Source organism: Nitrospirota bacterium (assembly GCA_040754395.1).
In the GTDB taxonomy this organism is placed as follows: Bacteria; Nitrospirota; Thermodesulfovibrionia; order Thermodesulfovibrionales; family SM23-35; genus JBFMCL01.
Window position 1 is genome coordinate 1 of record JBFMCL010000001.1, and the last position, 57,671, is coordinate 57,671.

The 57,671-nt window shown below is 48.7% G+C and carries 55 protein-coding genes, 1 tRNA gene and 2 riboswitches (1 of these 58 running past the window's edge); of the genes, 12 read left to right on the plus strand and 44 right to left on the minus strand.

The window, feature by feature from the left end; all coding sequences use genetic code 11:
- Positions 1–199 precede the first annotated feature (199 nt).
- From AB1552_00005 to AB1552_00030, 6 genes are all read right to left on the minus strand, one after another.
- On the minus strand, positions 200–1,924 hold the full coding sequence (locus AB1552_00005; GenBank protein MEW6052160.1) for an IS1634 family transposase: 1,725 nt from the start codon (positions 1,922–1,924) through the stop codon (positions 200–202).
- A gap of 247 nt (positions 1,925–2,171) precedes the next feature.
- On the minus strand, positions 2,172–2,465 hold the full coding sequence (locus AB1552_00010; GenBank protein ID MEW6052161.1) for a hypothetical protein: 294 nt from the start codon (positions 2,463–2,465) through the stop codon (positions 2,172–2,174).
- A gap of 319 nt (positions 2,466–2,784) precedes the next feature.
- Entirely contained in the window at positions 2,785–4,998 is a 2,214-nt protein-coding gene (locus tag AB1552_00015) for a DUF1566 domain-containing protein (protein ID MEW6052162.1), read from the minus strand.
- A 66-nt stretch (positions 4,999–5,064) separates the two neighbouring features.
- Positions 5,065–5,150, minus strand: a riboswitch (cyclic di-GMP riboswitch).
- Positions 5,151–5,216: 66 nt separating this feature from the next.
- Positions 5,217–5,305: riboswitch (cyclic di-GMP riboswitch) on the minus strand.
- A 239-nt stretch (positions 5,306–5,544) separates the two neighbouring features.
- Entirely contained in the window at positions 5,545–5,709 is a 165-nt protein-coding gene (locus AB1552_00020) for a rubredoxin (GenBank protein ID MEW6052163.1), read from the minus strand.
- Between the two features lie 226 nt (positions 5,710–5,935).
- Positions 5,936–6,244, minus strand: a complete 309-nt coding sequence (locus AB1552_00025; GenBank protein MEW6052164.1) for a PilZ domain-containing protein — start codon at positions 6,242–6,244, stop codon at positions 5,936–5,938.
- Between the two features lie 298 nt (positions 6,245–6,542).
- A complete protein-coding gene (locus tag AB1552_00030; protein ID MEW6052165.1) occupies positions 6,543–6,767 on the minus strand; it encodes a hypothetical protein in 225 nt (74 codons plus the stop codon).
- 172 nt (positions 6,768–6,939) lie between these two features.
- On the opposite strand from AB1552_00030, the gene AB1552_00035 reads away from it, so the two are divergent.
- Positions 6,940–7,221 carry an XRE family transcriptional regulator gene (locus tag AB1552_00035; protein ID MEW6052166.1) on the plus strand — a complete coding sequence of 94 codons (282 nt, stop codon included), beginning with the start codon at positions 6,940–6,942 and terminating at the stop codon, positions 7,219–7,221.
- Between the two features lie 50 nt (positions 7,222–7,271).
- Here AB1552_00035 and AB1552_00040 read toward each other — a convergent pair whose 3' ends face one another.
- The 7 genes from AB1552_00040 to polA form a co-directional block, all read right to left on the minus strand.
- On the minus strand, positions 7,272–7,670 hold the full coding sequence (locus AB1552_00040; GenBank protein MEW6052167.1) for a putative toxin-antitoxin system toxin component, PIN family: 399 nt from the start codon (positions 7,668–7,670) through the stop codon (positions 7,272–7,274).
- A gap of 7 nt (positions 7,671–7,677) precedes the next feature.
- Positions 7,678–7,866 carry a hypothetical protein gene (locus AB1552_00045; GenBank protein MEW6052168.1) on the minus strand — a complete coding sequence of 63 codons (189 nt, stop codon included), beginning with the start codon at positions 7,864–7,866 and terminating at the stop codon, positions 7,678–7,680.
- A 222-nt stretch (positions 7,867–8,088) separates the two neighbouring features.
- Positions 8,089–8,340, minus strand: a complete 252-nt coding sequence (locus AB1552_00050; protein MEW6052169.1) for a four helix bundle protein — start codon at positions 8,338–8,340, stop codon at positions 8,089–8,091.
- 110 nt (positions 8,341–8,450) lie between these two features.
- A tRNA-Thr gene (locus AB1552_00055) sits at positions 8,451–8,525 on the minus strand.
- A 305-nt stretch (positions 8,526–8,830) separates the two neighbouring features.
- Complete coding sequence (locus AB1552_00060; GenBank protein ID MEW6052170.1) at positions 8,831–10,387, minus strand: DUF3373 family protein; 1,557 nt, start codon at positions 10,385–10,387, stop codon at positions 8,831–8,833.
- 281 nt (positions 10,388–10,668) lie between these two features.
- Positions 10,669–11,982, minus strand: a complete 1,314-nt coding sequence (locus AB1552_00065; protein MEW6052171.1) for a DUF4912 domain-containing protein — start codon at positions 11,980–11,982, stop codon at positions 10,669–10,671.
- A gap of 142 nt (positions 11,983–12,124) precedes the next feature.
- A complete protein-coding gene (gene polA, locus AB1552_00070; protein MEW6052172.1) occupies positions 12,125–14,773 on the minus strand; it encodes a DNA polymerase I in 2,649 nt (882 codons plus the stop codon).
- Positions 14,774–14,888: 115 nt separating this feature from the next.
- Here polA and tig point away from each other — a divergent pair, with 115 nt between their 5' ends.
- The 3 genes from tig to clpX are packed head-to-tail and all read left to right on the plus strand — an operon-like array spanning position 14,889 to position 18,057.
- A complete protein-coding gene (gene tig, locus AB1552_00075; protein ID MEW6052173.1) occupies positions 14,889–16,220 on the plus strand; it encodes a trigger factor in 1,332 nt (443 codons plus the stop codon).
- Complete coding sequence (clpP, locus tag AB1552_00080; protein ID MEW6052174.1) at positions 16,221–16,823, plus strand: ATP-dependent Clp endopeptidase proteolytic subunit ClpP; 603 nt, start codon at positions 16,221–16,223, stop codon at positions 16,821–16,823.
- Positions 16,816–18,057: an ATP-dependent Clp protease ATP-binding subunit ClpX gene (clpX, locus tag AB1552_00085; protein MEW6052175.1), complete on the plus strand. Its 1,242-nt coding sequence runs from the start codon at positions 16,816–16,818 to the stop codon at positions 18,055–18,057. The genes clpP and clpX overlap by 8 nt, the downstream gene beginning before the upstream one ends.
- Before the next feature lie 59 nt (positions 18,058–18,116).
- Here clpX and AB1552_00090 read toward each other — a convergent pair whose 3' ends face one another.
- Complete coding sequence (locus AB1552_00090) at positions 18,117–18,572, minus strand: DUF721 domain-containing protein (protein MEW6052176.1); 456 nt, start codon at positions 18,570–18,572, stop codon at positions 18,117–18,119.
- Positions 18,572–18,760 carry a 50S ribosomal protein L28 gene (gene rpmB, locus AB1552_00095; protein MEW6052177.1) on the minus strand — a complete coding sequence of 63 codons (189 nt, stop codon included), beginning with the start codon at positions 18,758–18,760 and terminating at the stop codon, positions 18,572–18,574. The genes AB1552_00090 and rpmB overlap by 1 nt, the downstream gene beginning before the upstream one ends.
- Before the next feature lie 212 nt (positions 18,761–18,972).
- On the opposite strand from rpmB, the gene infB reads away from it, so the two are divergent.
- The 3 genes from infB (at position 18,973) to AB1552_00110 (ending at position 22,710) form a co-directional block, all read left to right on the plus strand.
- Positions 18,973–21,318 (plus strand): translation initiation factor IF-2, encoded by a 2,346-nt coding sequence (gene infB, locus AB1552_00100; GenBank protein ID MEW6052178.1) that lies wholly within the window; start codon positions 18,973–18,975, stop codon positions 21,316–21,318.
- Between the two features lie 101 nt (positions 21,319–21,419).
- The gene (gene rbfA / locus AB1552_00105) at positions 21,420–21,779 is read left to right on the plus strand and encodes a 30S ribosome-binding factor RbfA (protein MEW6052179.1); all 360 of its coding nucleotides are present in this window, start codon (positions 21,420–21,422) and stop codon (positions 21,777–21,779) included.
- Positions 21,763–22,710: a bifunctional oligoribonuclease/PAP phosphatase NrnA gene (locus AB1552_00110; protein ID MEW6052180.1), complete on the plus strand. Its 948-nt coding sequence runs from the start codon at positions 21,763–21,765 to the stop codon at positions 22,708–22,710. Before rbfA ends, AB1552_00110 begins: the two co-directional genes overlap by 17 nt.
- Positions 22,711–22,755: 45 nt before the next feature.
- On the opposite strand, the gene AB1552_00115 is transcribed toward AB1552_00110, so the two are convergent.
- The 5 genes from AB1552_00115 to dnaJ form a co-directional block, all read right to left on the minus strand.
- On the minus strand, positions 22,756–23,205 hold the full coding sequence (locus AB1552_00115) for a response regulator (GenBank protein ID MEW6052181.1): 450 nt from the start codon (positions 23,203–23,205) through the stop codon (positions 22,756–22,758).
- Positions 23,206–23,274: 69 nt separating this feature from the next.
- Complete coding sequence (locus AB1552_00120; GenBank protein MEW6052182.1) at positions 23,275–25,767, minus strand: PAS domain S-box protein; 2,493 nt, start codon at positions 25,765–25,767, stop codon at positions 23,275–23,277.
- Positions 25,768–25,872: 105 nt separating this feature from the next.
- Positions 25,873–28,515: an ATP-dependent chaperone ClpB gene (gene clpB, locus AB1552_00125; GenBank protein MEW6052183.1), complete on the minus strand. Its 2,643-nt coding sequence runs from the start codon at positions 28,513–28,515 to the stop codon at positions 25,873–25,875.
- A 137-nt stretch (positions 28,516–28,652) separates the two neighbouring features.
- Positions 28,653–29,003: a MerR family transcriptional regulator gene (locus AB1552_00130; protein ID MEW6052184.1), complete on the minus strand. Its 351-nt coding sequence runs from the start codon at positions 29,001–29,003 to the stop codon at positions 28,653–28,655.
- Positions 29,000–30,091, minus strand: coding sequence for a molecular chaperone DnaJ (gene dnaJ, locus AB1552_00135; GenBank protein ID MEW6052185.1), 1,092 nt, complete (start codon positions 30,089–30,091; stop codon positions 29,000–29,002). Before dnaJ ends, AB1552_00130 begins: the two co-directional genes overlap by 4 nt.
- Positions 30,092–30,290: 199 nt before the next feature.
- Here dnaJ and AB1552_00140 point away from each other — a divergent pair, with 199 nt between their 5' ends.
- Both AB1552_00140 and AB1552_00145 read left to right on the plus strand, forming a co-directional pair.
- Positions 30,291–30,740, plus strand: coding sequence for a response regulator (locus AB1552_00140; protein MEW6052186.1), 450 nt, complete (start codon positions 30,291–30,293; stop codon positions 30,738–30,740).
- 94 nt (positions 30,741–30,834) lie between these two features.
- Positions 30,835–31,401, plus strand: coding sequence for an HD domain-containing protein (locus tag AB1552_00145; protein ID MEW6052187.1), 567 nt, complete (start codon positions 30,835–30,837; stop codon positions 31,399–31,401).
- A 70-nt stretch (positions 31,402–31,471) separates the two neighbouring features.
- On the opposite strand, the gene AB1552_00150 is transcribed toward AB1552_00145, so the two are convergent.
- The 3 genes from AB1552_00150 to truA all read right to left on the minus strand — a co-directional run bounded on the left by AB1552_00150 (position 31,472) and on the right by truA (position 35,707).
- A complete protein-coding gene (locus tag AB1552_00150; GenBank protein ID MEW6052188.1) occupies positions 31,472–31,999 on the minus strand; it encodes a YIP1 family protein in 528 nt (175 codons plus the stop codon).
- A gap of 75 nt (positions 32,000–32,074) precedes the next feature.
- A complete protein-coding gene (locus tag AB1552_00155; GenBank protein ID MEW6052189.1) occupies positions 32,075–34,753 on the minus strand; it encodes a UPF0182 family protein in 2,679 nt (892 codons plus the stop codon).
- Positions 34,754–34,921: 168 nt separating this feature from the next.
- Positions 34,922–35,707, minus strand: a complete 786-nt coding sequence (gene truA, locus AB1552_00160) for a tRNA pseudouridine(38-40) synthase TruA (protein MEW6052190.1) — start codon at positions 35,705–35,707, stop codon at positions 34,922–34,924.
- Between the two features lie 89 nt (positions 35,708–35,796).
- On the opposite strand from truA, the gene AB1552_00165 reads away from it, so the two are divergent.
- A complete protein-coding gene (locus AB1552_00165; GenBank protein ID MEW6052191.1) occupies positions 35,797–36,867 on the plus strand; it encodes an Sfum_1244 family protein in 1,071 nt (356 codons plus the stop codon).
- Here AB1552_00165 and AB1552_00170 read toward each other — a convergent pair.
- Positions 36,859–38,166, minus strand: coding sequence for an HD domain-containing phosphohydrolase (locus AB1552_00170; protein MEW6052192.1), 1,308 nt, complete (start codon positions 38,164–38,166; stop codon positions 36,859–36,861). The genes AB1552_00165 and AB1552_00170 overlap by 9 nt on opposite strands.
- A gap of 95 nt (positions 38,167–38,261) precedes the next feature.
- Here AB1552_00170 and hisD point away from each other — a divergent pair, with 95 nt between their 5' ends.
- Positions 38,262–39,539, plus strand: a complete 1,278-nt coding sequence (hisD, locus tag AB1552_00175) for a histidinol dehydrogenase (GenBank protein ID MEW6052193.1) — start codon at positions 38,262–38,264, stop codon at positions 39,537–39,539.
- Between the two features lie 65 nt (positions 39,540–39,604).
- On the opposite strand, the gene rfaE2 is transcribed toward hisD, so the two are convergent.
- The 20 genes from rfaE2 to AB1552_00275 all read right to left on the minus strand — a co-directional run bounded on the left by rfaE2 (position 39,605) and on the right by AB1552_00275 (position 56,726).
- Positions 39,605–40,060: a D-glycero-beta-D-manno-heptose 1-phosphate adenylyltransferase gene (gene rfaE2 / locus AB1552_00180; GenBank protein ID MEW6052194.1), complete on the minus strand. Its 456-nt coding sequence runs from the start codon at positions 40,058–40,060 to the stop codon at positions 39,605–39,607.
- Positions 40,061–40,290: 230 nt separating this feature from the next.
- Complete coding sequence (rseP, locus tag AB1552_00185) at positions 40,291–41,361, minus strand: RIP metalloprotease RseP (GenBank protein MEW6052195.1); 1,071 nt, start codon at positions 41,359–41,361, stop codon at positions 40,291–40,293.
- Positions 41,340–42,518, minus strand: coding sequence for a 1-deoxy-D-xylulose-5-phosphate reductoisomerase (locus tag AB1552_00190; protein ID MEW6052196.1), 1,179 nt, complete (start codon positions 42,516–42,518; stop codon positions 41,340–41,342). Before AB1552_00190 ends, rseP begins: the two co-directional genes overlap by 22 nt.
- A 3-nt stretch (positions 42,519–42,521) precedes the next feature.
- Positions 42,522–43,310 (minus strand): phosphatidate cytidylyltransferase, encoded by a 789-nt coding sequence (locus AB1552_00195; protein ID MEW6052197.1) that lies wholly within the window; start codon positions 43,308–43,310, stop codon positions 42,522–42,524.
- Positions 43,300–44,019, minus strand: coding sequence for an isoprenyl transferase (locus tag AB1552_00200; GenBank protein MEW6052198.1), 720 nt, complete (start codon positions 44,017–44,019; stop codon positions 43,300–43,302). Before AB1552_00200 ends, AB1552_00195 begins: the two co-directional genes overlap by 11 nt.
- A 6-nt stretch (positions 44,020–44,025) precedes the next feature.
- A complete protein-coding gene (locus AB1552_00205; GenBank protein MEW6052199.1) occupies positions 44,026–45,717 on the minus strand; it encodes a hypothetical protein in 1,692 nt (563 codons plus the stop codon).
- 159 nt (positions 45,718–45,876) lie between these two features.
- Positions 45,877–46,287, minus strand: a complete 411-nt coding sequence (gene nusB / locus AB1552_00210; GenBank protein MEW6052200.1) for a transcription antitermination factor NusB — start codon at positions 46,285–46,287, stop codon at positions 45,877–45,879.
- Positions 46,288–46,375: 88 nt separating this feature from the next.
- Entirely contained in the window at positions 46,376–46,837 is a 462-nt protein-coding gene (gene ribE / locus AB1552_00215; protein MEW6052201.1) for a 6,7-dimethyl-8-ribityllumazine synthase, read from the minus strand.
- A 90-nt stretch (positions 46,838–46,927) separates the two neighbouring features.
- The gene (locus AB1552_00220; GenBank protein MEW6052202.1) at positions 46,928–48,154 is read right to left on the minus strand and encodes a bifunctional 3,4-dihydroxy-2-butanone-4-phosphate synthase/GTP cyclohydrolase II; all 1,227 of its coding nucleotides are present in this window, start codon (positions 48,152–48,154) and stop codon (positions 46,928–46,930) included.
- Between the two features lie 60 nt (positions 48,155–48,214).
- The gene (locus AB1552_00225; protein ID MEW6052203.1) at positions 48,215–48,859 is read right to left on the minus strand and encodes a riboflavin synthase; all 645 of its coding nucleotides are present in this window, start codon (positions 48,857–48,859) and stop codon (positions 48,215–48,217) included.
- Position 48,860: 1 nt separating this feature from the next.
- Positions 48,861–49,208: a hypothetical protein gene (locus AB1552_00230; protein ID MEW6052204.1), complete on the minus strand. Its 348-nt coding sequence runs from the start codon at positions 49,206–49,208 to the stop codon at positions 48,861–48,863.
- Positions 49,205–49,813: a signal peptidase I gene (gene lepB / locus AB1552_00235; GenBank protein ID MEW6052205.1), complete on the minus strand. Its 609-nt coding sequence runs from the start codon at positions 49,811–49,813 to the stop codon at positions 49,205–49,207. Before lepB ends, AB1552_00230 begins: the two co-directional genes overlap by 4 nt.
- A gap of 26 nt (positions 49,814–49,839) precedes the next feature.
- Positions 49,840–50,781 (minus strand): ROK family protein, encoded by a 942-nt coding sequence (locus AB1552_00240; protein MEW6052206.1) that lies wholly within the window; start codon positions 50,779–50,781, stop codon positions 49,840–49,842.
- A gap of 2 nt (positions 50,782–50,783) precedes the next feature.
- Positions 50,784–50,996, minus strand: a complete 213-nt coding sequence (locus tag AB1552_00245) for a ferredoxin family protein (protein ID MEW6052207.1) — start codon at positions 50,994–50,996, stop codon at positions 50,784–50,786.
- On the minus strand, positions 50,993–52,636 hold the full coding sequence (gene recN, locus AB1552_00250; protein ID MEW6052208.1) for a DNA repair protein RecN: 1,644 nt from the start codon (positions 52,634–52,636) through the stop codon (positions 50,993–50,995). The genes AB1552_00245 and recN overlap by 4 nt, the downstream gene beginning before the upstream one ends.
- Before the next feature lie 86 nt (positions 52,637–52,722).
- Positions 52,723–53,004 (minus strand): acylphosphatase, encoded by a 282-nt coding sequence (locus tag AB1552_00255; GenBank protein ID MEW6052209.1) that lies wholly within the window; start codon positions 53,002–53,004, stop codon positions 52,723–52,725.
- A gap of 32 nt (positions 53,005–53,036) precedes the next feature.
- On the minus strand, positions 53,037–53,759 hold the full coding sequence (locus AB1552_00260) for an ABC transporter ATP-binding protein (GenBank protein MEW6052210.1): 723 nt from the start codon (positions 53,757–53,759) through the stop codon (positions 53,037–53,039).
- Between the two features lie 143 nt (positions 53,760–53,902).
- Positions 53,903–54,667 carry an ABC transporter ATP-binding protein gene (locus AB1552_00265; GenBank protein ID MEW6052211.1) on the minus strand — a complete coding sequence of 255 codons (765 nt, stop codon included), beginning with the start codon at positions 54,665–54,667 and terminating at the stop codon, positions 53,903–53,905.
- Entirely contained in the window at positions 54,648–55,820 is a 1,173-nt protein-coding gene (locus tag AB1552_00270) for a branched-chain amino acid ABC transporter permease (protein MEW6052212.1), read from the minus strand. The genes AB1552_00265 and AB1552_00270 overlap by 20 nt, the downstream gene beginning before the upstream one ends.
- Before the next feature lie 3 nt (positions 55,821–55,823).
- Positions 55,824–56,726 carry a branched-chain amino acid ABC transporter permease gene (locus AB1552_00275; GenBank protein ID MEW6052213.1) on the minus strand — a complete coding sequence of 301 codons (903 nt, stop codon included), beginning with the start codon at positions 56,724–56,726 and terminating at the stop codon, positions 55,824–55,826.
- A 94-nt stretch (positions 56,727–56,820) separates the two neighbouring features.
- Between AB1552_00275 and AB1552_00280 the strand changes: the two genes are divergently transcribed.
- Positions 56,821–57,671: the 5' portion of an ATP-binding protein gene (locus AB1552_00280; GenBank protein ID MEW6052214.1), read on the plus strand. It continues 568 nt past the right edge of the window; 851 of the gene's 1,419 nt are visible here — the first part of the coding sequence; its start codon is at positions 56,821–56,823; the stop codon falls past the right edge of the window.

Here is a 57,671-nt window from a genome sequence, read left to right on the forward strand (position 1 = left end):
GTTAGGATGTCTCATTATATATTACGTAATTACGTAATATATAGAATATAAAAAATAAGCAGGAAAGTCAATCCCTGCTTATTACCCACCAAGTCCTATTACGTATTTAAGGCGGAGTTACGGGTTAATGTGAAACGGGACACAGGAGTTTAAGGGGAAACGTCTTTGTATGGGTCACAAACCCAATACTGGATTGGCTTTAGCGATTCTTATGGCATAAGACCCCACCGGAGTCTACTAAGAAGCCAAAGGCTGATAGGACTTCAGCTTGGGTCTTCGTTGGTATCTCTATTTGACGGTTTGCTTTTCTTCCGCCGTCTTTCATAACCAACACTGAATGCAGGTGTCGCATGTCCTTCATAACGTCTTCCGCAGTGCGACGGATGCCGGCTGCATTGAGTCGCAGCTCGATCTGGCGCAGATATGTCATAGCAACAACACAACTAAAGAGATGACACCGTATTTTGCTGTCTGTCCAATGTCTGATGGGTTGCATGGCAACCAGATCATCCTCCTTGCTTAGCCGGAATCGGTTTTCTACTTGCCATCGGTCGAGACTGGCTTCTACGATCTCCGTCGTAGTCCAATCCGTATTGTCAGTGATTATGATATTCTTTCCAAACATCAAGCGCTTTCGCTCCACAGCGATCACATCTTTGCGGAAGCTCATGGCCAGACCGTCCGCCGTCTGTGAGAACTCCAGGGCATAGAGATTACTATGCACGTGGAAACGTTCACAGAGGCGCAAGTATCGCTCTATGATTGCTGCCTGTTTGCGCCAGTGAGGCTCTTTATTACGCACCTTTGATCTCATTGCAAGCAGTTCCTGTCGTATTGCTTCCAGCTTGCTGTCAAGCGTATAGGATTGCTTTCTTTCTGTTACAGGGTTGTACGTTATTACAACCGCCCGTTGCTTGCCCCAATATTCACCCTTAGTGCGATAAACCAGCATCCGATCGTCTTCTTTTCCCTTCTCTGCCAGTCGCCGGTTCTTTTCAGTATCGGCCGGCTCAAAAGCATCCAGAGGCGTTGTCGCCAAATCTTCGGCAAAGTAGGTTGAATAGGACGTCACAAAGTGAATCCGGGAATGTTCGTCTATCCAAGCGAAATTGTTCTCAGAGTTCATTCCCTTATCTACAATTACGGTAAGCTTCTGTTTGGTCTTATCAAGCCCACAGACAACACCGAACATCTCGTCCATTACTGTCTCGAACTGCATACTGTCGTGGATATTGCCTGGATAGGCGCAATAATATAAAGGCAGGCGGCTGTCCCGCGACACCAAGAGGCCCAGTCCGATCTGCCGCAGATTATGTCGCCCCTCCTTGTTCTTCCCCCTCTTAGCGAGATCAGAGGGCATATCGCTTGCCATAAAGGTGTAGTAGTTTGTGGTATCAAACAGAAGACAATCTGCATTAGGAGATTCAAGCTCCCAAATCCGCTCAAAGAACCGCCGGGCGATTTTCTTAAGTGCCGGTTCCGATACTCTGTCCCATTTATCCCAATAACGCTGGCTTGTAAGCTCTCTAATATCCACAGGACGAATCTGCTGTATTGCCGTTCGTTCATACCATTGGACGAGCTTATTCTTGCTCGTAGTCTCACACATCCGGTTCCATGCGCAATACAGAAAGTACTCTCCGACTGAAGGACCTTTTTCGTTAGCTCCTACGGGGATCACTGAATCGACAATGCCCACCAAATCGATGTCTCGACTAATCTGATCAGCAAGCCACAGTGAGCCGAACTCTTCTACCCTGAGCTTTATTGCCGATTCTCCGGTGCCCGATACGAGGCCCGCGACTTTCTCCGGCGATCCTATATAGACCTGAGAAACCACAGTGGGCTTCCCGCCGACCCTAGCAATCTCGCGGACATAGAGGTAGGGTCTTCCTTTTTTTGTTTTAATATGGAAATGCGCCATGTTGAATTATATATAGTAGGGTCTTACTTGTCAAGCTAAAAATACTACTTAGTCGCACAGTTATTAAGGTTCTTTGATAAAAAAGAGGGGTCTTACAGGAGTTCGCTTAAAAAACCCCTATTTTTCAGCAGGTTCAAAATGCCACGGCAGGTTATCTCTTAAACTCCTGTCTAAAAAAAGACAGTTTTTTAAAAAGCTAAGCCAAAAAATCCCTCAGCGGGGGGACAACTATAACAAAAGCATATTGTCATTTTCGAACCACAAGAAGCGGCATAAGGGCAAACACTCCGAGCAGAATGCAGTAAACTGTTCCCGACACAGGATCTCGGCTTGCAAGATAGTCTCTGATCGACAAACCCTGAAGCCACAACACGAGCGTAAATTCTGCTACCAGCAGAAGGCCAAGCGCAACGCAACCAATACCAAGCCGGATAGGTATTCTGTAAGGCACTGTCAGACGACGCATTATCCACCGCGCTGCAACAATGATGACCACGAACATGACAGGCGCCTCTATAAGTTCAGCTATTCTTGTGCCCAATCGTGGAACGACCCATAGTATACGAATGGGGCCAAGAACAAATCCCGCTCCAAATACGAGTGCGAAGTAAAGCACGCCAGCTTTTATAATCCGCATAATGTATCGTTCTCCAGTGGGCCGGATTTCGTTTTTTTATTGAGGGATTTCCCGCGCTACTCGGCACAATTATATCAGGTTTAAGTAAGAAGTGTTTCGCAAAGTTATCTGTCAAAAGGGTTTGATGTGTGAAAGAATACAGAACGGAGAAAAATGTCCTGCCGGACATGACAGGCGGAACATTGCAACCGCTCCGCCTGTTTTTCCGGCAGACTAATGTAAGCTAATGAACTGTCTGACCTGTTCCGGCAGAGCGTACTGGCCAGACATATAAGATAGTGCTTTTCTTTGTGGAGGATGTCGTTGCTCTTTTCATATCAACTATCCATCCCTGGGTATTCGACAACAAGGCCGAGGTAGACGTCCAGTAAGAAGAAGCCTTGATGTTCCTGAAGCTGCTTGCATTCAGCCAGGCAGAAGAATCGAGGACTCCGAAGTTGATAAGGCTGTCAAGTTCCCTGACATTCGGCATTCTCCAGTCGGTATAGTTTCCGTGATAATCAGCGCAGGGGTACCTTCCCGGGTTTGCGTTCAGGTCCGCTATGGTATTCAGGGCACCATTCCAGTTCTTCCTGTTTAAACATGATCCGTCCTTTAACCACATGAGCCCGGTCAGGGTATCCGTGACTGTACCGCCCCCGTTATCAAGGAATCTCGGCTCAGGCCATACAGCTCCTGCCTGTACAGAACCGTCGTCACCAGGGAAATAGCTTACAGTCTGACCTGTTACGGGAACATCATAGCGATTCCCCTGAGATATACTGCGCACAGCCATGATGTGGTTGGTTTTTGACTTCAGACCCGGAGACTCCATTCCATTATACAGGTTAATCAGCCATGCCTGGGTTGTTCCTGAAGCAGTTGTCGATGACCAGTAGTTAGCGCCTTTCACGTTGGTGAATCCGTTTACATTCATCCATGAAGAGGAATTAAGAACCCCATAGTTGACAAGGCTGTCAAGTTCCCTGACATTCGGCATTCTCCAGTCGGTATAGTTTCCGTTGTAACCTTTACACAAGTATTTCCCCGGGTTTGCGTTCAGATCCGCTATGGTATTCAGGGCACCGTTCCAATTCTTTTTGTTTAAACATGATCCGTCCTTTAACCACATGAGCCCGGTCAGGGTATCCGTGACTGTACCATCCCCGTTATCAAAAATTCTCGGCTCAGGCCATACAGCTCCTGCCTGTACAGAACCGTCGTCACCAGGGAAATAGCTTACTGACTGGCCTGTCCTCGGCAGATTGACACTATCTGTTAGATCCAGCCTTCCCGACCCTTCCAATGGAATTACAGTTTTCGGGGTATCAGGATCGTTTGAGGGGACAACAAGCCATGCACTCTTAATGCCTCCTGTCGCAGGTGAGAAATAGACGCTCACAGAGCATCTGTCCCCGGGTGCCACCGACCGTCCAGAGCAGTTATCATCCAGCAGAAGGAACTCAGCGGAACCGGTTATCACACTGGAACCGATAACAAGATTCTCTGTCCCCATATTCGTTACGATAAACACCTGAAAAACAGAATCTTTTCCGACCAGCACATTCCCGTAGCTATAAGAGGAAGGAGTGACCGAGATATCAGGATAAGTGACAGTTGCGAAACTTGCAGTAATGGTATGGTGACCTGTCACATTCGTAAATGTATACGTTGTAACCGCACCCTTTGAACTGCCGTCCACTTTCACATCTGCAATGGCATACCCGGTGTTCGGGGTGATGGTATATGTCTGGGATGCGCCGTGGTTCACCGTTACTGTCCCGGAAGGGCTGATGCTCCCGCCTGCCCCTGCCGTCGCCGTAAGGGTAAATGTCTTTATGGCAAATGTCGCAGTTACACTCTTTGCAGCATCCATAGTCAATGCACATGCCCCCGTCCCTGCACATGCCCCGGACCAGCCGCTGAAGAGAGAATTCCCATCCGGCGATGCCGATAAAGTGACTGACGTCCCTGCAGTGTAGGCCTCTGTACAGTCAGTGCCGCAGGAGACGCCCGCAGGAGCAGAGATAACTGTCCCTGTGCCTGTCCCGCCCTTGCCTACTGTAAGAATATACTGCGGGAGGGGGGGAGGGGACATTGCTCTGCTGATTTCGTTGGAGTATTGGCTCTCTTTTTGTGCGGTATTGTATGCAGTAGCAGCAAAGTAGTAGGTAACCCCATCGGATAGATTTGGAACTGTATAGGTCGTAACATTTCCGACATCGATGCTTTGGGTATAGTTACGCGAGACCGTTCCATAATACACCTTATACCCTGCAAGACCGGTAAGGGGTGTGCCGTCCTCGTTTGCTATGGGGGGATTCCATATAAGTGTTGTTTGGGCAGCATTTCCCTCCCCGGCATGAAGGAATATGCTGAAAACTGAAACAATAAGTGTGAATGCTAGGAAAAAGTGTTTCCATCGGTATGCTCCGGTTATTGCATACGATCTTTTCATTGTAGTACCTCCCTCGGTTTTGTTCTCCAGCCGTGCGAGATGCAGCGTAAGGAAGTACTGAATCCGTCCGGCAGCCCTGCGACCATATCCCCCAGGGACTTAGGCCAGTAGCTTTGCGTCCAACCCTTTCGGATTGTTTGCCTTTTTCGTTTTTTCCACAAAAAAGCCTGTTTCCTCCAAGGGAAACAGGCTTTTTTGTGCAGACAAAGCTCTGCTTCTTCGGCAACCCGGCTATCCTGATCTTGCGCCCCCCGCAGGACCCGTGGCTTTGTGCCCCCTGGTTACCCAGGGGTTACCTTTTCGGAAACCTTACTGCTCTTATGTATCTTTAAAAAATCTGCTGAGCTTATTATTCTTTGCTCTTGATTATTATTTTAATGAGATGTTTGCCGGATTTCTGTGACTGCCGTCACGCAGAAAAAATTTTTTTATGCCATGAAAATTTGCCTGCCGGGGAACGAAAAGAAGTCCCTGTGAAGCATTCAGGGGATGTGGGAGAGGAAAGACACTATGCGGGACAAAAAACTGTAGGTCGGGTAATACACCTCAGACTACTTTTTTGAATTTTCGTTTTACCACACCGCATACCGGACACACCCAGTCTTCGGGCAGTTGTTCGAAAGGTGTTCCGAAATGGATACCTCCATTAGGATCTCCCTTATGCGGGTCATATACGTAGCCACAGGCAGAAATGCACTGGTATTTTGACATTACTCTTCACCTTCCTCTTTCAGGCAATGAGGGAGCAGGACATAACTGGACGTTGTGTCAGTCCGGCTCAGAGTGCTATTTTACCATGTCTGTTCTCTGAAACACTATCCGAGTCTTGCATCGCCTGTTCATGAAAGATTAAGAGTGATGGCACATAGTATGATAACTGTCATACTCCTTGGAAGTTGTGAAGACGGCAAGACTTTTTCAGGAGATAGGAAGAGGACTACGCAGACTTTTTCTCCGCACTGCTCAGCAATTCCTTCAGGATCGTTCTCTGCTCACTGTTCATGTCGACAAACATGACGCCCATTCCGATTCCCGGCTGACAGTAACGAACACGTCCCCTGAAGGTGATATTTTCCCCCTTGAATGGTATGGTCACCTTAATGATGCTGTTTATATCAAAATGCTGGATTGCAGAAACATAAAGGCCTCCCTCACTGATATCCATGCACGAGCATACGGTCGTTCCATCTATCAGGATATCTTCCCTGTAAGGAAATCTCTCGTATTTCCTGCGTTCTTCCGTCATTGCCCCGTTTTGGAAAAATTATACTAAGATGCTTCCGGGAATGCAAATCAAGCAGGAAAACCCGGAGCATGAACGACGGATATGGAGCCGGTGGGGAGAGTCGAACTCCCGGCCAGCTTACAAAGCAGAATCCCAGGATAAAAAAATAACTATTTCAACAAGTTATAGTCAAAAAAGTGTCTACGTGAAAATCTGACATGCTATCTCTGTGTATCAGTTGAATCTTTCAATAACTGCGAGGTTCTGCTGCTGAGATACCTGGCAGGCATCGGCATCCGGGCAAGCGCTTCCGGGAGCGTCACACCCGGTCCTCTCTCAGACTATTAACGTAGTCCTGAGCATCTTCACCCTTCCAGAGCCCTTTGCCAAGACCGTAGAGGTTCTTCCAATCGAGTTCTTTCTTAACAGCAATCCCAGTCTTTCTCAACTGGTGAGCGAGTTTCTCCACCAGCTTGAGCTGGTCTTTCGGGGAAAGCCTTTCGATCTCCTTTTCGATTCTTTCAAGCGAGCCTGCTCTTGGCATATTAACTCCTTCTTTTATATATCACCATCATACCACAAATATTTTATCAGTCCTGAAGTTATCTCTTTTTGCCGGTGATAGAATCCATTGCGAACGGACTGTGAACGCAAGATTTTTTTATTAGGAAAGTTGACACTATGTACCAATTAAGGTACATTACTTCGAGTTAATTATGAAAAGAAAACGTCTCGGCAGCAATTTTGACGATTTTCTTCGGGAACAGGACATGTTCGCCGGAGCGGAAGCAGTTGCGGCAAAACGTGTGCTCTCCTTTCAGATCGAAAAGGAGATGAAAAGAAAGGGCTTAACGAAGGTTCAAATGGCGACCAAGATGCGGACGAGCCGGACAGCCGTGGATCGTCTGCTTGACCCGGAGAATGGCTCGGTCACGTTAAATACGCTGGAGAAGGCCGCACTTGTACTCGGCAAGAAATTGAGTATCAGGATAGGATAGAAAATCCCCTTGCCCGTTCTTTCTATTTTTTTTCATATTGAGGGATGAAGTCAGTATTTTTCAATGAATTCCCGCGGTGTGACGATCTCAAGGGCAAAGGGTAATTCCTCTATTTCAAGCAGATCCTTATCGCTGGTTATCAGAAGCCCTGCTTTTGCAGCAATACAGCATTCAAGCAGAATGTCATCCTCAGGATCTCTGCAGACCGATACTTTTTCTGTAGGGTAGACCATCTTTGCGTTTGTAACAAAGGCAGCTATGCCGGCAATAAGAACCTTCAACTGTTGATGGTTGATCTTCCCCTGTTCTACAAGTTTTAAAGGAGTATCGCGATATTCTTCGAGGAGGACTGGTGATACATAGATGTCTGCCTCTTTAAACACCTTTTTGACTGCCTTTTCCGGAATGCCGCCAAAAGCGAACGCCGAGACAAGGACACCGGTATCAATAACTACTCTATTTCTTTTTTCCGTAAGCCTTTCTCCTTACAGCCTTCACGGCATTTTCAACGTCTTTCACTGTCAGCTTTGTCTTTTTAAAAGCCTCACCCGCTACCCTGAAAGCAGCATCAAGCCTATCCTCAGGAGACAGGACCGAAAGAATATAATCTTCAGGATTAATCTTTTTTACCGTACTTACAGACATACAAACACCTCCGTTCACGATGTTATGATTTATTCTATATCAAATATCTATTAAAGTCAGCATCAGATATGGTAAAGGGAAAGGTGTGCCCGCTCACCCGCCCGCCACTCACAGTCACAGGGTTAATCATATTCCCCCATCGCGCGGGCATTCAGCTTGATATCCTGTCATACCCCTTTGCACTACAAGCACCATAGTGCCAAAGTCAGAAGTGCAAAAAGGTCAGAGAGAACGATGGAAACTCCACAGGAGTTTCCCAACCTCAGATAAAAGATTTTCAATGTGGTCTGAATCGGTTTTGAAATAGCCGAGGCGTTTTGAGAAATTAAAGAGATACTCAGTCTCCGCATGAGACCCGAGGGCAATGCTGATGAAATGTTGCAGCTCTTTTTTACTTTTGCGTGCGTAGCCCTCCACTACATTTGTCGGTATAGACAGAGCCGCCCTTCTCATCTGTGAAGTAAGACCAAACATCTCAAAGATGTCATGGGGGGAGGTGGACACTATGTGGACACTTTTTCACCGGTTTCAAAAAAGAAGAAAACTTCGATACCTCCAAAACCTGCTGTTATCAAAGGAAAAAGTGGAGCCGGTGGGGAGAGTCGAACTCCCGGCCAGCTGATTACGAATCAGCTGCTCTGCCTCTGAGCTACACCGGCATATGATAGGTCACTGCGGAACCGGGAAACCGGGTACGGAATTATTTGCGGAACGCAGGGTTCTTCGTCCGTCATTGATTCTAATGCATTTCACGGACACCTTGCAAGCAGCCCATACATGCAATGCACACTATGACATATTAACCTCCGTGGAAAAAAAGAAGGCCGCCTGGCTGGCGGCCTTTGCAGAAAAAAACCCAGGAGATGCGTCTTTCGTGAGAGGAGGGTTAACCGGGACCGCTTTGCAGCGGTCCCTTCACGAAAAACATCTTCAGATTCCGGGAAAGATTTTTCTCATGCTGTGCTTAGAAACTGACATTCACCTCGAAATACGGCCATGAATGGTGCTGGTATCGGGAGCTTCCCAGAACAGAGAAACTCTGTCCGCTTTCCCTGTCATGTTTGGCATACAGGAAATCCATATAGCCGACCCGGAAGCGCACATTCGGCTTGAAATAGTAGTCATAGTAAATATCCCAGATCTGGGCGTTGAACGGATAAAAGCCCACGGTGCCCTTGCCGGAAGGATCATAGAAGTAGTTTCCAGCCGGCGACAATACTGTTCCCTTTCTTCTGAACCCGCGGTAGTTGAACGGATTTATCCATGCATCGCTGCCGTCGGCAAACTCGACAGTCAGCTGCTGGGTAGGAGTGATAAGATCACCGGTATTGAAGCCTGCAAACCAAATATGTCCCGAGTAATCCTTGCCATTCACAATCTGCACATTGCCGGTGCCGCCTGGCCTAAAGCTGTGCCCGGGAACTCTGAATTCACTGTGGTAATAGGCACCATACAGCTGGAAGCCCAGGAGCTGTGTATCCACATATGCGCCGGTCAGCATATAGTTGGTATTCAGGTCAGGAACATAACTCAGTTTGGATGTGTTGGGCATATGCCAGTCGGATATGGATAGTGCATTCAGAATAATCTCGGTATCCTTGCCCACTTTGACCTGTGCCTGTGCAAGGATTGCATCGGCATCAGTCTTTGTCTTTTTATCATCTGTGTTGACCAGTTTGTATTCATCGTATTTCAGATACCCGATAATGATTGCCGTCGTATCTTTTACCTTAGACTCGTATGTCTTGAGTGTCGGGGCTTTTCCCGGTTCACTCTGTTTTCCCCAAAGCCTTGTCGATGTCCAAGGGAGGGTTACGGTATCAAAAGGCGTCTCCGGAGCGCTCCATACGAGTAATGTTCCATCAATCTCGGAATCAATAAACAGTCTCGGGAAAAGGGTGCGCGCCTGACGCTGTGGTGCTCCATCCATACCGGGGAGACGTCCGACATACCAGGTGCTGTTGATCCAGGGGAGTTTCAGTGTCATGTATGCCTGCTCAAACCGTGCATTCATATCATGTCCGATGCTGGATTCGAACGAGTTCGGCTTGTTAAACGGATCAGTGGCAGAGGTATCATATGAACCCCACCTTTTGTTCATGGTCAGACGGGCATACACATCAACCCAGTCTTGTACAGCCTCGACGTGAGCATTTAACCTGATTCGGAGAGGAAATGATGTATCATCTCTGAATTTGAGGTCACGATTCGGCTGTCCGGCTCCATAGAAATTTCTGTCTGTTGACGCATTTTCATGTACAATACGGAACCGTGATTCTCCCCCGAATGCAATACGGTCTTTCAGTGTTTTCTTCTCAACCTTTTCAACCTTCTTTTCAGTCTCGGCAGCCTTTGTCGCTGTCTCGGTCTGCTTTTTCTCCAGCTCGTCGATTCTCTGCATCAGTCTCTCGACCTCTTTCTTCAGCTGTTCCAGTTCCGGTTTTGGGCCAGCCAGGGCTGGAAATGCTGAGAGGCACAAGAGAAAGATGAAGGCTAACATTACTACCCCTGCTTTTTTCATCACACATCCTCCTTTTTTGAAATAGATTTAATAAAAACAACTAATTATGAGACATACTGTGGTATCATGCGTAAATGCTTAGAATCTCATATCATTATGATCTTTTCATTTTAAGCAACGATTGTGCCAAGTTTATAAGTTACTGAAATAAAGAAACAAATTGGTTTTTTCACTGTGATTAAATGCAATGAAATGATGCACATAAAATGATAAATATACATAAATATTATCAAAACTGGACATAGCAACATTTCAATGCAAGGCAACTTATTCTTGCGGGCCTAATATCCCGTGCGGAATCCGGTCTCGGAAATCAGGTCTGGCGGCAGACCTTTTTCTAAAACTGCAGCAACCGGAGTTGAAGCCCGCAGAGACCGCGCCACCGCGATAAAAATCCCTTCGTACGCGATGCCGATATCAGCGATATATTCCCTTGCAGGATCAACGTCCATATACGTGCTTCCGATCCGTTCATGCACAGGAATTTCTGTGCAGCCGGCTGCCTCTGTCCTGTGAAGGTCAATTCCGGTAACATCATATAACCTGATCACAATGTCTCCGGGGAATATCCGTAATGTTTCCTCCCGCACCTCCCAATAGACAAAAAGCTTATGCGGATCAACTGTCATGAGGGTAATGCTGTTTTCCCCGTACTCTGCCGGAAGGGTGCCGACGGGTATAGGCTGATACCCTGTCTCAACCTCATAAGGCACTTCCTGTTCCGCTTTGATTTCATACGGTCTCGCCATTCCCATTGGTACAGAGGGTGGCTGCACCATCTGCTCAGGCATTTTCTTTATCGTTTCTGCAACCGGCACCTTTTTCACTTTTCCCACTTTTCTGTCAGAAATCTTTTTCTCAACCCCGGGCAGAACCTTTTCTTTTACAGTTTTTTTTGCTATTTTCTTTTTCTCAGGTTTCGGCGGCACGGCGATTCCCATGTCCGGCTTCTTAATCTGTGCTGCTTTCTTTTCAATGACGGGCTTTGTCGGTACTATCTTCTCTTCTTTTTTTACCGCAGTCTTCGGGGTAGTACCCCGCTTTGGTGCACGCTCTATCCGTGCCTTTGGCTTCTCTTTTTTTCGTACCTTTGCTTTCGTCCTTGCCTCAGCATCTTTCTTCGCCTTAATCACCGCCGTACCCTTTGTCACAGCCCTGACCCGGCCCTCTTCCCTGACCTTTGTCGTTTTCTTTATTTTTACCTGCGTCTTTGCCTTTACTGTAGGAAGCGGCGTTTTTGCCTTTATTCCTGAAACCGGCTTTTGCGGTTTCTTCACCCGTGCTTTTTTCGCAGAAGCTGCTGTCTTTGCTGTGATCTTCCGCGAGATTTTTGAAACACTCTTCTTCTTTCTGCCTTTGTCCTTGTCTGTTTTCTTTACCTCTGTTTTTTTTCTGGCTGGCCCGGTCTTGCCGAACGATTTGCTTTTCCGTTTTTCCTCTGACGCATATTTTCCTTTTGCCTTTGCCTTGTCTTTGGTCTCTTTCTTTTTCGCCACTGCTTTTCGGGGAGCGCTCAGGGCCTGTCGTACCTGTTTCTCAAATTGTTTCCTTTTCTCCTTTTCACTCGCTTTTTTTGCAGATGTTTTTTTCTTCATAGCCCCTCCCTCCCTGCATTCTGCGGATATTGTACCTAAAATCTGAGGTAAAGTTAAGGTATAAAACCAAAATTTAGCATACGTCGCGTGAACGGGACATTTCAATCTTCATGGTTGGTGCGTGACGGCTTTCAGTGTATGGTCATCCGTGAACCTCTGCCCAGTTCTTTCCGAACCTGATATCTACCTTTAAGGGCACAGGGACTGCAAGAACTCCCTCCATCTTTTCTTTCACAATATTCTGTACAGTTGCGAGCTCTTCTTCAGGAAGCTCGAAGAGAAGCTCATCATGAACCTGGAGAATCATCCTTGCTCTCAGATCCCTTTCCCTGAATGCGTTCCATATATTGATCATGGCGATTTTAATGACATCTGCTGCGGTTCCCTGGACCGGGGAATTGACCGCAAGCCTTTCTCCCTGCTGCCTTACTGTAGTATTCTTGCTGCTGGCCTCAGGGATAGCCCTTTTCCTTCCGAATAGCGTTGCTACATACCCGTCGCTTCGTGCCCCGGCGATACATTTCTCGATATAGCCCTTGACCCCCGGATGCCTGTTGAAATACTGCGCTATATATGTTTTCGCTTCCTCCCTGGAAATATTCAATGTTTCCGACAATCCGTAGGGTGATATCCCGTAGATAACCCCGAAATTCACCGTCTTGGCAACCCTCCTGGCATCGGGGGATACCCTGTCCAGAGGGATTCCGAAGATTTCAGACGCAGTCCTTGCATGGACATCGAGGTTCTCTCTGAATGCATTAACAAGTCCTTCATCACCGCTCAAATGCGCGAGTATGCGCAGTTCGATCTGGGAATAATCTGCCGAGAGCAGGAGATTGTGTGCTTCAGCGATAAAGGTCTCCCGTATCCTCCTGCCCCATTCCCCTTTCACAGGGATGTTCTGCAGGTTTGGATCGCTGCTGCTGAGTCTGCCGGTAGCGGTAGACGCCTGATTGAACGAGGTATGTATGCGGTTTGTTTTCGGGTTGATAAGCCCGGGCAGGACATCGATGTAGGTTGTTTTCAGTTTGTTCATACTCCGGTAATTCAGTACCTCACGGGGAAATTCATGCGCCAGCGAAAGTTCTTCAAGCACATTCATGCCTGTGGAAAACCCGGTCTTTGTCTTTTTCCCCGGTTGAAATCCGAGGGTATGAAAGAGGATCTGGCTGAGCTGCTTCGGGGAATTGATGTTGAATTCCTCACCTGCCAGGAAATAAATCCTCCTTTTCAGGCCGTCGAGTTCCTTTTCCAGTTCCGCTGATATTTCTGCAAGTCGATCGGGATCAATCTTCACCCCCGACATCTCCATATCGGCAAGCACCCGTATCAGCGGCATTTCGATGTTGGAATAGAGTGCTTCAAGGCCGTTCTCGCACAGCTTCCTGAATAATATCTCTTTCAATTCATAACTGAGGTTCGCATCATCACACGCATAGGCTGAAGCTTCCTCCAGCGGGACTTCGGAAAACGAACCCCTGTCTTTGAGCACTTCAGGAAAAGACTTCTTCCGGTACGAAAGGTGTTCAAGCGCCACTTCCTCAAGGCTGTGATTCGGCTTGTTGGGATTTAACAGATAGGACGCGAGCATGGTATCAAACAAAGGTCCGTTGACAGGTATTTTTTCGTTGCGCAGGACGATCATATCGTACTTGATGTTATGCCCTATCTTTGCCGTTTCTTCATCCATGAAGACAGGGGAAAGAATTCCCTGCACGTCCCCCTTTGCGATCTGTGCAGGCGCCCCCGGATATGCATGAAGGACAGGCACGTAAAATGCCTTGTGTGTGTTCATGCACAGGGATATGCCCACAAGTTCCGCACTCACCGGATTCTTTCCCGTTGTCTCGGTATCAAAAGCACATTCACCCCGTATCAGCGACGCGACATCCCTGAGCCGTGCCTCTGACAATACAGTCTCACGGTCCGTTTCCCTGACCGCATCCGACGGTATCATCTTCATTATTAAGCTACCAAACTCGAATTCCCGGAAAAGGGAAAGCAGCGCCTGCCAGTCCGGGTCCCTCAGGGAGAATTCCTGAACGGATGCGTCAACGGGAACCGACGTGTTGAGGGTTGCGAGTGTTCTGCTCAGCCTTGCCATATCTGCGTACTCATGTACCAGTCTTTTCAGTCTGTCTTTTTTTATTTTCTCCGCATTGTACAGGATATCATCGAGGCTTCCGAATTCCGCCAGGAGTTCTCGCGCAGTCTTCTCCCCTACCCCCTTAATACCGGGGATATTGTCAACAGCATCACCGGTAAGCGCCAGGAAATCGGTAATTCTCTCCGGGCCCACGCCGTATCGTTCCCTGACAAATGCTTCATCAAGAACCCTGTCTTTCATCGGATCATAGATCCTCACACGGTTATCAACGAGCTGAAGCATGTCCTTGTCCCCGGTGACAATGAAAACATTTGCTCCTTCGGATTCTGCCCTTCGGGCGATGGTGCCAAGGATATCATCAGCCTCATATCCCGGCATTTCAAAGATCCTTATGTTGAAGGCCGAGATTATCCTTCTTATATGCGGGATCTGCTGAATGAGGTCTGCAGGGGTTTCAGGACGGTGTGCCTTGTAGTCTTCGAACAGCCGGTGCCTCTCTGTGGGAACCGGAGAATCGAACGATATCGCTATTCCGTCGGGCTTCTTTTCTCTGATGATCTTCATGAGCATGTTTGTAAAGCCAAAGATCGCATTTGTCGGCAGGCCCCCGGATGTCGAGAGTCTCCTGATGGCATAGTACGCGCGGTAGAAGTAGGAATTTCCGTCGATAAGATAAAGGTTCACGGTCAATTATACCCCAAAACATCCGATACTGCAGAATACCCCGGATTGCTCGCGATTAAATTGACAAAGCTTTCATGCCTATTTTACAGTAAATAAATCATTGAGGAGGTTGACTTTGCTCAAGACAGTAGAAGATATATCCACAACGAAAAAGCGGCTCAAGATAGAAATCCCCTCTGACGCCATTGAACATGAGATTAAGGATTCTCTTGAAAAGGTGAGGCAGCGCGCAAAAATACCCGGTTTCAGACAGGGCAAAGCGCCGGTCAGTCTGATCGAAAAACGGTTCGGGAAAGAGATCGAGGCAGAGGTGCTCGAAAAAGTGATCCCTGAAACTTATAACGCTGCGCTCAGGGAAGCCTCTCTCAGCCCGGTGGGAATGCCGGAACTCGAGGAAAAATTCGAATTCAAAAGGAATACTCCGCTCAGTCTGTCTTTTATCATTGAGGTATTGCCGGATATCGGAAACCTTGATTACGAGAACATCACAATAAAGGACATCCCTTTTTCTGTCGAGGATAAGGACATCGATGACATGATCGAGCGGCTCCGGCACCAGAAGGCGGTATTTGAGACTGTTGACAGGGAAGCAGAAATGGACGACCTCGTCACGTTCGAATTTTCGGACTGTGAAATAGTCGGGGAGGAGACCCCCCCGTCGGTGAAGGAGACGATTTCGAAGATGGGCAACGAGATTTTTCCCAAAGATACAATGCACAGGGTATTGGGGAAAAAGAAGGGTGATTTCATCGAATTCACCACAGTGTTCAATGAGATCATGTCCAGAGAACTCGACGGCAAGACCGTCAATATTAAGGTGAAGATCAGCGAGGTCAAAAAGAAGAATCTGCCACCGCTTGATGACGAATTCGCAAAGGACATCGGATTCGACAGTCTTGAGGCATTGCGGGAAAAACTGCAGGAAAAAATTCACGATGCGAAGAAGTCGCAGATTCAGAAATTCCAGAAAGCCGAAATCATCAACAGGATAATGGAAACCACCGAGTTCGAGATTCCGGAAACCCTTCTGAAAAGAGAAATGGAAGCGATAATTGCCGAAAAAAGTTTATCAGAGTCAAAAGATGATACGGTATATGCTGATACAATGACCGAGATCCTGGACAAGGCTGAAGCTGAAGAAAACCCGGAAGAGAAAAAAGACGCAAAGGAAGACCCCGAGGCAAAGCTGACACGCAAGGCAACAAAAAACGTTCAGGCGTCCCTGATTATCGATGCGATCGGGAAAAAGGAAGGCATCCTTGTATCGGAACAGGAAGTGGACGACCGGATCGCAACCATCGCAAAGAGACTTTCTGCTGCCCCTGAAGTGGTCAGGAACTTCTATATGTATAAGGAAGGTTCCCTGGAAAGCCTCAAGCATTCAATCTTTGAAGAAAAGGTTCTGGAGATGCTTCTGTCCAGGGCGATAATTGAAAAAGGAGAGTAAATGAGCATCATTCCCATAGTAATTGAGCAGACGGGGCGTTCCGAGAGGGCTTATGATATTTATTCAAGGCTTCTCAAGGACAGGATCATATTTGTAGGAACTGCGATAGACGACAACATTGCCAATATTGTAATCGCGCAACTCCTGTTTCTGCAGACGGAAGACCCTGAGAAGGATATCCACCTGTACATCAACTCCCCCGGGGGAATCGTCTCCTCCGGCCTTGCGATATATGATACGATGCAGTATGTAAAGCCCGACATCGCCACATACTGTATCGGACAGGCAGCAAGCATGGGGGCGCTCCTCCTTTCATCCGGAACAAAAGGGAAGAGGTTTGCCCTGCCTCATTCAAGGATCATGCTGCATCAGCCAATGGGAGGGTTCCATGGTCAGGCTACCGACATCGAAATCCATGCCCGGGAAATCCTGAAAATGAAGGAAACCCTGAACAGGATAATCTCAACCCATACGGGGCAATCACTCGAAAAAATACAGAATGATACTGACAGGGATTTCTTTATGTCAGGGAAAGAAGCAAAGGAATACGGGATAGTCGATGAGGTAATCGGCAGCATGAAGGACAGGAGGGCAAATGGCTAAGAAGGATGAAACTGCCCTGAAATGTTCATTCTGCGGAAAAGGGCATGACGAAGTAAAGAAACTCATTGCAGGGCCTACGGTATACATCTGCAACGAGTGCGTTGAACTCTGCAATGAGATCATCGCTGATACGCTCCATGACGAGATAAAAATACCGTCCCTTCCGAAACTTCCCACGCCGAAAGAGATTCACCACTTCCTGAACGACTATGTTGTGGGACAGGAAATGGCAAAAAAGATTCTTTCAGTTGCGGTTCATAACCATTACAAAAGGATATACAGTCCTCAGGAGTCAGACGTCGAATTGCAGAAAAGCAATATACTTCTGATCGGTCCTACCGGGACCGGGAAGACACTTTTTGCCCAGACACTGGCGAAGATACTCGATGTGCCGTTTGCCATCACGGATGCCACCACACTCACTGAAGCGGGGTATGTCGGGGAAGATGTGGAGAATATCATCCTGAAATTGCTGCAGGCATCAGATTATGATACGGAAAGAGCACAGAGAGGGATAGTCTACATTGATGAAATCGACAAGATCAGCAGGAAGGCGGACAACCCGTCCATTACGAGGGACGTCTCCGGCGAAGGGGTTCAGCAGGCGCTTCTGAAACTGATCGAAGGAACGACCGCAAATATCCCTCCCCAGGGCGGACGCAAACATCCGCAGCAGGAATACATCCAGGTGGACACAACAAATATCCTTTTCATATGCGGAGGTGCGTTTATCGGACTGGACGGCATGATCGAGCAGCGGATCGGGCAGAAAAAGGTAGGATTCACCTCAGGACTCATCCCCAGAACCGAGAAAAAGATCGGAATAGTTCTCAGCATGGTAGAACCCGAAGATCTGATAAAATACGGCCTGATACCGGAGTTCGTCGGAAGAATGCCCGTTGTTGCAGCCCTCGATGAACTTGACGAACCGGCGCTGATAAAAATTCTTACAGAACCGAAGAACGCCCTTATGAGGCAATATCAGAAACTCCTGTCATTCGATGATGTCAGGCTCAAATTCACAGACGGCGCGCTCGCGGCAATTGCAAAGAAGGCAATCCAGAGAAAAACAGGTGCGCGCGGCCTGAGGTCGATCCTCGAAGAGATAATGCTTGACGTGATGTATGAGATCCCCTCACAAAAAGGGATCAAGGATTGTCTGATAACCGAGGAAACCATCACAAAGAACGAAAAGCCTATTCTGATATACGAAAAGCAGGCTGAATCAGCGTAAGGTTCTTCAGGTACAGATATGGTTTCCGGCCGGCAGGAATGTGCTGAGGGATTTGACGGTCACGATATTTTCGTCCTGCCAGAGGCAATTGCCTTCTGCATGGCAACTTTCACTGCAGCCTTCAGAGAAGCGTCATGGATATCAGAGACTGAACTGTCAACAAACTCCTGCTCACTTTCGTGAAGATGCTTTCTTACCCTTACCGACCTCCCCTGACGGGCCGTTGACCTTTCATTGCCGGGATTCCTTCCAAGCCTGAAACGAACCTCCCTGACTCCGTAAGAATTCAGTTTTCTGACTATTTCATGTTTGAAAAAATTCAGTTCCTGCAGCCAGACCGGAGAATCAACGTACAGGAGGAGTTCGCCTTCTGACAAATGCGCCGGTGTAATATGATGCACAAGGGGCTTTTGAAAAAGTACGTGCCACTCCTTTTTCATCCTGGCCAGCGCAACACCTTCCTGCAGACCCAAATCCCTTATGAGATGCGCTAATAAGGAATCTGCCCTTTTCACTACACCGCTTTTTTGACCAAACCGGAGCGGAGGCATCTTGTACAGACATACACTTTCCTGATGCCCTTTTGGGTTACTGCGCGGATCCTCTGGAGATTCGGCAGTATCAGCTTCTTTGTTTTATTGTTTGCATGGCTGACATTATTGCCGATTGTTCTCTGCTTCCCACATACACTGCAACTTGCCATAGTATTTATCCTCCGTCAATCATTGCATTAATAAGGTTTAGTATGATAACATTTAAATGCCGCTGTGACAAGAGTTGCGGGTTACGCGGGGGTAGATGCGCCTGCCTGTTGTCCTGAATGAACACGATTACCAAGCGCAGCAGGCGGAACACGTCTGGTTCTTACGTATACGACAAATCGCACAAAAGATCATATAGTTAAAGGCAGAATATATGCAAAAGATAAGAATTTACGAATTGGCAAAAACAATGGGAGTCCCCAATAAGGTGATTCTCGCTGAACTTTCCAGGATCGGGATAAAAGGGAAAACGCATTCCTCCAGTATCGAGCAGGAGATCGCTCAAAAGATAGAGGCAATTCTCCGGCAGAAGCACGCAGCGCCTGCAGCAAAACCTGCGCAACCGAAGCAACAGCCAAAGGCAGAACCTGTCAGGCAACAGGTCAGGAAAACTGCGGAACAGCCTCCGGCTGCCGAGAAACCTCCCGAAAAGCCGAAAGTCAAGGAACCTGCAGCACCGGCAGAAGAAGAAACAGTCCCCAAACCCGGGGAAACGCCAACTGCAGCTGCACCTGCGGCAGCAGAGGAAGAAGAAGAGGTAAAGATCCCCGAAAGGTACAGGAAGGAAATTGAGGTAGAAAAAATAGAGAAATTCAAGACAAAGCCCGGGATGCAGAGGGCGTTTCAGACGATCAGAAAAATAGAGCCGAAACGATGGCAGGAGCAGCGTACTGTAAAGAGGGGCGGAAGAACAAGAACATATCATGCAGAGGACCGAAAACCCCAGATTCAGCCCGCAGCACCGAGAAAAAAGACATTAAAGCTCCAGGAAGGCACCACCGTAAAGGAATTTTCCGAACTGATAAGCGTGAAGCTTTCCGATGTTATCAAGAAATTCATGGAGATGGGCTATATGCCTACCATAAACCAGCCTGTTGACACTGATGCAGCATTATTAATCGCGGAAAACTTCGGGGTTAAACTTGAACTCGCGGCGATCGAAGAGGATACGGTTGATCAGGAAACCCCTGAAGACCTTACCAACCTGATACCGCGACCACCGGTAATCACTATCATGGGTCATGTTGATCACGGGAAAACTTCTCTCCTTGACGCAATCCGGGAGACGAAGGTAACCGAATCTGAAGCCGGCGGCATCACCCAGCATATCGGCGCGTACAAAGTCAACCTTGCCAGCAAGGATATTGTATTTCTTGACACGCCCGGCCATGAAGCATTCACCTCAATGAGGGCACGGGGGGCAAAAGTCACCGACATCGTCGTGCTGGTCGTTGCTGCTGACGACGGAGTCATGCCGCAGACTGTCGAGGCGATCAACCATGCAAAGGCAGCCAGCGTCCCGATCATCGTTGCAGTCAACAAGATCGACAAGCCCGAAGCAAATCCTTCAAAAGTCAAGAACGAACTTTCTGAACGCGGCGTCATCTCGGAAGAATGGGGCGGCCAGAATATATTCGTTGAAGTCTCCGCAAAAAAACGGTTGGGGATAGAACACCTTCTGGAGATGATACTTCTCCAGGCAGACGTAATGGAACTGAAGGCAAACCCTGACAAACATGCAAGAGGTACCATCATAGAGGCAAAGCTGGACAGGGGGAGAGGTCCTGTCGCAACGGTCCTTGTGCAGTCCGGTTCGCTCAGGATCGGCGATGCCTTTATCGCAGGGAGCCATGCGGGAAAAGTGAGGGCGTTAATTGACGATACCGGCAGAAGGATATCTGAAGCCGGCCCTTCAACTCCTGTCGAGGTCATCGGATTTTCGGACGTCCCTTCATCAGGAGACATTTTTACGGTGGTCGAGGATGAAAAGAGGGCAAGACAAATCGCTCTGTCACGGCAACAGAAACTCAAACTCGCCGAGATTGCACGCTCGCGCAAACTCACCCTTGATGAACTTTATGCAAAGATCAAAGAAGGAGAAATACGGGAACTGTTCATCATCATTAAGGGAGATGTCCAGGGGTCTGTCGAAGCGCTCAAGGATGCCCTTGAAAACATCACTCATCCCCAGGTGAAAGTGAAGGTTATTCATTCATCTGTCGGCGGCATCAATGAATCGGATGTGATGCTTGCAACCGCGTCGAGCGCGATCATCATCGGGTTCAACGTACGCCCGGAACTGAAAGCATCCCAGGTTGCCGAGAAGGAAGGCGTTGACATCCGGCTTTACAATGTCATTTATGAAGCCATAGAAGATGTGAAAAAGGCGCTCGAAGGACTGCTTGAGCCAACTCTCAGAGAAAAGGCGCTCGGGAGGGCAGAAGTGCGCCAGATCTTCCCTATATCAAGAATCGGCACAGTTGCCGGATGCTATGTGATTGACGGTTATATGAGCAGATCCTGCGACGGCATCAGGGTTATCCGCGACAACATTGTAGTCTATGAGGGGAAGATAGGCTCCCTGAAGCGTTTCAAGGATGACGTAAAGGAAGTGCAGACCGGATATGAATGCGGCATTATGGTAGAAAATTTCAATGACATTAAGGTCGGCGATATCCTTGAAAACTACATTATCGAGAAGATAGCGACAAAACTCTAACGCGCGAAGAGTCAAGACGCGGTCGGTATCCGGAACGAAGATGGCAGCAGCCTCTTCCAGCTTTCGACATTACACAATTGGCCTTTGATTTTTAACTGAACATGCTTCCTTATAAAAGATCCCAGAGAGTCAGCGATCTTCTCAGAGAAGAGGTGGCTGACATCATCATATACAAGCTGAAAGACCCGAGAATCGGTTTTGTGACGGTCACCGGTGTTGATGTGACGGATGACCTGAAAATGGCGTTCATTTATATCAGTATCTTCAAAGAAGAAGCAAAGGAGGCCACTCTCGGTATTCTGAACGCAGCCAAAAGCTTTGTCAGGTCAGAGCTTGCAAAAAGGCTCAGGATGAAAACCATCCCCAGCATCGAGTTCAGGCTCGATACCTCAATCGATTACGGGAACAGGATAGAAGAGCTCCTGAACGAGATAAGGAAAAAAGATGAAGGTTCCTCCTGAACTCATCGCGTTCCTGAAAGAACAGGACAACTTCTTTATCGCAACCCATATTAATCCGGAGGCTGATGCGCTTGGGTCAGCAATCGCGCTTTCAATGGCGCTGGATTCTCTCGGGAAATCAACCCTCGTATATGACCGGGATACGGTGCCCGAGTTTTACCGTTTTTTGCCCGGCAATGCACGGTTCATCCACACAACCAGTGATATTCAGACATCTGCATGTAACCTTGTGCTGCTCGACTGCAATACCCCTGAACGGGCAGGAATCGATGGGATACCTTTTAAGTATTCTGCGGTCATAGACCATCACGAAACAGAAGCAGACTTCGGGGATTTAAAATGGGTGGCGCCTGACGTTGCCGCCACAGGGATTATGATATTTCATCTTCTGAAAGAGATGGGAATACCGTTTTCGCGGGACATTGCGGTCAACCTCTACTCCGCCATTGCCATTGATACGGGCACATTCAGATATGACAACACAACCGCCGGTGTTCTGAGGGTTGCAGCAGAGCTCATAGATGCAGGAGCAGATCCTTCGCTTGTGGCATGCAGCCTGTATGAAACCTGGTCTGAAAGAAGATTCCGTCTGCTGATATCAGCGCTGAACACACTCGAAATACGGGACGGAATTGCCTTCACCTGTGTGACACAGGACATGTTCAGGGCAACCGGCACGAATGCTGAAGACACCGAGAATTTTCCCGGCTTTCCGCGGATGATGAAGGATGTCAGGATATCCGCGTTCTTCAGGGAAATCGGGGAGAATTACTGGAAAGTAAGTCTGCGTTCACGGGGGAAGGTGAATGTTGCGGCGGTCGCCCTCCATTTCGGCGGGGGAGGACATAAGAACGCTGCAGGGTTCAGAATAAAGGCGGATTTGGAATCCGCCAAACGATCTCTGCTGGACCAGGCAGAGAACCTCGCGTAACCTGTTCCGTACCATGCACTTTGATATTTTGAAGAAATCAGTGCCTTATTGCTCGGGATGTTTTGGGGGAGCTTCGTTCAGGACAAGCCAGTACAATCCGAGTTGTCCCACGGTTTCCACAAACTCATCGAATTTCACCGGCTTGCGGATATAGCTGTTGGCACCCAGCTTATATCCTGCAATCAGATCGCTTTCTTCCTTTGATGATGTCAGGATCACCACCGGCAGGAGCTGTGTCCTTTCATCCTCACGGATGCGTTTTAACACCTCAAGCTCATCGATTTTCGGCAGTTTCAGGTCAAGAAGTATGAGCTCAGGCAAAATGCTCGTGTCACGCCCCTGAAAAGCGCCTGTGCCGAAAAGATAATCAAGGGCTTCAACGCCATCGGTTGCAACTATGAGTTCATTCAGGATATTGTTTTTCTTGAAGGCACGGAGCGTTAAATCGACATCGTCAGGGTTGTCTTCAACCAGTAAAATAATCCTTTGGTACATGGTATCCCCCTCCCCGGAAACCTCCGCCTATCAACGGTTATGGAGAATTTTTGCACAAATTATACCTCATTACAGTGCAAAATAAAATGTTGCTCCCCTTCCCTCCTCGCTTTCAGCCCACACCTGTCCTCCGTGACGCTGGATAATCCGGTAAACAATCGCAAGGCCGACCCCTGTCCCCGGAAATTCTGCCTGGGTATGGAGACGCTGAAACGGATCGAACAGTTTCACGGCATACTTCATGTTAAACCCTGCACCGTTGTCGCGAATGAAGCAGACTTTTCTCTCTTTGTACTCTGTGGTACCGAACTGAATCAACGGTTCCGTGTTCCTGGCCGAAAACTTCCAGGCATTATTCAGCAGATTTTCGAGCATGATCCGCAGCAAACGGAAATCACCGTTTACTATCACACCATCCTCGATGACACACTTCATGTCACGCCCGGGATGTGCTGCCATAAGGTCAGCGGTGATGGCTCTGACGAGCGCACTGAGGTCAACTTCCTCATGTTTCATTTCATACCGGGCAACCCTGGACAGGTTCAGCATGTCGTCAATCAGTTGTCCCATGTGCTGGCTTGCCCTGCGGATGCGCTGAAGGTAGTCAATGCCCTCCGTGTCCAGCCTGTCAGCAAAGTCTTCCTGGATTGCCTGGCTAAAGCCGTCTATGCTCCTCAGGGGAGCACGGAGGTCGTGGGATACGGAATAACTGAACGCCTCCAGTTCTCTGTTTGCTGTCTCAAGCTGTCTCGTCCGGAGTGCAACACGCTGCTCCAGTTCCTCATTCAGGGCATGGAGTTCCTCCTCTGTCTTTTTTCGTTTGCTGATATCTATTCCTGTCCCGATCAGGTAGCTGTGGGTACTGGAAACAAAACGCAGCCCTGTGAAGAAATAAGGAGTCCTGCTTCCGTCCTTTGACACCAAATTCGCTTCAATTACTGATTCACCCTGGGCAAAGACTTCTTCGACAGCCTTCCCAATCAGAATATTTTCCTCACCGGCAAAAAATTCCAGGGGACTCATGCGTGATATCTCTTCAGATGAATACCCGGAGACTGCCTCCAGATTCCGGTTCCATCGAAGGAACCGATTGTTCTCGTCAAAAAGATAAAAGACTCCCGGCAGGCTGTTGATCACTGAGTCAGAGAGTTTCTTTTCTTCAAGGATCCTGAATTCAGCCTCTTTGCGCTCGCTGATTTCGCGTATGATGCTCTGGAAATATTTTTTCCCCTCGATCTCGATCAGCCGGGCACTGACTTCCACAGGAAATACCGTCTTATCCTTTTTCTGATGGTACGTCTCATATACAAGACCACCAGACTCATGCAGTTCCCTTAGGCGGTAGTCCAGATCCGATAACGCCTCCGAGGCCCGTATATCCTGTATATTCATCTGCAGCAGTTCATCCCGGGAATACCCGTAGGCTGAGACCGCCCGTTCGTTTACCTCAGTAAGGCGTCCGTTTGTATCCATAAGCAGGATGATGTCATTGGCATATTTGGTCAGGTACTCATAGTGCTGTATGAGCGCAACCCTTTCCAGTTCCGCCTCATACTGCTGACGATAAAAACTTGCCCGCTGGTTTCTCCAGATAAACCCGAGCACCGCTCCTGCACTAATAATAAACACGTTTACCAGCACGAGCGTAAACCAGAAATGTTCGCGGACCGTTGCAAAGACCTCATCCTGATCAACCTTGGCTATCAGAAACCATGGAGAATCCGGGATCATCCTCGTTGCTACGAGCACGGGGACTCCCCGGTAGTCAATGCCCTCTGCCACTCCTTCAATCCCTCCCCTGACCATGGCCAGCACGTGATCCTTTCCAGGGTCAGATACACGGAGATCCAACGCCGTGTTCTTCCTGTGCCTGAGTTCATTCAGATAGACGATTTCATTGTCTTCCCTGCGGACCATTATTGTCTCGGCAGTGGCACTGCCCGTTGGCCATGATTGGATAAGCGCATAAAGGAACTCCTGCGGATCAATCCGCAGCAGGAAGGCCCCGATTGGAACATTCTTCTGTCTATGGGAAGCTACAACCGGCACCACAAGAGTAAGCCTGATAAGATTCGTGGTCTTGCTCCTGTACAGGTCTGAGAAGACCACCTGCCTCTTTTGGAGCGCCTCCGCTGCCAGCCGTTTTGCATCAGGGCCAAGCATTTCCTTTTCGCCAGTCGCCGATATCCGGATATTTCCCGTTCCATCAAGAAGCAGGATATTATGATATGAATACTGTTGCTTAAAGCACTGCAGCCAGTTCAGTATTTCCCGTTCATGCAACGCTGTCCCGGGGCGCTCAAGAAATTCCCTCACATAGTCGTTCATTAACCGGTTGCCAAAGATAATTCCTGCATCACCCAGCCGCTCCTTCCGCCAGTTTGCGATCTGGTTAACCTTCAGGTCAGCGATTGCCGCAAGTTCATCCTGTTTCCCCAGCCTGATATGTTCCCTCTGGTGGACATAATACTGATATCCGGCAAGACAGAAACTGACAGAGAGAATACAAAAGATGAGAATCAGATGATACGGGATAGCCTGATATCGGGTTTTCTGCGACATAGTATAATTGTAGCAGAGACTACTGTTCCGTGAGTGACGATGCTTAAAAAAATTGTTTAGTCAACGCGATCAATCAGGAGCTATCCATCAATAGCTGCGGACCGGCTATGCCCGGACTTCTACAGCTGACTCTTTGGAGAAGGTGAGCCGCTCCTCGTCAAAGCCGACCACAACCGTATCCCCTTCCCTGAATGTCCGGTCAAGGATCTTCATTGCAAGGGGATTAAGGATTTCCTTCTGCAACGCCCTCTTCAGCGGTCTTGCCCCGAAAATGGGATCAAACCCGATATCCGCAAAATATTCCTTTGCACTGTCTGTTAGCTGCACTTCCACATTCTTCTCCCTGATGAACCGCTTCATCCTGTCGACCTGTATTGCGACAATCTGCTTGAGAATATCCCTGGTCAACGGATTGAATACCAGGACCTCATCGACCCTGTTCAGGAATTCAGGCCTGAAAAACATCTTCAGGTCTGCCATGATTTTCTCCTTCAATTCCTCGTTGTTGATAACCCAGTAGGCATCAGGTCTCTTTGCCCTTTCTTCGAGCATTTCCTGTATATGTCCACTGCCGATATTCGATGTCATGATCACCACACTGTTCCTGAAGTCGACCGTCCTGCCGTGGCTGTCCGTAAGCCTTCCGTCATCAAGAAGCTGCAGCAGGAGATTGAATACCTCCGGATGCGCCTTTTCAACCTCATCGAACAGGACTACTGAATACGGTTTCCTTCGCACAGCCTCTGTGAGTTGTCCTCCCTCTTCGTAGCCCACATATCCGGGAGGTGCTCCGATAAGCCGTGAGACCGTATGCCGTTCCTGATATTCAGACATGTCTATCCTGACCATCGCATTTTCATCATCGAATAAAAATTCCGCAAGGGCCCGCGCCAGTTCGGTCTTCCCTACGCCGGTCGGCCCGAGGAATATGAATGATCCGATAGGTCTGTTGGGATCCTGTATTCCCGCACGCGCCCTTCTCACGGCATTTGATACGGCTTCAACCGCTTCATCCTGTCCTACAACTCTCTGCCTGAGGCGCTCGTCCATGTGAATGAGTTTCTGTACCTCGCCCTCAAGCATACGGCTGACCGGTATCCCGGTCCATTTGGAAACAACCTCTGCAATATCCTCTTCGTCAACTTCTTCCTTGAGCATCTTCCTTCTCGTTTGGGCATCAAGAAGCTTCCTGTTGTCGTCATCAAGCGCTTTCTGGAGCTCAGGCAGTTTCCCGTATTTCAGCTCTGCTGCCTTTGCAAGGTCCCCTTCGCGTTCAGCCCTCTCGGTCTCTGTCTTCGTCTTTTCGATCTGCTCCTTGTGTCCCCTGATACCGGCAATGATTTCCTTCTCGCTCATCCACTGCGCCCTCAACTCATTACGTTTCACCTGGAGCTCAGCTATTTCCCTTTTTATCTTGTCGAGTTTCTCCCTTGATTCCTTTGAATCCTCCTTCATCACCGCCTGTTTCTCGATCTCGTACTGCCGCAGTTTTCTTTCTATCTCATCCAGCTCGATCGGCATGCTGTCAATCTCCATCCTGAGTTTCGATGCAGACTCATCAATAAGGTCGATCGCCTTGTCCGGAAGGAACCGGTCGGTAATATAGCGGTTCGAAAGAACTGCAGCAGCGATCAGCGCGGCATCTTTTATCTTGACCCCGTGGTGGACCTCATAGCGCTCTTTCAGTCCCCGCAGGATAGAAATCGTATCCTCAACACCCGGCTCCTTAATCAGGATGGGCTGGAACCTTCTCTCGAGTGCAGGGTCTTTTTCGATATGCTTCCTGTACTCATCAATTGTCGTCGCGCCGACGCACCTGAGATCGCCCCTTGCGAGTGCAGGCTTGAGCATGTTTGATGCATCAATCGCACCCTCTGCTGCACCGGCTCCCACAAGGGTATGCAGTTCATCGATAAAAAGGATGACCCTGCCCTCTGCCTGTTCAATATCCTTGAGTACAGCCTTCAGCCTGTCCTCGAACTCGCCCCTGAATTTTGACCCCGCGACAATAGCGCCCATGTCGAGGGCTACCACTTTCTTCTGCTTCAGTGTTTCAGGTACGTCTCCTGCAACGATTCGCTGCGCAAGCCCCTCAGCGATGGCGGTCTTCCCGACGCCCGGTTCCCCGATCAGAACAGGGTTATTTTTTGTCCTCCGGGAAAGCACCTGGATGATTCTTCTTATTTCGTCATCCCTCCCTATGACCGGGTCGAGCTTTCCTTTTTGCGCGAGTTCGGTAAGATCACGGCTGAACCGTTTCAGCGCCTGATATTTGTCTTCCGGATTTGGGTCTATAACACGCTGAGCCCCTCTGATCTCTCTCATTGCAGCACGCGCCTTATCTGCTGTTGCGCCATACCGTGTTAACAGGTCAGAGCATGGTCCGCCTATTGAAATAAGCGCGATAAGAAGATGTTCTACGCTGACATATTCATCCTGCAGATGGCCTGCGCTTTTTCGGGCATTCTCGAAAACTTCCTTCAGTCTCGGTGAAATATACATCTGCCCTACAGGTGTCGCCCCGACTACCTTGGGAAATCTGTCAACCGCCCCTTCAGAATCCTTGCGGAGCATTTCGATATTGACCCCGATCTGTCTCAGTATCTGAGAGGCAACTCCTTCCTCATCTGCAAGGAGAGCCCAAAGGAGATGCTCAGCGTCTATCTGCTGGTTCCCTTTTCTCTCGGCAAACTGCTTCGCCTCCTGTACCGCCTCCTGGCTCTTTATGGTAAATTTTTCCATACAAATCCTCCTTTATCTGAACTGCTTCCTATCCTTTCGGGACTGCAGAAACAATTTCTTTCTGTACTGCATGCATTTCTACTGCATACGGTATTCAATTGCATAGTCTCCGGGTTCGTGCGGTCGCCAGATGCAGGACCACGTTATTCCTCACGAAAAATCCTTTTTACCCTTTTAACAAACTCTCTTCTTGTATCGTCTTCAAGATAATGCAACATCTCTTCCATTTCTCTCTGGAAGGCCTCAAGCCTGTGTCTGAGCCTCAGGATAATCTCCACCCCTGACCTGTTTACGCCGAGTTCCCGTGTCAGCCGGAGAATCATTGCGAGTTTTTCAACATCCTCCTGGGAATAGAGTCTTGACCTCTTTGTCCTGTGAGGGGTTATCAGGCCTTCCCGCTCATACAGCCTGAGGGTCTGGGGATGCACCTTGAGCATCCTCGATACCACGCTGATCATATAAACAGGCTGTTTTTTGTCTCTGGAATCAATCATCGTCTCAACAGCCCCTTTCTTGGATCCTCTTTATATAGCGCTGCAACCTGTTTGATCGCATCTTTTGCGCCGCTGTCCAAATCCTTCGGAACAACGATTTTTATATCCACATACTGGTTTCCCCTCACGCCGGTCTTCGGGTTCGGGAAACCCTTTCCTGAAAGCTTCAACCGTTGTCCTCCCTGCACTCCTGCGGGCAATGTCATCGCGGCGATACCATCGATAGTCGGGACTTCGATCCTTGCACCGAGCACCGCCTCGCCGAAGGTAACCGGAAGGTCAAGGAAAATATCCTCCCCCTTCCGTTTAAAGGTGGGATGCGGCCTTACGGTTATCTCTATCAACAGGTCTCCTGCAGGGCCGCCGCCTTCTCCTGCCCCCCCTTTTCCCCGTATTTTGACCCTTGATCCGGTGTCCGCACCTCTCGGTATCTTGACCTTCAGGGTTTCAGCCTGAATTGTTTTTCCCTGCCCGCCACATGCTCCGCAGACCCTGGTTATTTTCCTTCCTGTGCCTCCGCATGCACTGCACGCCTGGGACATCTTGAAAAACCCTTTTGAGGTCTGTGTGCTCCCAGTCCCCTTGCATGCACTGCACGCCTGGGACGATTCAGCACCGGTGCCGCCGCATTTTGGGCAGGGAACATGACGATTGAACACAATCTGCTTCGTTACTCCGGAAAATGCCTCTTCAAGTGTGAGTTCAAGTCCCATAAGCAAGTCCGAACCTTTGCCAAAATGCGTTTCTGTCCTCCCCCGGGCCCCGAAGAGGTCGGAAAAAACGTCCCCAAAGCTCCCGAAGTCAAAGGTCTCGCGCTGACCATATGTCCTGAAGCCTTCAAATCCCGGCCCTCCGGCCCCGAACGGTGAACTGCCGAACTGGTCATACTCTGCCCTCTTTTTCGCATCTCTTAGCACCTCATACGCCTCATTCACTTCCTTGAATTTCTGTTCAGCCACCTTGTCACCGGGATTGAGGTCGGGATGATACTTGCGGGCGAGTTTTCTGAATGCCTTTTTTATCTCATCCTGCGAGGAATTCTTGTCCACCCCGAGGACCCTGTAAAAGTCTTTCACATCAGAAGCCATTGTTCCTCCAATCAACTATCATATAATATAAGTTGAGTAACTTTTTGTCAAGTTAACTATAATGGTGTTAGTTATATCAGCGGAATACCTCTGCGGAAAAGAATTTGTTTTTTTGGGGTATATTCTGTGATAAACTTTAAACAGATTTGCTGCGGACTGCAGTATTTATCTCGTTCTGCAGTCGGCAAGAGGAGTCGCTTTGGACAGCATCGGTAATACAGGAAACCTGAACAGCCGCAGAGGGCATGGAATGCACACTGAACATGCCTTGAACATCCTCATCATGGATGATGATGAGATATTCTGCAACTTTATCAGCCGGGCATTGAACCGCCTGGGATACTATGTGCGTTTTGCCCCTGAAGGAGCAGAAGCGCTGCGTATGTATGAAAAAGCGCGGAAAGATGGCGAGGCATTTGATGTGGTGATCCTGGATTTGAAAATACAGCAGGGGATGGATGGCAGTGAAGCTATCGGGAAATTCCTTGAATCCGATCCTGATGTGCGGGCGATTGTTTCGAGCGGTTACTCGAATGACCCGATGATGCTCAATTACCGTGAGTATGGATTCCGCGGAGTCCTCGCAAAACCATACAGCATTGATGACCTGTGCACCACAGTTGCAAATGTGCTCCAGGTCAAACCATAAGTTTGAGGGATAGATACTGCAGCATAAGTTGCAGCGTGCGTCATTTCCCTCCAGAATTGCGGATGCGAATTGATCCACGTATCTCTGTAAGCGCATGGACCCGATACACATCATAAACAAATACTACCGTCCCGAATCAAATGCCTACAATTTTCTTGTACAGCACAGCAGGATGGTTGCAGAAAAAGCCTCACTGATCGCCGGGAGACTGAAGCAACCTGCTCCTGATATGGAGTTTATCAGGGAGGCTTCCATGCTGCATGATATCGGGATAGTGCTGACTGATGAACCCCGTATCGGATGTTTTGGCACAAAACCCTATATCTGCCATGGATACCTCGGCAGGGAAATCCTCGAAAAAGAAGGGCTGCCCAGACACGCCCTGGTCTGTGAGAGACACATCGGAACAGGATTATCACTTGCGGATATCGAAGAGCACGGTCTGCCTGTTCCGAAACGGGATATGAGACCTGTATCGGTTGAGGAGCAGATCATCTGTTTTGCCGACAAGTTTTTTTCGAAGAGCCCGGAATTCCTGCGCGCAGAAAAGCCGCTTGAAAGGGTAAAGCAGGATATCGCAAAATTCGGGGAAATGCACCTCCGCCAGTTTGAAGATTGGCTGAATATCTTTTGTGGTATGGAGGATGAAACCCGGGGATAAGAGATGATACTGTATTTGTCCTGCTGCTTCCGCACATCATGAAAATCGGGGGCAAACAGGAAAAGAGAAACTACCCCGGAGTTTTCCTAAAAAGAGAAAACAGTACCACAAGGAATACCACCTGGATAATCCATCCTATGATACAGACGACAACTGCCCGAAGGGTGCTCTGATAATCAAGGGCCTGCCTGACCGCGATGACCATGGCAACAAACATCCATACAGAGGCACCAAACATGATGATTTCCGCAATACCGGGAATAATGCCCAGCACCCGGATAATGCCGGGCGAGCTTGAAAAACCCGTAGTGCGGAGCAGTTCGGCGGGTGTCGCACTGGTCTGCCGCTCAGGGAGTATTTTTGTGCCGACGAAATATGTGAGATAGGCCCACACAAACCATCCGGTCACCGCTCCCATGGTGCCGACCAGCATTCCGCTGAAGCCACCATAATGAAACGTCCCGATACCGGCTGCAATGCCGGAAAGAACCACGACCGCCATTGCCTGACCAAGCGCGCCTGCATCAGCTTCAACTTCTTCATACAGGCCTGCATCCAATCTGGCTGCCCTGATAATCCGGTTTCTGAATACCGTCATTGAATCACTTTATCCTGGAACAGGCCCCTGTATCATATGAAGATATCGCTATAAAACCTGTCATGCCGGAGGTCTTCATTTCACCATCTTTTTCAGAATCTGGCCGAGTTTCCTGAGTTCTTCCCCATATCCTGCCCAATTACCCTGTCGCAGCATTTCATTCAGTCGTTCATATGTGCTGACAGCATCCCTGGCAAGATTATGAAACGACGTTTTTTCATCCGGAAGTCCTGTCTCTCTGGAAACCGGTGCAACCCTCCCCCCGAAAAGCCTCTGAAGGCCGAGTTCCAGATTTTCTTCCATGACCACATTGTTCTCAAAGGCAAGAATAACCCTCCTGAGCTCGGGCAGCCCCCCTTTATCTTCAGCCGCGAGGTACAGGGGCTGCACATACAGAAGGGAACTCTCTATGGGAATGATGAGAAGACTCCCGCGAATAACCTGTGAACCCCGCTGCCCCCACAAGGTCAGCTGCTGGGAAATATAGGAATCCTGATCAATACGGGCATCGATCTGCCGGGGACCGAATACGAGTCTGTCCCTCGGAAACGTATATACAATGAGATTGCCGTAATTCGGCTCATCACATCGTCCCGCGATCCAGGCGGCCAGGTTGTCCCTCTTTGAAGGCGTGTAAGGTAAAAGCAGGATATATTCTTCCTTTTTCTCTCCGGGAAGCTTCATGATGGTATAATAAGGCTCTATCGCCTCATCGCCATACGCAGGGATTTCCCACAGATCCTCTTTGTTATAAAAGACCTTCGGGTCAGTCATGTGGTACGTGGAGAACATGGAAGCCTGTATCTGGAGAAAACCCTTCGGATATCTGATATGCGTCCTGAGGTCGCTGTCCAGTTCCGACAGGGGAAGAAAGACCTTCGGGAAAATCGCACTGTAGACTTTGATAAGAATGTCATTCGGGTCACTCACGTAAAAATTGACCGTCCCGTTGTAGGCATCGACAACGACCTTTACGGAATTTCTTATATAATTGATCTTTGAATTCAGCGGCTTTGAATAGGGAACCATGTGCGAAACAGTATACGCATCGATAATCCAGAACAGTCTGCCGTCCTGAGAAACCACGACGTAGGGGTCTGAATCATACATGAGAAAAGGAGCAATCTTCCGGGCGCGATCAATGATATTCCTGTAATATAAGATCCTGCTTCCGGAGATGATATCGGAGGAAAGAAGGATTTTTTCAGACTGGAAGTTCATGGCAAAAACAGCCTTTTTCATGACAGAGGAGAGTTCTACCCCTCCTTTGCCTTCATAAGAGGTGTAAATGTTTCCTTCTGATGTCGGATAATTGAATTCGGGAGCTTTCGTCTTTACCACTACATAGTCGCTGGACAATTCGCCGTAATATATTTCCGGCCTTGTAATTTTCAGATCAGATGCAGATACAGGCGGGATGTCCTTGATGATGAACTCCGGCAGACCTTCCCTCGATATCCTGCTGACCGGTCCCATCGATATCCCGAATCCGTGAGTAAACACGATCTTTTCATTGATCCATGATCTGCTGGGAAGGTTGTCGTAAGAGAGTTCCCTCGGAGACAGCATTACCTGCATATACTCGCCGTTGATCGTATACCGGTCATTATCCACGTCCTTGAAACTGTAATACGTCCTTATCTGCTGAAGCTGGCTGTATGTCCTCAGGATCGGGGTATCATCCCAAAGCCGGATGTTCTTGATCGTGGCGTTATTCCGTACGATGTCCTGTGCCGTCAGATTATATGAGACATCGAAGGGACTGACCATTATCCCCTCGAGGTCATAGCCGAACCGGGTAAATTTAATATGGTTTTCGATAAACTGTTTCTCGAGTTCGAGTTCGTTCGGTGTGACTTTGAGATTCTGCAGCAGCGCCGGATATCCGAGGAATCCCGCGATATAGACGAGAACCGTAATCACTGAAGGTACGAACATCATTTTCCATGAGCCCTTGTATGCACCGATGATCAAAAGAATCCCGCTCAGTGCTGTCAGGACGGTCAGCATTTTCAGGACAAACAGCCGCGCATGAATGTCTGCATAGCCTGCGCCGAAAATAATGCCGTGCGGGGAATAAAGAAGGTTGAACTGATCAAGGTAGAATCCGAACGCAATGTTGAAAAGAAACAGTCCGCCGAGGATTCCTGCGTGGAGCTTCACCCTCCTGTCAATCGAGACCTGCCTCTCCTGCAGAATTATCCCGCCTCTGAGGATATAGTTAAAGGAGACAAGAAAAAACGTCATGAAGATGACGAGGCTGAGGAAATTCTTTATGGAAGCATACCAGGGGAACGAAAAAAGATAAAACCCGATATCCTTTCCGAAGACCGGGTCATTGAGCCCCACACCTGTACGGTTCTGAAAAAGCAAGAACTCATTCCAGAGAGAGCTTCCCAGAGCGCCTGCATATACACTGGCTAACCCCCCGAGGATGAAGGTGAGCGGCTTTATCCATTTTGCCAGCGACGCAAGATCGAACGCCACTCTTGTCTGCCCGTCGAAAAAAAGCTCGACAGGAGCAAATTGTGCTCTGTTTACATAGGTAATATTGACCATGATGAACGCAAGGGCAAAAACCCCGCATATCAGCCCCAGCGCGACCCTGGCCGAGATGACTTTCATGAATATGCTCTCATAGCCGACCTCCTGAAAAAAAAGCCAGTCGGTATAAAGGCCGACTACTGCTCCTCCGAAAAGAAAAAGCAGAAAAGACAAGCCTGCAATCAGATAAAAGGTTCTTCTTTGTTTCATTTTTCCTCCACTAGACTGTCTAATACATGCAATTGAACAAAAACAGGAAGAATGCGAAATGGTTTTCAGGATTTTTCACATATGCAAGAACACTTACATTATATCTGAATCCTGCAAATCTTGCCAGCCTTTCACGACATCTCTTTGATAACCTTTTTTACGATACGTTCAATAGTCGATCCTTTCCAGAAAAAGCCCGTGAGCGGGAGCGGTTTGTCCCGCACGCCTTCTGTCTCCGGATATAAGGATTTCCCTGATCCTTTCAGTCCGGATTCTTCCCCTTCCGACCTCAACAAGCGTCCCGACAATATTCCTTACCATGTGCCTGAGAAATCCGTTCGCTTCGATACTGATTTTAATAAAGTTGCCTCTCATCACCGCGGTCATGAAGTCCATCGTCTCGAGACGCTCAATGTGCAATGAAAAGATCTTCCTTACCGGGTTTCTGACATCACTCCCTGCCCCCATGAATGAGGAAAAATCATGCTCTCCGAGAAGCATCAGGGAAGCATCGGTCATCGCTCCGACATCAATATGCTGCCTGACAAGCCATGAATATCGTGAGAGAAAGGCGGACGATGTGTACTGGTTTGTGATGAGGTAAAAATAGCTTTTCTGCTTTGCGTCTTCCCGCGGATGGAATGAAGCGTCTGTCTCGGATGCATCGAGAATTCTGATATCCTGAGGGAGAACAGCATTCATTGCTTTTTTTATCGTTGCAGGCTCAAGGAGTGAACCTGTTTTGAACGCAGCAACCTGTCCGAGGGCATGTACTCCCGCATCCGTTCTGCTGGCACCGGTTATCCTTGATTGCTCTCCGGTGACTCTGAAAATCCTGTCTTCAAGAATCCCCTGGAGAGTGACGCCTTCCTCCTGTATCTGCCAGCCGTGATATGCTGAGCCGTCGTACTCAATCAGCATTCTGATTCTTTTCATGATCTGAAATATTACCACTCCATCTCCATTCCCGCAATCTCCTGACTGCGCACCAATAGATGCAACGCAAATGATTTCTTCTGCTACAATAATGAGAGAGGGTCACAATGATCAATATCGATACGCTCGCCGCACAGATAAAAGCCAACTGCAACATTTCCGATGCCCGGCACTGGGGATCATATTCTCTGTGCGGTCTACTCCTGAGATTGCGGGAGCTTTACCGTTCAGAAATGGGCATACAGTTGTGGGAACAGATTCATCCTGAGGATGTCGGGAGATGGATTACCGACAGGGAGGCTCTCTGGAAAACGCTCGAAAACAAGGATTTTGGGAAGATCTCGTTTAACGGGAACGTATACGACCCTTTCGAGGTCGAAGCGATCAATGCGGAACTGGAAAGAGACAGGCTGATATACGGCGCGGGGTTCGGCATACACATGAAACCCGTGTTCTTTCTTGCAGACCTTGTGGCCAAAGATCGCGCCGACGGGCTTACTGTCTATAAAGCGGGCAGGGAGTATGCGAGGGATCTATCCGATCACCCCGCCATGCTGCAGGACATGTCCATATTTGCGAGGGGAGAACCGATCAGGCATCTCATTTGGGGGAAATTCGAGGAAATGAGATGCAGGGGGTCACATGGGGCACTCGCGTACGCATTCCTCAAATACGGCATCACGCCAGCAGAGGAACCCTCAGAGGATACCGACAGGAAGATATCCCGGGTTGCACGGTCTGAGCTGGAAACATATATTCATCATGAACTGGGTGAGGCTTCTGAAGGAAAAAGAATCGGAGGAGACTGGAAGAACCTGCTGTTCCTCATCCAGAATACAAAAACAGAAATCTTTGCACGGGCGGTTAAGGACATCCTTGCAGATACGTCCGAAAACGGGATGATGCATTACATTATCCGCAAAAAGAAGGAAGGATCACTCGGCTTTTATATCGTGTTCCTTGGCGGAGCCAGAAAAATCATATTTCCGGAAATACTTCCGGCATTCCGTCAATTCGCTGAAACAGGAGACTGGGAACTTATTGAAAGCGCCAGAAGAGCCGGGTACAGCAACGCATACGAGTATGTTGACAAACTGCTCTGTGCATACAGAACCAGGAAGGATGACGTGTCCCTGCAACAGGCAATCGAGCGGGAAATATTCGGCGGGTTACTCTAGATGCTCGGGAGAGATGTTGTTGACAAATACTTCGACCAGCCAGAAATCGAACTGCGTACCGGCATTGCGACTCAGTTCCTTTATCGCATCGTCGAAGCTGAGCGGGATCTTGTAGGATTCCTCGCTTATCATCGCGTCAAACGCCTCTGCAATCGCAATGATTCGTGCCTCGAGCGGAATGGCCTCTCCTTTGAGTCCCTTCGGATACCCTGAACCGTCATACCGCTCATGATGGTAAAGAATCAGGGGCGCAATGTCTGCATAGAAATTGATCGGCCGAATCATTTCATATCCGATGACCGGATGTCTTATATAATATTCTCCCTGATAATTTTCGTCTGCCCGGATTTTCAGAAATCCGACATCATGGAGAAGGCCGGCAAAATAGAGTCGCTTCTGATCTTCTTCAGACATGTTGATGGCCTTTGCCATAATGCTGCAGTACTTTGCCACACGCTTGGAATGTCCCGTCTTTTCGGGGATCTGGAAGTCTATCGCTTCAAGAAGAATGTCAGTGACGTGTATCTCATAATTTTTCTGATCCTCATAAAATTTTGCCTTTCCTATTGATACCGCAGCCTGGTCAGCCAGATAGGTAATCATTTCCTCGTCCCGGCTGCTGTAGGTGCCGGATTTTTTATTCAGGAGCTCTATGACACCGATAACGCCCGACCGTATTCTGAAGGGAACCGCAAGGACAGATCGTGTCTCATAGCCGGTTATTGCATCTACCGCAGGGTTATACCGGTCGTCTTTTCTTGCATTGGCTAAGCGGACAGGCATGCCCTTTTCCGCAACCCATCCTGCAATGCCCTCCCCCTTCGATATGGACTTCTCGATAAGTTCGCCTGACCTCGCACCCTTCACAATCTTGAATACGAGACTGTCGCTTTCGACCATCAGAATTGCCCCTGCGTCGGAATTCGTCATTGCAAGGGAATATTCCATTATTTTGTCGAGAATGATATCACTGTATGTTTCTTCCCTGAGTTCCCGGGTGATGTGAAGAATACTGTTCAGCCTGTTTCTGTATCGTTCTATGCTGTGCAGGATCTGCCGCGATACCACCCTCCACAGATAAAAGCCGATTGCTGTCAGAACGAGCACTATCACGACTATAAGGGTCACGGACACATCAGGCAGGAAATCCATAAATTCACTCGCCGGCTTGTAAAGGTACCTCATGATCACCGCAAGCAGGGTGACCACGATAAACGCAGCGATGCTGTTGAGAAGGCGTATCTTCTTTCTTACTTCAATGACAAACGGGATTTTCTCTTTATCAGCCTGTTCTGACATATAGTGAACTTTAATCGAAACATCTGAGGAATGTCAAACCTTCCGGATGAAAGAAGCCTTGAATAATCGCTTCCCAAACGTTAGAATTATCATCAATGAAAGTCATCAAGAAACGCAGAGAACTGCTGGCTTTTCTGAAGCGTCTCGGGGAACGCGCATCCGGCAGCAGCCGGGACATTGAACAGAAGGTAAAGGCGATTCTCGACGATGTCAGAAAAAACGGGGACAGCGCGGTACTGAGCTACACAAAAAAGTTCGATAAAATCAAGAACAGCCGCCTGAAGATTACACAGGGAGAGATTTCACGAATTGCCGGAAAAGCAGAGAAAAAAACTGTCCGGGCACTTCAGCTCTCTGCGAAGCGGATAAGGGCGTTTCATGAGAGACAGAAAGAATATTCCTGGTATTTCTCCGATGAAGGCACTGTACTCGGCCAGGTAATCAGACCGCTTGATCGCGTAGGGGTATATATCCCGGGAGGGAAGGCTTCATATCCTTCAACGGTCTTAATGAATGTCATTCCAGCACAGGTTGCAGGAGTGAAAGAAATAGCACTTTGCGTTCCGACGCCGGGAGGAGACGCGAACCCTTATGTAATGGCAGCAATTCAGCTGCTCGGGGTCAAGGAAGTCTACAGGATCGGCGGAGCCCAAGCAATCGGTGCTTTGGCATACGGCACAAGGACAATAAAAAAGGTTGACAAGATCACAGGGCCGGGTAACATCTATGTGGCAACCGCAAAGAAGATGGTCTTCGGAGAGGTTGATATCGACATGATCGCAGGGCCGAGCGAAATTCTGATCATCGCTGACAGTTCCGCAAACCCGGTTTTTGTTGCAGCAGACCTTCTGGGACAGGCAGAGCATGATGAACTGGCCTCATCTATCCTGATTACGGATTCTGCGGGACTTGCGTCTGCGGTGATGAAAGAGATCGGCATGCAGCTCACGATGCTGAAGAGAAAAGAGATTGCGCAAAGCTCTCTTCTTGCCTATGGCGCCATCATCATCTCAAAAGACATCAGGTCTGCAGCAGAAATCTCAAACTCCATCGCCCCTGAGCATCTTGAGATCATGACGAAGTCGCCCGGTCGCGTGCTGCCCATGATAAGAAACGCAGGCGCAATTTTTCTTGGAGAGTGGACACCCGAAGCCCTAGGTGACTATTCTGCGGGACCGAATCACACCCTTCCGACAGGCGGCACCGCCAGGTTTTCATCGCCGCTTGGCGTCTACGATTTCATCAAGCGTTCAAGCCTGTTGAGTTTTTCAAGAAAAGGGTTCAGAAAGCTTGCGGGGAGTGTAAAAGCAATCGCTGATGCCGAGGGACTCGAGGCGCACGGGAAAACCATATCGCTAAGGGAAGAACGCTGAAACCTGCACATCCTGCAGGAAAGACAGAAGGAGGATACCGGCGCAGGACAGAAGTATCTCTCTGTCTATAACCTCTTGATCCTCTCGATAATGGCAGTTGTGGAAATCCCTTCGACATAGGGAAGGCTTTGTGTTTCCCCGACAAGATCGGACCCGACAATATCCTCTTTTTTCCAGTCTCCTCCCTTCACAAGAACATCGGGAAGGAGAAATTTGATTAATTCATAGGGGGTATCTTCGTCAAACACCGTCACGTAATCCACCATTTCAAGAGATGCAAGCACCTCTGCCCTATGGGCCTCAGGGTTGATCGGACGTGCAGGTTTCAGCGAAGAAACTGACCTGTCGGAGTTCAGACCCACCACAAGGACATCTCCCAATGCCCTGGCCTCCCGGAGATACTGCACATGACCTAAATGGATAATATCAAAACACCCGTTGGTGAAGACAATCTTCTTCCCCTCTGCCTTGAGCAGGTCAGCGGTCTTTTTCAGTTCATCTTTCGACAGAATTTTGTTCATGTCACTGCAATGTGTTCCACGACTTCGCCGGCCGCAGTTCCGTTAGCCTGCTGTATTATTCGCAAATTTCTTCCTCAATACAGATGAGATGCGGTATCAGCGAGGATTACAGAGTATTCGATGCCTTAAAGTGAAGAACACTCTGTGCCTCGGAGGTCTGCAACGCAGACCGAGAATGAGCGATGATACTGCATCTCATCTGCTATTCCACGCTTCATGAATACTCTGGGTTAGGGAAACTGTTTCCCTGTTATCAGCCGTATGAGGTCGTTATAAATGACAAACGCCATGAGCGTCAACAGGACAGCGAGACCGAGTTTCTGGCTGATGGATATTATTTTTTCGCTGAGAGGTTTTCCTCTCAAGGCTTCAATACCGAGGAAAAGAAGATGTCCTCCATCGAGAACCGGAATCGGCAGCAGGTTCAGAATACCAAGATTGATATTAATTATCGCCATAAATATGAAAAAATTGAGAACCCCCTGTGAGGCCTGCTCCCCTGCCAGCTGCACAATGAGAATGGGTCCGCCGATGGTATCCATCGGGATGACCCGCTGAATAAGCTTGACAACCGATACAATAGTCAGTACGGAAATATCCCATGTCCTCGTAATACTGCCATGCAATGCGCTGAGGATGTTCTCCCTCTTTATGAATGTGCTCCCTGACGGCTTAATCCCGATAAGCCCGACTTCTTTCCCTTCTCCAAAGATATCCTGCACCTTTTTCTTTTCCGGAATAATCGACACCTGCACGGTGGTGCTGTCACGTGTGAGGGTAAGATTCAGCATTTTCCCCGGGTTCTTGTGGATCACTTCTGTCATTTGGTTCCACTGGCCTATGGCAACACCATCGACTGCGGTAATCCTGTCTCCTTTCATCAATCCTGCCTTTTCCGCAGGGGTTCCTGACATCACTTCTCCTATCTCGGGCAGGAGAACCGGAAGACCGTTCAGAAAACTGAAGAAAAAGATGACGACCGCAAACAGCAGGTTGAACAGAGGACCGGAAAACACGATGATAAACCTCTTCCATGTCGGCTGATAATTATATGCAAGCGGCTTCTCTTCGTCAGTCAGTTCATCTCCCGGTGTCTCGCCCAGCATCTTGACGTACCCGCCGAGAGGGATGGCTGAAAGAAGATATTCGGTATCTCCGCGTTTCCATCCTATCAGCTTTGGACCGAAACCGAGCGAAAATTTCAGAACCCTTACCTTCATGAGTTTCGCAAAAAGAAAATGCCCGAGTTCGTGGACAAAGATGATTATGCCCAGAAGAACTACTGCCGATAGGAATGACATCTTTCAATAACCTCCTCAGCCTTTTTTCGTGCCCATCTGTCCGCATCCAGTATAGTATCAAGTTCTGTATCGGGCATGACATCATGACAATCCATCGTCTTCCTTATCACAACAGGTATTGCAGTAAATCTGAGTGAACCCCTGAGGAAGGAATGCACTGCGATCTCATTTGCCGCATTCATTACACACGGCATGGTTCCTCCGTGTTTCAGCGCTTTGAATGCATAGGAGAGGCAGGGAAAGCTTTTGTTCTCAGGCTTCCTGAACGTGAGGGAAGCAAGATTATCCAGAGAAAGACCTCGCATAACATCACTGAGTCTCTGCGGATACATCATGGCATATGCAATAGGCCCTTTCATGTCAGGCACTGACATCTGTGCGATACAGGCCCTGTCGCTGAATTCCACGATGGAATGCACAATGCTCTCGGGATGCACAAGCACATCGATCATTTCCGGAGGCAGACCGAACAGGTAATGCGCTTCGATCACCTCAAATCCTTTATTCATGAGTGTCGCAGAATCTATCGTGATTTTTCTGCCCATTTTCCACCTCGGATGATTCAATGCCTGCTCAGGGGTGATGTTTTTCATCGTCTGAGCACTTTTCCCGACAAAAGGCCCCCCGGAAGCAGTCAGAATAATTCTTCTGACGTCAGCCTTCCTGTGTCCCTCAATGCACTGAAAGATTGCACTGTGTTCACTGTCAACAGGAAGAATCCTTGAGCCGCACCTTCTGGCCTCCTGCATCATGATTCTGCCTGCCATCACCAGTGCTTCTTTGTTTGCAAGTCCGACAGTCCTGCCGGAACGTATGGCGGCCAGTGTCGGCATCAGCCCTGCAGACCCCACAATTGCAGAAAGCACAAAGTCCGAATGTCTGTAGGAAGCAGCCTTAGCAATACCGTCCTGTCCCGACAGGATTCTGGGCGATAGGGATCTCTTTCCCGCTGCCCTCTTTTCAAGTGCACGTGCAGCTCCGGCATCAGCGACCGCCACAATATCAGGGGAAAAAGATCTTATCTGCCTCTCAAGCAGAGTGATATTCTTCCCTGCCGTTAAAACAGCTATCCTGAACTTGTCCCTGTTTCTTGCAACGATATCAAGGGCGTTTCTGCCTATCGAACCTGTCGAGCCAAGAATTGTCAATCGTTTCATAGATTACCTGATCACCGCGGTGATCTTCAGTGCCCAGTAAAGCGCAGGTCCGACAAACAGGGCACCGTCAATCTTGTCGAGAATGCCTCCGTGACCCGGGATCAGTGAGCCTGAGTCCTTCACCCCTGCATCCCGCTTAAACATTGATTCGATGAGATCTCCGACAATCGAGAGACCGCCGATCATTATGCCAATTGATACTGCGAGGGTCATATCGATGTCCAGCAGGAGGGCTTCCAGCAGAAGGGCTCCTGCAGCTCCTCCTGCGACAGACCCGACTGCCCCTGCGACTGTTTTATTCGGGCTGACTTCCCGGTAAAGCTTTCTTTTTCCGAACCCTTTTCCAAGATAGTATGCCATTGAGTCGGAAGCCCATACCGTTGCATACAGGAAAATAATCCATTCAGGACCCGTTTTTCTTATCATAACCTGAAACGACAGCAGTGCAGAAATATAGAGAAGCCCGATAACCGGCACCGAAATATCAGAAAGTGATGAAACAGGATCTTTTTTGAAAAGAAGCCGGATTATCATTACCGCCATTATCGAGAACAATATTGCATCCGTGAGAAGTTCCTGGAGAAAATACGAAACTGCAATGATAGCGAATCCGAAAAAAAGACAGGTGTGCCGTAATATGCCGGACAAGCGGTACATCGAATAAAATTCAGAAAGGGCTATCAGAGATACTGTCATGAGCAGCAGCAGAAAAAACCCCGGTGGGAGGTACATGATATAGAGATACATTGCAGGGAGAAAAATAGCAGCAACAATAAGCCTTTTAAGGTGCATCTGCCCTCACTGGAATGGAACCAAACCTCCGCTCCCTGCGCTGATAAGCCTGTATAGCGAGTAAAAACTCATCCTTTGAGAAATCAGGCCAGAGTGTATCGGTGAAATAGAACTCCGAGTATGCAGCCTGCCAGAGCAGGAAATTGCTGATACGCATTTCACCGCTTGTTCTGATAATAAGATCCGGTGCCGGGATGCCCGCGGTATCAAGGTATGCACTGAACACCTCCTCTGTCAGCTCTTCAGGATTCATCCCTGCAGCAAGCAGTTTCCTCGCTGCCCGGAGAATCTCGCTCCTTCCGCTGTAACTCAGGGCGGTAATAAGTGTCATCCCCTTATTCGATGACGTTTTTTGTTCTGCGTCATGTATGATGCGCTGGATGTTTTCCGGAAGCCTTTCAGTTTCACCTATCGTCCTGAATACTATGTTGTTTTTTATCAATCCGTCGAGTTCCTTCTGCAGATAGACTTCAAGCAGTTTCATCAATGTCTTGACTTCCGAGGAAGGCCTTTTCCAGTTCTCAGTCGAAAAGGCATACAGAGTCAATGCCCTAAGCCCGAGTTCATTGGCAAATTCTATAACTTCCTTTGACCTTTCAACTCCACGCCGATGGCCCTCTATGCGCGGCAGTCCGCGGGATTCAGCCCATCTTCCGTTTCCGTCCATGATGATCCCGACATGCCGGGGTATGCGCCCGCTTAAAAACATCTTGCCCTACATTCCTTTCAGTGAATATATATGAAGTTCTGTCTTTATGGGGTTTTCTCCCTTCAGAATATTGCCGGGTTTGATCCCCAACAGCGGACTTGCAAGGACAATGATTTTATCTCCTGAAACCAGATAGTCGAAAACCGTTCCGCCAATATTATCTATGAGGACTTTTTCTTCCATGCTCAAGCCGTTCCACCAGAAACTGACGATCTGGGACTTTTTGTATCCAAGCCCCTGCACCATACTGAACAACGGTATCCGTTTGACAGAAAGGACTTCCCTGTTTCTCGAGAGCAGTCTGTCCTTCACTGCCCATTCACCCTTGTCCACGAGACCGGAGGGAGATTTTCTCTTGAATGAGGTCAGAAAGCCTCCTGTACCCGTTTTGCTTCTCCATATCTTTGTCCTGTTGCCATCGTAGACACTGATAAACCCGTCTTCATCATATGCGACCAGCAATGTATCCGACATTGTATTATCAACATAGCAAAAATCGTAAATATTTACCCCTCGCGGCAGCTTTTCCGGGCTGCCTTTTTTATATTCCCCGTCCCAGAGAATCTCATAGACATCTCCCGAAAAACCTTCATCCCGTGCATATGCCTGGGCCAGAAGCCTGTTGTCGACCCTGCGCATAAATACCTCTGCCTGGTAAAGAAGGACAAATTCTGCACCCTTCATTTCATAAATAGAAGAGACTATTTCCTCCCCCTTCATTGAGGTAATGATGATTTCATCTCGTCCGTTTCTGTTCAAATCAACAGAATCAAGCCAGATAAAATCATCAAAACTTGACCCCTCAATTCTGAGACCGCCATGCGCAGGCTGCAGGTCAACACCCAATGTATATATCTTCACAACCTTTTCCGAACCGAAAACAATCTCCTCTGTCCCGTCTCCGTCAGTGTCTGACACGATCATCAGTTTTGCATCGGAGGGCAAGTCAATGCTTAACGTTGCCTGTCCCCTGTGTGTGGTGAAAAATTCTTCACCAAACCGTAACTCTTTCACATGGGCGGTATCAACAGAAGTTTTTATCTCGGCAAATTTCAGACCGTCAGAAACCCAGAATAATCTCTGCACGAGAATAGTGCCTGATTCCGTCGCTTCAGCGGCTAAAAGGAGGGCAACATCTGCCTGCAATCTTTTTGCCTCTTCAATAACAACCACCGGATCTTCTGTTTCAATAGCGGTATCAAGTATGGTAAACCGGCCTGTTTCCTTGAGCTTCCGGTAGTAGGAATCGGCCAGATACCAGTCGATACCCTTTGCCTGGCAGAAAAGAAGGGGTATCCTGTTCCCCGAAATCCTTATCTTATCACCCTCCTGTGTCTCGCCCTTGATAACTTCCCCGGAGGAAAAACCCTCGTGCACCTCTCTGATCTCAAGTATGCCGACCAGAGATTCAAGCCTGCCGAGGGGTTCTTTTGTAACCGGGTGCCTGAACGGAGCTGTTTCTCTCAGAATATGAAACCTCATTCCTGCCTTTACCAATTCTTTTGTCCCAAGGTCAACCGAGACGTTCCGGCCTTCCACAGCAGTGATCGTTCCGGTCAGAGGATTAAAATACGAGAGGGTTTCATCTCTCATGGTATCAATGGAATTTCCTTCTGCACATACAGGATATGGCAGATGGCAAAAAACTCCCGCCAGCACTACCAGAAGAAAAAATGATATGCTTTTCAACGGATGCATCGCTTTCTCTGATTTCTGATTTCTTATTTCCCCGCCCTCCTTATATCATTTCCCTGCATGCGGCTGCCAACACGCAGAAGCAGAAACCCTGTTTTCTGCACCTTCTCCCGCACTGCTTCGATATGCCAGGGAACCTTAATAATCTCCGCGGTACCATTCTCAGGCTTTACCAGCTTCCTTTGCGAGTCGGTCGAGGACACCGTTTAAAAAAGAGGCTGACTCCAGGGATGAATATTTCTTTGCTATTTCCAGCGCCTCGTTAATGGTAACGGCGGAAGGGATATCCTTTCTGAAAAGTATTTCGAAAGCTGCAAACCTCAGTATCGTCCTGTCAACCGAAGCCATCCTTTTCAGCAGCCAGTGCTCTGTAACCTTTTCAATCATCCTGTCGATTTCGCTGATATGCTCCAGAGTCCCCCTTACCAGATCCTCGGTAAACCCTCTTGTTTCCTTCTGATCTTTCTTGCTCGACCAGAATTCCTCTGTTTCCCTCAAGTCGATTTTCTTCTCGGTAAAATCAATCTGAAAAAGCAGCTGCAGCGCGTATTCCCTCGCCTTGCGACGCTTCATGATTGATCGGCAGATACTACACCGGATACAGAGGCTGACAGTCCTGTCCCCCCCCTGACTTCAGTGTAATATCTGCAGCACGCCGCCATCACAGTTTCTTCAGGAGCTGCGCCATCTCGATGGCAGTCATTGCCGCATCCCACCCTTTGTTCCCGCTCTTCGTCCCGGCTCTTTCAACAGCCTGTTCTATGGTATCACAGGTGATAATGCCAAACGCTATCGGAATGCCCGTCTCCATCGATGCGGAAGCAATCCCCTTTGACACCTCTGCAGCAATATATTCGAAATGGGGAGTCGCACCTCGTATGACCGTGCCAAGGCATATGATCGCATTATATGCACCCTTGAGCGCCATCTTCCTTGCCACCATCGGAATCTCGAAGGAACCGGGGACTTTCACGGTTTCGATATCGTCCTGTTTTGCCCCATGCCTTAACAGCGCATCGATAGCCCCGTCAAGAAGTTTCGCAGTTATAAATTCATTGAATCTGCTCAACACAATACCGAACTTCAAACCTTTTGCCTGAAGCTCACCTTCAAATGTTTTCATCGGAACCTCCCTCAACACAAAGCTCAGAGATTCAGGAAGCATCGGGCTGCATGCACTCTTCCCGGCCTCCTGACCCTTCAAGCCTTTTATTTATACGTTATTCAGCATATGCCCGAGTTTCTTCTTCTTTGTCTTCAGATAGACAATATTCCTGTCAGTGGGGCTCGTTTCAATCGGTACTCTTGATATCACCTTAAGGCCGTATCCTTCAAGCCCGACAATCTTTTTCGGGTTGTTCGTCATGAGCCTCATCTTCTTAACGCCGATATCAACAAGAATCTGCGCTCCTATTCCGTAGTCCCTGAGGTCCGGCTTGAACCCGAGCTTTATATTCGCTTCAACAGTATCAAGCCCCTTATCCTGCAGCTCGTATGCTTTCAGCTTATTGATAATACCGATGCCTCTGCCTTCCTGTTTCATGTACAGAATCACTCCCTTGCCCTCTTTCCTGATCATCTCCATTGCCTTATGGAGCTGCTCTCCGCAATCACACCTTTCCGAAGCAAACACATCGCCGGTCAGGCATTGTGAGTGAACCCTCACCAGCACCTCATCATCAGGTTTTATCTCACCCTTTACAAGCGCGATATGCACATTGCTGTCTATTTCATTGGCATAGGCAACCGCGGTGAAATCCCCCCCGTACAGGGTCGGCAGATTCACTTCTGCGAGTCTTCTGACAAACAGCTCAATCCGCATTCTGTACTTGATCAGGTCCTTAATCGTGACTATCTTCAGGTTATGCTTTTTGGCAAATTCTGTGAGTTCCGGTACCCTTGCCATTGTTCCGTCATCGCTCATGATTTCGCAGATCACCCCGGCCGGAGAGAGCCTGGCCAGCCGCGCAAGATCAACAGACCCCTCTGTCTGACCAGCCCTCTGAAGCACTCCCCCGGGTTTTGATTTGAGAGGAAAGACATGCCCGGGTCGTGCAAGATCTTCGGGCATCGACTTCGGGTCAATCGCTGTCAGTATCGTCCTTGCCCTGTCAGCAGCCGATATCCCTGTAGTCACACCTCTTTTTGCTTCGATCGAAACTGTAAATGCAGTGCCGAACGGCGAGGTATTTTCATCTGTCATCATCGGGAGGCTGAGTTCTTCAACGCGCTCGGGAGTCAGAGAAAGGCAGATGAGCCCCCTGCCGAACTTAGACATGAAATTTATTGCTTCCGGCGTTACCTTTTCTGCAGCCATGCAGAGGTCGCCCTCATTCTCCCTGTCCTCGTCGTCAACAAGGATTACCATCTTCCCCTCGGCTATATCGTCCAGTGCTTCATCGACTGTATTGAACTTGTATTTCTCCATAGCTGATTTCATGGATGGACCCTGCGGGTTATCTGAAAGCAGTGCAAAATCCGCTGCTTCCTGCCTCTGATCCTATCCGTGCAAATACCCTCCTTCTGTTAATGTCTTTAAAAGTCCTGCGTCTTTATTCTTTCTCTCCAAAAAACGGGCAACGTATTTCCCGAGGATATCGGCCTCAAGATTGACCGTATCATTGGGACCTTTGAACCCGAGAGTCGTAATCTTTGCGGTGTGAGGGATTATCACCAGTGTAAAGCTGTCCTTCAGTATATCAACAACCGTAAGGCTAATACCATCCACAGCAACCGATCCCTTTTCCACCAGGAAATCGATAACCTGGGCAGGAGCCTCAATCTCAAAATGCAGCATGTTTCCCATGGTCCTCTTTGACCTGATCCTGCCCACTGCATCCACATGTCCGGTCACAAAATGACCACCGATCCTTGAATCCGGACTCAGGGATGGCTCAAGATTGACCCGGTCACCGTTTCTGAGGGTTCCAAGGTTTGTACTCCTCAGGGTTTCCTCCGAAAGATCAAAAGAGAGTTCCCTGCTTCCCTTATTCACCACTGTCAGGCATACCCCGTTGACAGAGATGCTGTCCCCAAGCCTTGCCGACTGAAATATATCCCCGGCTTTTAGTGACAGAACCGCACCACCGCTCCGTTTTTTGACTGATACGACTTCACCTGTCTCAAGCACCAGCCCGGTAAACATATCATTCCTCTATATTAAGGGTAAAATCTAATTGTTTCTGATATAAGCCGAACAAGTCAACGGTCTCGGACCACGATGTCTTCACGCGGACAGTTCTTTCTGTTTTTATGACAGTAATATCCTGTGCCCCGACAGGGATCCTGAGTTCCTGCGATCGTTCAACAATCTGTGCTTTTGTTCTTTCAGCATCTCCGACACTTATCCTTGCCAGATCCCTCACATCTGACTTGAAGGCAGAGTACCGGTAATAGGGCATGCCGAACTGAAACCCTGAATATACAAGCACTGCAAGAACAAGCATGACAAAGACAAATTTCACAAACCCTTTTTCATTGCTCAGTACCTTCATTGTATTAACCTCCCGATCCTGTTGAATCTCACCCAGTTATCCGGGTCCCAGGACCAATAGATAATAAGCGCCTTGCCCCGTATCTCCTTCAGGGGCACAAAACCCCAGTATCTGCTGTCATAACTCTGGTCACGGTTATCCCCCATGACAAACAATGTGCCTTCCGGCACGGTTACCGGGTCGAAGTTGTCCCTTGCATCAAATCCTCCCGGCCGTACGAACTTGTCATAGTGGCGGACGTATGGCTCATTTAACGGTTTTCCGTTCACATACACAACCTTGTTCCGTTCTTCAATCACATCGCCTTCGGTAGCAACTACCCGCTTGATAAAATCCTTTTCAGGGTTTTCCGGATACCTGAAGACTATGATATCTCCTTTTCCGGGTTCACTGAACGAGAGGATTTTTGTGTCTGTAAACGGAATCTTTGTACCGTATATGAACTTGTTGACAAGGATATGATCTCCGATCAGAAGGGTCGGGATCATTGAACCCGACGGTATCTTGAACGCCTGGACAACATATGCCCGTATCAAGAGCGCAAGTATCAGTGCAGTGATGATAGCCTCTGTATATTCCCACAACAGCCGTTTTTTGCTTTTCACTCAAAAATCCTCCTTAAAGTTTCCCTCTATGCCTTGCTGCCCTTTGTCTGTAGCATCTGAAACACCAGACCTGCTGCCCCAGTAATCCCTGCATCATCCATCAGTGAAGAGGGAACAATCCTCACCCGGTCAAAGAGTTCCTTCAGGGCCTGCCTTGATGCCTCCCGTATCGCTTCCTGGACGTATATGTCCCAGGCTCCGGTAAGTCCCCCTGCCAGTATGATCGCATCGGGGCTCATGATGTTGATAATATTCGCAATCCCGACGCCCAGATAGCGGCCTGCGTTTTTCAGGAGTTCCCTTGCCAGATTATCGCCGTCAAGAGCAGCCTGGTATATATTCTCGGTGGTAATCTTATACAGATTGCCACCGCATATCCCCCTTAGAAGGCTCTCCCTGCCTTTCTCAAGAACAGAGACAGCCTGGGAAAGGATAGCCCTGACCGAGGCATAGGACTCGAGACAACCCGAATTGCCGCACGGACATTTTTCTCCACCTGCATTTATGCTCATATGTCCTATTTCTGCAGAAACATCCAGAAGTCTGTTATTGAAGATAATCCCTCCTCCAATCCCTGTACCGAGGGTAAAAAGCACAAAATTCGAGAATTCCCTGCCTGCACCAACCCATTTTTCGCCAAATGCCGCAGCATTCGCGTCATTTTCAATACAAACCGGCACCCCGAATTTTTCCCGGATTTCCCCGATGAGGTCGATTTTCTCCACCGCATGCAGGTTCGGAGATATCAGTACCTTCCCGTTTTCTCTGTCTATGAGACCGGCGACTCCGATTCCGATTCCGGCAATATCGTCAGAAAAGAGCCCACCTGCAGCCTGAAAGATGGAATCGAGTATTTTTTCTGACGTGGGCTCCTTCACCCTTTTTACCATTTCCCCATCATTCGAGACAAGGCCGACTCTCAGATTTGTACCACCCAGATCTATTCCAATTGCATATTTCTTTGCCATGGTTACTCCTCCCGGTACACTTCTATTGCAACCTCAGGACACATTTGCGCACAGATTGTACATCCCGTACACTTTTCAGGATGCCGGGCAGTTGTTGGGAAAAAACCTTTTTTATTGAATTTCTCTTCTATCCCGATTACCCCCAAAGGACATGCATCCACACAATAGCAGCATCCCTTGCAAGAATCCTTATCGATAATAATCATCCCTTTCATGCGTGAGTTTCGATGAGCTCCCGCGCGTGTTTCAGTGAGACATCCGTGATTTTTCCACTCAGCATCCGGGCGATCTCATTCAATCTCTCATCGCCCTGCAGTGCTCTTGCCTCCACATAAACCCTTCCATTCCTCTGCGATTTTTCTATCTTCAGGTGCACATCTCCCATAGAAGCTATTTGGGGAAGATGGGTCGTACAAAGAACCTGGTGCCTGTGTGCAATGCCCCGCAGTTTCTTCCCGACACTGCCGGCGGTCTTGCCCCCGATCCCTGCGTCAACCTCATCGAATATCAGGACAGATATGTTGTCAAACTCTGCAAGAGTGCTTTTGAGCGCAAGCATGACGCGTGACAGTTCTCCGCCGGATGCAATCTTTGCCAGAGGCTTTGGGGGTTCCCCCGGATTTGCAGAAAAAAGGAATTCCACCCTGTCATACCCGTGAGGGGCAACCGCTGTCTTCTCGAAGCCGATGACAAATTCCGCCCTGCTGAACGCAAGATCCTTCAATTCATGCGCAATATGCCTTTCCATTGCCTTAGTAGCCTTCTTTCTCTGTGCGGAAAGGTGGCCGGCAGCAGAAAGGAGCATCTGTTCTTTCCGCCCGAGGTCATCTTCAAGGGCATCAAGCCGCTCGTCAACAGACTCGAGTTCCCTGAGTTCTCTTGCCGCTTCTTTCCTGAATCGTATGATATTTTCGATACCTTCCCCGTATTTTTTTTCCAGTTTTTGCAGGGCTTCGAGCCTCTCGAGAACTGCATCAAGCTTCTCCGGCCCCGTGTGATACTTTTCCTTCAGCTGTCTGAGGGATATCGCAGCTTCCTCAACCAAAGGGTGGGCAGATTCGAGTATATGCAGGATATCAGATACCCTGTGGTCGATGGAGGACATTTCCCTTACCTTACTTATTATAGACGAAAGCTTTTCGATACATGAACCTTCAGCCCCATAAATGAGCCCGTATGCCTCTTCCGAACGTTCATTCAACCTTCTGATATTCGAGAGGATCGCTTTCTGTTCAGTCAGATCTTCCTTTTCTCCCGGTGTCAGAGACGCAGTATCTATCTCGTGAATCTGGAATCTCAGGAGATCAATCCTGTAAGCCCTTTCTTTTATCTGCTGTCTCAGTGCTTCTCTCTCCTGTTTCAGGCCTTCCACATCTTTATAGAGAGTCCGGACATTTTCACCATCCTCCCGCAGATTACCAAAAGCATCAAGGAAATCCCTGTGTTTCTCAATGGAAAGAAGGCTCTGGTGTTCATGCTGCCCGTGAATTTCCACGAGCGACCTTCCCACCTGAGCGAGGCTCTGCAGGCTGACCATGGCGTCGTTTATATATGATCTGCTTTTGCCTGTCGCTGAGACCGACCTTCTGAGAATAAGGGCATCAGCCACATCGAGCCCGATATCAGGCAATCTGTGAGTATTCTCTACTTCAAAATAGGCCTGCACCATCGCCTCTTTTTCTCCGGTTCTCACAAGGTCCGACTGTGCTCTGCTTCCAAGAACAAGATTGAGGGAATCAACTATGATGGATTTCCCGGCACCTGTCTCGCCGGTAAGTACATTGAATCCCTTTTCAAACCTGATCTGCAGGTCATCAACGATAGCAAGATTCTTTATTCTGAGTTCCTTTAGCATCCAGTTGGTTGTCACAGAGATTTGCATACATAAACAGCAAAAATAATGCAGATGTTGCGGAAATACCTCTCACAACATCTGCATTATCAGGAATATTTTACACTAAACGCTTTCTCTGCGCCGGTATATGTTTCCCATGTGACCTCGACAGACGAAACACTCGCCCCGGGAGGGCCGATGTTACACTGCTGAATTGCCTTTCTGATAATCTCTTTATCGCCCTCAAAAAGTGCTTCCACCCGGCCGTCCCTGAGGTTCCTGACCCATCCGCACAGGCCAAGTCCAAGTGCCAGTTCCCTGGTGAAAGCACGATAAAATACCCCCTGCACCCGGCCGTCGATAAATACATGAGCCCTTGCCTTTTCCATAGGATTACAAAAAATTATAGCATACTTGCCTGTTACAACTCTCCGAGGTAGACCTTTTTTACCTGTTCATTATTCAGGAGGTCATATCCCATTCCCTCGAGCGATATCCTGCCGTTTTCAAGCACATACCCCCTGCTGGAAAGGTTCAGGGCAGCCCGGGCATTCTGCTCAACGAGGAGTACGGTTACTCCCTCCCTGTTGATCTCTTTAATAGTCCTGAAGATTTTGCTTACAATGATCGGTGCAAGTCCCAGAGAAGGTTCATCCAGAAGCAGGAGTTTCGGCCTTGACATAAGTGCCCTGGCGATCGCAAGCATCTGCTGTTCACCTCCGCTCAGGGTTCCTCCGAGCTGCCGGCTTCTCTCTTTCAATATGGGGAAGAGGGCGTACACCTGCTCGAGTGAGGCCGAAAAGTGTTCTTTTGAAGAAAATGATCCCATTTCAAGATTCTCTCGTATGGTAAGCTTGGGGAAAATCCTTCTTCCCTCAGGTACCTGGCTGATACCGAGTTCCACAATCCTGTGGGGCGCGACTCCCGCAATGCTATATCCCTCAAAAAACACTTCTCCCGATTGTGGCTTGAGAATGCCGGATATGGTCATGAGGGCAGTGGATTTTCCTGCCCCGTTATTGCCGATCAGGCATACAATCTCGCCTTTCCTGACTTCCAGATGAATGCCTTTCAGGGCCTCAATGGGACCGTAGAATGTGTGCACACTGTTCAGCAGAAGCATATCAGTCGTTTCTTCGGACATTACACAAGAACACCAAGAAAACCTGCCCTGGACTCAATGTATTTGAACTCTGCGATGATAGTTGATCCTTCACTGTGCAGGGCAATCCGTCTGCCCCCGGAAACGTACATAACCGTGTTCCGTAATGCACGGACTGACACATATCACGAATACTCCTTCCCGAGATAGGCCTCGATGACCGTCTGATCATTGCGTATTTCAGAAGGCTGTCCTTCTGCGATCTTCACTCCGTGATTCAGCACAGCAATCCTGTCGGATATCTCCATGACGACTTTCATGTCATGCTCGATGATCAGGACAGTCTTGCCAAACCCCTTAATGTTCTTTATAAGTTCCATTACCTTCAGCGTCTCCTGCGGGTTCATCCCTGCGGTAGGTTCATCAAGCAGTATCAGCATCGGTTCTGCCGCCAATGCCCTTGCAATTTCGAGCCTTCTCTGGGCGCCATACGGAAGGCTTCCGGAAACCGTGTCTGAATACTCCGATAATCCCACAAAATCGATGTATTCAAAGGCTTTTTCTCTGATGATTCGCTCTTCATCGCGGAAACTCCTCCACCGTGCGACTGCGCTAAGGAGCCCTGCCCGTGTCCTGCAATGCTGGGCAACCATGACGTTTTCGATAACAGACATGTCTCTGAACAGTCTGATATTCTGAAAGGTCCTTGCTATTCCGAGCCGCACGATATCATGAGGCAAAAGCCTCCCGATATCCCTGCCTGCAAAACGGATTGTTCCCTTCGATGGTCTTGCAAGGCCGGTCAGGCAATTGAAGAATGTGGTCTTTCCGGCGCCGTTCGGGCCGATAATACTCATAATGAGGCCTTCCTTTACCTTCAGGGTTATCTCTTCGATCGCCCTGATACCGCCGAAATGCATTGATATATCCCTAACTTCTAAGAGAAACACCTTTTCCTCCGAAGAGCCCCTGCGGTCTGAAGACCATCAGAAGCACAAGCCCCGCACCAAGCAAAAGCATCCGGTAAAGCTGCACTTCCCGTAGAATCTCAGGCAGCAACACTAGGATGACAGAACCGATAATCACGCCTGCGATGCTGCCAATTCCGCCGAGAATGACCATGCAGAGAATAAGGACGGACTCCATGAACGTAAAACTCTCAGGAGATATGAACTGCATCTTCCCCGCAAATACCGCGCCTGCAAGGCCTGCCCAGAACGCACCGAAGGCAAAGGCATAGAGTTTATACATTGTGGTGTGAATGCCCATCACGGATGCGGCTATCTCATCCTCCCGAATCGCCACCCATGCCCTCCCGATCCTGGAGGCATAGACCCTTCTGGTAACAAAGAAGGTTATGAGGACAAACACAAGGACAAGATAGTAATAGTGCGTCAGTGTTCCGAACGAGACCGACAAGATTGAAGGTGGCTCGATTCCTGAAAGGCCGTTCGGCCCCCTTGTCAGGCTGTCCCAGTTATTCAGGATGAGCCTGGTTATTTCTCCAAATCCAAGGGTAACGATGGCAAGATAGTCTCCTCTCAGCCTCAACGCAGGAACCGCCAGCAGGAAACCTGCCGCGGCGGAAAGCCCTACTGCCAATGGCAGCGCGGGCCAGAAGCCAATCCCGGCATGTATGTTGAGAAGCGCATATGTATATGCGCCTATGGCATAAAAAGCTACAAAACCCAAATTGAGAAGGCCTGCAAATCCTACTACGACGTTCAATCCGAGCGCAAGTATCATATAAATTCCCACGAGAACCGCAACATCGATGAAATAATCCCTGAGCATGAAAGGCAGGATAAGAATACCCACCAGCAGAACGTACTGCAGAATCTTTTTCGAACGGCACGAGCATAACCCTGAAGCTTCTATCCTGTGCCGCATGGAGCCGGCCAGTACGAGGATTTTTTTTGATAATCCGGAGATATATTTTGCCGAGATGAAGATACAGGAAAAAACTGCAAAAGAGACCAACGCTGCTTTCCATCCCTTAAACGGGAAAAAAAGCAGGGACAACCACAATGCTATTATCAGGGGGTTGGCTGTCCTGAGAAATCTCTCTTTCAGAGATGTTCCCTGCGATATGAGATCTGCCACTGCTTACACCTTCTCCAGTTCTGCCTTTCCAAAAAGCCCACCCGGCTTTACCAGCAGCACGATAATCAGGAGGATAAACGCGTATGCATCCTTGTATTCGCTCGACAGGTAACTGCTGCCGAAGCTTTCCACAAGGCCGAGCAGGATACCACCGAACATCGCCCCGCGAATACTGCCAATCCCTCCGAGGACTGCTGCAGTAAACGCCTTAATGCCGGCGATATACCCGATCGAATAATTCACAAGCCCGTAATACATCGCGACCATAAGTCCGGCAACCGCTGCGAGTCCGGATCCAATGACAAATGTGAGAGAAATGACGGTGTCGATATTGATGCCCACAAGCGATGCCATTACTTTGTCCTGGGCAACCGCTCTCATCGCCTTGCCCATTCTCGTCTTTCGTATAAACACGCGCAACGCTATCATCAATACGATCGAAACGACTATTATCGTAATCTGCAGATAGGTCATCCTCACAGACAGGAATTCAAGGCCTGCGGCTCCGAAAAGATGCGGAAAGACCTTGTCGGTAGCTCCCTGAGTAAGCATGACATAGTTCTGCAGGAATATGGACATCCCGATCGCGCTGATAAGAGGGCTCAGCCTCGGAGCTTTTCTCAACGGCTTATATGCGATTTTTTCGATTGTGAACCCGTAGGCAGCACAAAAGAGTACCGAAAGCATGAAGGTGAGCATGAGCGCAAGCGGCAGGTTGTATGCAGTCAGACCGGCAGCGGTGAAAAAGGCGAAGAAAATAATTCCAAGATATGCACCGAGCATGTATATCTCTCCGTGCGCAAAATTTATCAATTCGAGGATGCCGTAGACCATGGAATACCCCAGTGCGATAAGCGCATACACACTGCCCAGGGTCAGCCCGTTTACCAGTTGCTGCAAAAACATGATGAATTTTAGCAGAAAAAACCTGAGAGAGCAAAGCGCGCAGGATACCGTTGACTAACGGATATACATACCATATAAAATATGCATAATGTCAATGAAGGACTATTTCCTCAGCCTTTCCCTCAATAAAAAACTCATCGGGATGATGTTGCTCCTGAGCCTGATTCTTGTCTCGGTCCTGACATTTCTCTATGCACAATCCGAAAAAGTCCTGCTCGAAGAACTCGAAAAACAGACTGCGGAACTCTCAAAGGCGATTCAGGTCGGCGTTGAAGAGGTCACCAGCAAGGGGTATACTGACGAAGTCAGGCTGCAGAATTATCTGAAGCAACTGAACACGAAAGGGGTCAGGGAAATATCCATAATAAGCAACACGGATGAGATAGTCGCGAGCACAAACCCGGCCAGGGTCGGCGAGGAGCTCGGCCCCACAAAAAAGGAGCGCATCATAAAGGCAGAACTCGGGGAGCCGGTATCAAAAGAGGGCAAGGTCTATAATGTCATCCTCCCGGTCGTTGCAGGCAATGAACATTACGGATATATCCATCTCAAGATAAATGCTGAAGACTTCTCGGATATTCTGACAAACAACGCAATACAAAGGGTTGTCGCAACATCTCTGGTATTCGGACTTGGAATTGTCCTTGCGGCTCTGCTCTCGTGGTTTTATACAAAACCGATACATAATGTCGTCAACGCAGCCCGCTCTGTCGCGGCAGGTGATCTGTCCATGGAACTTTACACTGACCGGAAAGATGAGATAGGGGAACTGACACAGACTTTCAACTATATGGTGCAGAAACTCAGGGAAGAGCGTGCACTCGAGGAGAAACTGCGGGAAGCAGAGCATCTTTCGGGCATCGCACAACTGGCAAAGGGTATTGCGCATGAGATACGGAACCCACTGAATTTCATCAGCCTGTCGATCGATCACCTAAAAACAAA

Excerpts from the sequence above, each read along its gene's own strand:
- AB1552_00005 (MEW6052160.1), bottom strand. The coding sequence starts at position 1,924 with ATGGCGCATTTCCATATTAAAACAAAAAAAGGAAGACCCTACCTCTAT.
- AB1552_00015 (MEW6052162.1), bottom strand. The coding sequence starts at position 4,998 with ATGAAAAGATCGTATGCAATAACCGGAGCATACCGATGGAAACACTTT.
- AB1552_00020 (MEW6052163.1), bottom strand. The coding sequence starts at position 5,709 with ATGTCAAAATACCAGTGCATTTCTGCCTGTGGCTACGTATATGACCCG.
- AB1552_00025 (MEW6052164.1), bottom strand. The coding sequence starts at position 6,244 with ATGACGGAAGAACGCAGGAAATACGAGAGATTTCCTTACAGGGAAGAT.
- AB1552_00030 (MEW6052165.1), bottom strand. The coding sequence starts at position 6,767 with ATGCCAAGAGCAGGCTCGCTTGAAAGAATCGAAAAGGAGATCGAAAGG.
- AB1552_00035 (MEW6052166.1), top strand. The coding sequence starts at position 6,940 with ATGAAAAGAAAACGTCTCGGCAGCAATTTTGACGATTTTCTTCGGGAA.
- AB1552_00045 (MEW6052168.1), bottom strand. The coding sequence starts at position 7,866 with ATGTCTGTAAGTACGGTAAAAAAGATTAATCCTGAAGATTATATTCTT.
- AB1552_00050 (MEW6052169.1), bottom strand. The coding sequence starts at position 8,340 with ATGTTTGGTCTTACTTCACAGATGAGAAGGGCGGCTCTGTCTATACCG.
- AB1552_00060 (MEW6052170.1), bottom strand. The coding sequence starts at position 10,387 with ATGAAAAAAGCAGGGGTAGTAATGTTAGCCTTCATCTTTCTCTTGTGC.
- AB1552_00065 (MEW6052171.1), bottom strand. The coding sequence starts at position 11,982 with ATGAAGAAAAAAACATCTGCAAAAAAAGCGAGTGAAAAGGAGAAAAGG.
- clpP (MEW6052174.1), top strand. The coding sequence starts at position 16,221 with ATGAGCATCATTCCCATAGTAATTGAGCAGACGGGGCGTTCCGAGAGG.
- clpX (MEW6052175.1), top strand. The coding sequence starts at position 16,816 with ATGGCTAAGAAGGATGAAACTGCCCTGAAATGTTCATTCTGCGGAAAA.
- rpmB (MEW6052177.1), bottom strand. The coding sequence starts at position 18,760 with ATGGCAAGTTGCAGTGTATGTGGGAAGCAGAGAACAATCGGCAATAAT.
- infB (MEW6052178.1), top strand. The coding sequence starts at position 18,973 with ATGCAAAAGATAAGAATTTACGAATTGGCAAAAACAATGGGAGTCCCC.
- rbfA (MEW6052179.1), top strand. The coding sequence starts at position 21,420 with ATGCTTCCTTATAAAAGATCCCAGAGAGTCAGCGATCTTCTCAGAGAA.
- AB1552_00110 (MEW6052180.1), top strand. The coding sequence starts at position 21,763 with ATGAAGGTTCCTCCTGAACTCATCGCGTTCCTGAAAGAACAGGACAAC.
- AB1552_00115 (MEW6052181.1), bottom strand. The coding sequence starts at position 23,205 with ATGTACCAAAGGATTATTTTACTGGTTGAAGACAACCCTGACGATGTC.
- AB1552_00120 (MEW6052182.1), bottom strand. The coding sequence starts at position 25,767 with ATGTCGCAGAAAACCCGATATCAGGCTATCCCGTATCATCTGATTCTC.
- AB1552_00130 (MEW6052184.1), bottom strand. The coding sequence starts at position 29,003 with ATGATTGATTCCAGAGACAAAAAACAGCCTGTTTATATGATCAGCGTG.
- dnaJ (MEW6052185.1), bottom strand. The coding sequence starts at position 30,091 with ATGGCTTCTGATGTGAAAGACTTTTACAGGGTCCTCGGGGTGGACAAG.
- AB1552_00145 (MEW6052187.1), top strand. The coding sequence starts at position 30,835 with ATGGACCCGATACACATCATAAACAAATACTACCGTCCCGAATCAAAT.
- AB1552_00150 (MEW6052188.1), bottom strand. The coding sequence starts at position 31,999 with ATGACGGTATTCAGAAACCGGATTATCAGGGCAGCCAGATTGGATGCA.
- AB1552_00155 (MEW6052189.1), bottom strand. The coding sequence starts at position 34,753 with ATGAAACAAAGAAGAACCTTTTATCTGATTGCAGGCTTGTCTTTTCTG.
- AB1552_00165 (MEW6052191.1), top strand. The coding sequence starts at position 35,797 with ATGATCAATATCGATACGCTCGCCGCACAGATAAAAGCCAACTGCAAC.
- AB1552_00170 (MEW6052192.1), bottom strand. The coding sequence starts at position 38,166 with ATGTCAGAACAGGCTGATAAAGAGAAAATCCCGTTTGTCATTGAAGTA.
- hisD (MEW6052193.1), top strand. The coding sequence starts at position 38,262 with ATGAAAGTCATCAAGAAACGCAGAGAACTGCTGGCTTTTCTGAAGCGT.
- rfaE2 (MEW6052194.1), bottom strand. The coding sequence starts at position 40,060 with ATGAACAAAATTCTGTCGAAAGATGAACTGAAAAAGACCGCTGACCTG.
- rseP (MEW6052195.1), bottom strand. The coding sequence starts at position 41,361 with ATGTCATTCCTATCGGCAGTAGTTCTTCTGGGCATAATCATCTTTGTC.
- AB1552_00190 (MEW6052196.1), bottom strand. The coding sequence starts at position 42,518 with ATGAAACGATTGACAATTCTTGGCTCGACAGGTTCGATAGGCAGAAAC.
- AB1552_00195 (MEW6052197.1), bottom strand. The coding sequence starts at position 43,310 with ATGCACCTTAAAAGGCTTATTGTTGCTGCTATTTTTCTCCCTGCAATG.
- AB1552_00200 (MEW6052198.1), bottom strand. The coding sequence starts at position 44,019 with ATGTTTTTAAGCGGGCGCATACCCCGGCATGTCGGGATCATCATGGAC.
- AB1552_00205 (MEW6052199.1), bottom strand. The coding sequence starts at position 45,717 with ATGCATCCGTTGAAAAGCATATCATTTTTTCTTCTGGTAGTGCTGGCG.
- nusB (MEW6052200.1), bottom strand. The coding sequence starts at position 46,287 with ATGAAGCGTCGCAAGGCGAGGGAATACGCGCTGCAGCTGCTTTTTCAG.
- ribE (MEW6052201.1), bottom strand. The coding sequence starts at position 46,837 with ATGAAAACATTTGAAGGTGAGCTTCAGGCAAAAGGTTTGAAGTTCGGT.
- AB1552_00220 (MEW6052202.1), bottom strand. The coding sequence starts at position 48,154 with ATGAAATCAGCTATGGAGAAATACAAGTTCAATACAGTCGATGAAGCA.
- AB1552_00225 (MEW6052203.1), bottom strand. The coding sequence starts at position 48,859 with ATGTTTACCGGGCTGGTGCTTGAGACAGGTGAAGTCGTATCAGTCAAA.
- AB1552_00230 (MEW6052204.1), bottom strand. The coding sequence starts at position 49,208 with ATGAAGGTACTGAGCAATGAAAAAGGGTTTGTGAAATTTGTCTTTGTC.
- AB1552_00240 (MEW6052206.1), bottom strand. The coding sequence starts at position 50,781 with ATGGCAAAGAAATATGCAATTGGAATAGATCTGGGTGGTACAAATCTG.
- AB1552_00245 (MEW6052207.1), bottom strand. The coding sequence starts at position 50,996 with ATGAAAGGGATGATTATTATCGATAAGGATTCTTGCAAGGGATGCTGC.
- recN (MEW6052208.1), bottom strand. The coding sequence starts at position 52,636 with ATGCTAAAGGAACTCAGAATAAAGAATCTTGCTATCGTTGATGACCTG.
- AB1552_00255 (MEW6052209.1), bottom strand. The coding sequence starts at position 53,004 with ATGGAAAAGGCAAGGGCTCATGTATTTATCGACGGCCGGGTGCAGGGG.
- AB1552_00260 (MEW6052210.1), bottom strand. The coding sequence starts at position 53,759 with ATGTCCGAAGAAACGACTGATATGCTTCTGCTGAACAGTGTGCACACA.
- AB1552_00275 (MEW6052213.1), bottom strand. The coding sequence starts at position 56,726 with ATGTTTTTGCAGCAACTGGTAAACGGGCTGACCCTGGGCAGTGTGTAT.